This is a genomic window from Streptomyces sp. NPDC058307 (assembly GCF_042880295.1).
GTDB lineage: Bacteria > Actinomycetota > Actinomycetes > Streptomycetales > Streptomycetaceae > Streptomyces.
Genome location: NZ_JBHVYZ010000001.1, coordinates 50,797 through 91,504 on the forward strand (window position 1 = coordinate 50,797; position 40,708 = coordinate 91,504).

At 71.8% G+C, this 40,708-nt stretch carries 42 protein-coding genes and 2 pseudogenes; 23 read left to right on the top strand and 21 right to left on the bottom strand.

Going from position 1 to position 40,708, the window contains the following annotated elements:
* The 3 genes from ACFVYN_RS00225 to ACFVYN_RS00235 form a co-directional block, all read right to left on the bottom strand.
* Positions 1–737: hypothetical protein (locus tag ACFVYN_RS00225; RefSeq protein ID WP_389990404.1), on the bottom strand; the 737-nt coding region annotated here is incomplete at its 3' end.
* Between the two features lie 46 nt (positions 738–783).
* Positions 784–2,061: an aromatic acid exporter family protein gene (locus tag ACFVYN_RS00230; RefSeq protein WP_389990406.1), complete on the bottom strand. Its 1,278-nt coding sequence runs from the start codon at positions 2,059–2,061 to the stop codon at positions 784–786.
* Between the two features lie 365 nt (positions 2,062–2,426).
* The gene (locus ACFVYN_RS00235; protein ID WP_389990408.1) at positions 2,427–3,014 is read right to left on the bottom strand and encodes a CGNR zinc finger domain-containing protein; all 588 of its coding nucleotides are present in this window, start codon (positions 3,012–3,014) and stop codon (positions 2,427–2,429) included.
* Between the two features lie 150 nt (positions 3,015–3,164).
* Between ACFVYN_RS00235 and ACFVYN_RS00240 the strand changes: the two genes are divergently transcribed.
* From ACFVYN_RS00240 to ACFVYN_RS00265, 6 genes are all read left to right on the top strand, one after another.
* Complete coding sequence (locus ACFVYN_RS00240) at positions 3,165–4,172, top strand: zinc-binding alcohol dehydrogenase family protein (protein WP_389990410.1); 1,008 nt, start codon at positions 3,165–3,167, stop codon at positions 4,170–4,172.
* A 126-nt stretch (positions 4,173–4,298) separates the two neighbouring features.
* On the top strand, positions 4,299–5,156 hold the full coding sequence (locus ACFVYN_RS00245; RefSeq protein WP_389990975.1) for a DUF3626 domain-containing protein: 858 nt from the start codon (positions 4,299–4,301) through the stop codon (positions 5,154–5,156).
* A 107-nt stretch (positions 5,157–5,263) separates the two neighbouring features.
* Positions 5,264–6,574, top strand: a complete 1,311-nt coding sequence (locus tag ACFVYN_RS00250) for a cation:proton antiporter (RefSeq protein WP_389990412.1) — start codon at positions 5,264–5,266, stop codon at positions 6,572–6,574.
* 116 nt (positions 6,575–6,690) lie between these two features.
* Positions 6,691–7,683 carry a phosphotransferase family protein gene (locus tag ACFVYN_RS00255; protein WP_389990414.1) on the top strand — a complete coding sequence of 331 codons (993 nt, stop codon included), beginning with the start codon at positions 6,691–6,693 and terminating at the stop codon, positions 7,681–7,683.
* A gap of 6 nt (positions 7,684–7,689) precedes the next feature.
* The gene (locus ACFVYN_RS00260) at positions 7,690–8,970 is read left to right on the top strand and encodes an ROK family protein (RefSeq protein ID WP_389990416.1); all 1,281 of its coding nucleotides are present in this window, start codon (positions 7,690–7,692) and stop codon (positions 8,968–8,970) included.
* 62 nt (positions 8,971–9,032) lie between these two features.
* Positions 9,033–9,275: a hypothetical protein gene (locus ACFVYN_RS00265; RefSeq protein WP_389990418.1), complete on the top strand. Its 243-nt coding sequence runs from the start codon at positions 9,033–9,035 to the stop codon at positions 9,273–9,275.
* Positions 9,276–9,294: 19 nt separating this feature from the next.
* Here ACFVYN_RS00265 and ACFVYN_RS00270 read toward each other — a convergent pair whose 3' ends face one another.
* The 5 genes from ACFVYN_RS00270 to ACFVYN_RS00290 all read right to left on the bottom strand — a co-directional run bounded on the left by ACFVYN_RS00270 (position 9,295) and on the right by ACFVYN_RS00290 (position 14,685).
* On the bottom strand, positions 9,295–10,323 hold the full coding sequence (locus tag ACFVYN_RS00270; protein WP_389990420.1) for an SDR family oxidoreductase: 1,029 nt from the start codon (positions 10,321–10,323) through the stop codon (positions 9,295–9,297).
* Positions 10,324–10,496: 173 nt separating this feature from the next.
* Positions 10,497–11,456: an SDR family NAD(P)-dependent oxidoreductase gene (locus ACFVYN_RS00275; RefSeq protein ID WP_389990422.1), complete on the bottom strand. Its 960-nt coding sequence runs from the start codon at positions 11,454–11,456 to the stop codon at positions 10,497–10,499.
* A gap of 297 nt (positions 11,457–11,753) precedes the next feature.
* Positions 11,754–12,923 carry an aromatic acid exporter family protein gene (locus tag ACFVYN_RS00280; protein WP_389990424.1) on the bottom strand — a complete coding sequence of 390 codons (1,170 nt, stop codon included), beginning with the start codon at positions 12,921–12,923 and terminating at the stop codon, positions 11,754–11,756.
* 28 nt (positions 12,924–12,951) lie between these two features.
* The gene (locus tag ACFVYN_RS00285; protein WP_389990426.1) at positions 12,952–13,608 is read right to left on the bottom strand and encodes an HAD family hydrolase; all 657 of its coding nucleotides are present in this window, start codon (positions 13,606–13,608) and stop codon (positions 12,952–12,954) included.
* A 39-nt stretch (positions 13,609–13,647) separates the two neighbouring features.
* Positions 13,648–14,685 (bottom strand): PHP domain-containing protein, encoded by a 1,038-nt coding sequence (locus ACFVYN_RS00290; RefSeq protein ID WP_389990428.1) that lies wholly within the window; start codon positions 14,683–14,685, stop codon positions 13,648–13,650.
* Positions 14,686–14,853: 168 nt separating this feature from the next.
* Between ACFVYN_RS00290 and ACFVYN_RS00295 the strand changes: the two genes are divergently transcribed.
* The 3 genes and pseudogenes from ACFVYN_RS00295 to ACFVYN_RS00305 all read left to right on the top strand — a co-directional run bounded on the left by ACFVYN_RS00295 (position 14,854) and on the right by ACFVYN_RS00305 (position 16,992).
* Positions 14,854–15,663, top strand: coding sequence for an SDR family oxidoreductase (locus tag ACFVYN_RS00295; protein WP_389990430.1), 810 nt, complete (start codon positions 14,854–14,856; stop codon positions 15,661–15,663).
* Positions 15,660–16,713 (top strand): annotated as a pseudogene (locus tag ACFVYN_RS00300) (DNA topoisomerase IB). The gene ACFVYN_RS00295 and the pseudogene ACFVYN_RS00300 overlap by 4 nt, the downstream one beginning before the upstream one ends.
* A gap of 42 nt (positions 16,714–16,755) precedes the next feature.
* The gene (locus ACFVYN_RS00305; RefSeq protein WP_389990432.1) at positions 16,756–16,992 is read left to right on the top strand and encodes a hypothetical protein; all 237 of its coding nucleotides are present in this window, start codon (positions 16,756–16,758) and stop codon (positions 16,990–16,992) included.
* A gap of 9 nt (positions 16,993–17,001) precedes the next feature.
* Here the strand turns inward: ACFVYN_RS00305 and ACFVYN_RS00310 are convergent, their stop codons facing one another.
* The 3 genes from ACFVYN_RS00310 to ACFVYN_RS00320 form a co-directional block, all read right to left on the bottom strand.
* Positions 17,002–18,228, bottom strand: a complete 1,227-nt coding sequence (locus tag ACFVYN_RS00310; RefSeq protein WP_389990434.1) for an RICIN domain-containing protein — start codon at positions 18,226–18,228, stop codon at positions 17,002–17,004.
* A 111-nt stretch (positions 18,229–18,339) separates the two neighbouring features.
* Positions 18,340–18,903, bottom strand: coding sequence for a VanZ family protein (locus ACFVYN_RS00315; RefSeq protein ID WP_389990436.1), 564 nt, complete (start codon positions 18,901–18,903; stop codon positions 18,340–18,342).
* A 387-nt stretch (positions 18,904–19,290) separates the two neighbouring features.
* Complete coding sequence (locus ACFVYN_RS00320) at positions 19,291–19,953, bottom strand: DUF4230 domain-containing protein (protein WP_007386567.1); 663 nt, start codon at positions 19,951–19,953, stop codon at positions 19,291–19,293.
* A 150-nt stretch (positions 19,954–20,103) separates the two neighbouring features.
* Between ACFVYN_RS00320 and ACFVYN_RS00325 the strand changes: the two genes are divergently transcribed.
* Complete coding sequence (locus ACFVYN_RS00325; protein WP_389990438.1) at positions 20,104–21,297, top strand: cytochrome P450; 1,194 nt, start codon at positions 20,104–20,106, stop codon at positions 21,295–21,297.
* Between the two features lie 6 nt (positions 21,298–21,303).
* On the opposite strand, the gene otr(A) is transcribed toward ACFVYN_RS00325, so the two are convergent.
* The gene (gene otr(A), locus ACFVYN_RS00330) at positions 21,304–23,148 is read right to left on the bottom strand and encodes a tetracycline resistance ribosomal protection protein Otr(A) (RefSeq protein WP_389990440.1); all 1,845 of its coding nucleotides are present in this window, start codon (positions 23,146–23,148) and stop codon (positions 21,304–21,306) included.
* A 219-nt stretch (positions 23,149–23,367) separates the two neighbouring features.
* Here otr(A) and ACFVYN_RS00335 point away from each other — a divergent pair, with 219 nt between their 5' ends.
* Complete coding sequence (locus tag ACFVYN_RS00335; RefSeq protein ID WP_389990442.1) at positions 23,368–24,321, top strand: ribose-phosphate diphosphokinase; 954 nt, start codon at positions 23,368–23,370, stop codon at positions 24,319–24,321.
* A gap of 7 nt (positions 24,322–24,328) precedes the next feature.
* On the opposite strand, the gene ACFVYN_RS00340 is transcribed toward ACFVYN_RS00335, so the two are convergent.
* Together ACFVYN_RS00340 and ACFVYN_RS00345 are read right to left on the bottom strand one after the other, a co-directional pair.
* Positions 24,329–24,709 carry an anti-sigma factor antagonist gene (locus ACFVYN_RS00340; protein ID WP_389990444.1) on the bottom strand — a complete coding sequence of 127 codons (381 nt, stop codon included), beginning with the start codon at positions 24,707–24,709 and terminating at the stop codon, positions 24,329–24,331.
* A gap of 159 nt (positions 24,710–24,868) precedes the next feature.
* Positions 24,869–25,306 (bottom strand): MarR family winged helix-turn-helix transcriptional regulator, encoded by a 438-nt coding sequence (locus tag ACFVYN_RS00345; RefSeq protein WP_389990446.1) that lies wholly within the window; start codon positions 25,304–25,306, stop codon positions 24,869–24,871.
* A 103-nt stretch (positions 25,307–25,409) separates the two neighbouring features.
* Here ACFVYN_RS00345 and ACFVYN_RS00350 point away from each other — a divergent pair, with 103 nt between their 5' ends.
* Together ACFVYN_RS00350 and ACFVYN_RS00355 are read left to right on the top strand one after the other, a co-directional pair.
* Entirely contained in the window at positions 25,410–26,864 is a 1,455-nt protein-coding gene (locus tag ACFVYN_RS00350) for an aldehyde dehydrogenase family protein (protein WP_389990448.1), read from the top strand.
* Between the two features lie 23 nt (positions 26,865–26,887).
* Positions 26,888–27,994 carry an NAD(P)-dependent alcohol dehydrogenase gene (locus ACFVYN_RS00355; protein ID WP_389990450.1) on the top strand — a complete coding sequence of 369 codons (1,107 nt, stop codon included), beginning with the start codon at positions 26,888–26,890 and terminating at the stop codon, positions 27,992–27,994.
* Between the two features lie 89 nt (positions 27,995–28,083).
* Here the strand turns inward: ACFVYN_RS00355 and ACFVYN_RS00360 are convergent, their stop codons facing one another.
* Positions 28,084–29,034, bottom strand: a complete 951-nt coding sequence (locus ACFVYN_RS00360) for an NADP-dependent oxidoreductase (protein WP_389990452.1) — start codon at positions 29,032–29,034, stop codon at positions 28,084–28,086.
* Between the two features lie 71 nt (positions 29,035–29,105).
* On the opposite strand from ACFVYN_RS00360, the gene ACFVYN_RS00365 reads away from it, so the two are divergent.
* Both ACFVYN_RS00365 and ACFVYN_RS00370 read left to right on the top strand, forming a co-directional pair.
* Positions 29,106–30,083: a GlxA family transcriptional regulator gene (locus ACFVYN_RS00365; RefSeq protein WP_389990454.1), complete on the top strand. Its 978-nt coding sequence runs from the start codon at positions 29,106–29,108 to the stop codon at positions 30,081–30,083.
* Positions 30,084–30,144: 61 nt separating this feature from the next.
* Positions 30,145–30,981, top strand: a complete 837-nt coding sequence (locus ACFVYN_RS00370; protein ID WP_389990456.1) for a hypothetical protein — start codon at positions 30,145–30,147, stop codon at positions 30,979–30,981.
* A gap of 7 nt (positions 30,982–30,988) precedes the next feature.
* Here the strand turns inward: ACFVYN_RS00370 and ACFVYN_RS00375 are convergent, their stop codons facing one another.
* On the bottom strand, positions 30,989–31,552 hold the full coding sequence (locus ACFVYN_RS00375; protein ID WP_389990458.1) for a TetR/AcrR family transcriptional regulator: 564 nt from the start codon (positions 31,550–31,552) through the stop codon (positions 30,989–30,991).
* Positions 31,549–31,911 carry a DUF1304 domain-containing protein gene (locus ACFVYN_RS00380; RefSeq protein WP_389990460.1) on the bottom strand — a complete coding sequence of 121 codons (363 nt, stop codon included), beginning with the start codon at positions 31,909–31,911 and terminating at the stop codon, positions 31,549–31,551. The genes ACFVYN_RS00375 and ACFVYN_RS00380 overlap by 4 nt, the downstream gene beginning before the upstream one ends.
* A 152-nt stretch (positions 31,912–32,063) precedes the next feature.
* On the opposite strand from ACFVYN_RS00380, the gene ACFVYN_RS00385 reads away from it, so the two are divergent.
* Positions 32,064–32,594: a GNAT family N-acetyltransferase gene (locus ACFVYN_RS00385; RefSeq protein WP_389990462.1), complete on the top strand. Its 531-nt coding sequence runs from the start codon at positions 32,064–32,066 to the stop codon at positions 32,592–32,594.
* Positions 32,595–32,671: 77 nt separating this feature from the next.
* Positions 32,672–33,064 (top strand): VOC family protein, encoded by a 393-nt coding sequence (locus ACFVYN_RS00390; protein WP_389990464.1) that lies wholly within the window; start codon positions 32,672–32,674, stop codon positions 33,062–33,064.
* 1 nt (position 33,065) lies between these two features.
* Here the strand turns inward: ACFVYN_RS00390 and ACFVYN_RS00395 are convergent, their stop codons facing one another.
* Complete coding sequence (locus tag ACFVYN_RS00395; RefSeq protein WP_356596027.1) at positions 33,066–33,362, bottom strand: DUF4235 domain-containing protein; 297 nt, start codon at positions 33,360–33,362, stop codon at positions 33,066–33,068.
* Positions 33,363–33,392: 30 nt separating this feature from the next.
* The gene (locus tag ACFVYN_RS00400; protein WP_389990466.1) at positions 33,393–34,433 is read right to left on the bottom strand and encodes a glutathione S-transferase family protein; all 1,041 of its coding nucleotides are present in this window, start codon (positions 34,431–34,433) and stop codon (positions 33,393–33,395) included.
* Between the two features lie 92 nt (positions 34,434–34,525).
* Here ACFVYN_RS00400 and ACFVYN_RS00405 point away from each other — a divergent pair, with 92 nt between their 5' ends.
* Positions 34,526–35,497 (top strand): cation diffusion facilitator family transporter, encoded by a 972-nt coding sequence (locus ACFVYN_RS00405; RefSeq protein ID WP_389990468.1) that lies wholly within the window; start codon positions 34,526–34,528, stop codon positions 35,495–35,497.
* 62 nt (positions 35,498–35,559) lie between these two features.
* Here the strand turns inward: ACFVYN_RS00405 and ACFVYN_RS00410 are convergent, their stop codons facing one another.
* Positions 35,560–36,009 carry a nitroreductase family deazaflavin-dependent oxidoreductase gene (locus tag ACFVYN_RS00410; RefSeq protein WP_389990470.1) on the bottom strand — a complete coding sequence of 150 codons (450 nt, stop codon included), beginning with the start codon at positions 36,007–36,009 and terminating at the stop codon, positions 35,560–35,562.
* Positions 36,010–36,428: 419 nt separating this feature from the next.
* Here ACFVYN_RS00410 and ACFVYN_RS00415 point away from each other — a divergent pair, with 419 nt between their 5' ends.
* Positions 36,429–37,628, top strand: a complete 1,200-nt coding sequence (locus ACFVYN_RS00415) for a cytochrome P450 (RefSeq protein WP_389990472.1) — start codon at positions 36,429–36,431, stop codon at positions 37,626–37,628.
* Between the two features lie 17 nt (positions 37,629–37,645).
* Positions 37,646–37,846: a ferredoxin gene (locus ACFVYN_RS00420; RefSeq protein WP_389990978.1), complete on the top strand. Its 201-nt coding sequence runs from the start codon at positions 37,646–37,648 to the stop codon at positions 37,844–37,846.
* Between the two features lie 496 nt (positions 37,847–38,342).
* Here ACFVYN_RS00420 and ACFVYN_RS00425 read toward each other — a convergent pair.
* Positions 38,343–38,555 (bottom strand): annotated as a pseudogene (locus ACFVYN_RS00425) (TetR/AcrR family transcriptional regulator); the annotation flags it as partial.
* Between the two features lie 49 nt (positions 38,556–38,604).
* On the opposite strand from ACFVYN_RS00425, the gene ACFVYN_RS00430 reads away from it, so the two are divergent.
* Genes ACFVYN_RS00430 through ACFVYN_RS00440 form a run of 3 tightly spaced genes read left to right on the top strand, consistent with a single transcriptional unit; the run spans position 38,605 to position 40,627 of the window.
* A complete protein-coding gene (locus tag ACFVYN_RS00430) occupies positions 38,605–39,063 on the top strand; it encodes a DUF1348 family protein (protein WP_389990474.1) in 459 nt (152 codons plus the stop codon).
* Between the two features lie 9 nt (positions 39,064–39,072).
* Positions 39,073–39,615, top strand: a complete 543-nt coding sequence (locus ACFVYN_RS00435) for a flavoprotein (protein ID WP_389990476.1) — start codon at positions 39,073–39,075, stop codon at positions 39,613–39,615.
* A gap of 40 nt (positions 39,616–39,655) precedes the next feature.
* A complete protein-coding gene (locus ACFVYN_RS00440; protein ID WP_389990478.1) occupies positions 39,656–40,627 on the top strand; it encodes an aldo/keto reductase in 972 nt (323 codons plus the stop codon).
* Positions 40,628–40,708 lie beyond the last annotated feature (81 nt).

Below are 40,708 nucleotides of genomic sequence, written 5' to 3' on the forward strand. Positions count from 1 at the left end.
CGCCCGGCCGGTGTGTCCGCCCAGTCCGACAGGGGGCGGTCGTCCCGGTAGACCTCCTGGCGCATGGAACCGCCGACGCCGAGTCCCATGGCGGGAGTGCTGCGGGGCGCCCCCGCCGGAGCGGCAGGCGCGGACATCGCCATGGGCACGGCCGCCCCGTACGCCATGACGGGCCTGCTCGCCGTGCGCAGCCGCCGCTGCGCCTCCCGCCATTCGGCCAGCCGCTCCTCGGTCAGCGGGAAGGACTGCAGCTGTACGCCGCCCCAGATCTCCTCGCCCGTGACCTGCCCCTCGACGGTCGCGCCGAGACCGAGCGGCACCGCGACGAACTGGCGGACCGTCCCCTTGCCGGAGTTGATGCCGTCCAGCCACGGCTGACGGGGCAGGACCAGGTAGTTCTGCGGGTCACGGGCGAGGCGGTCGCTCCACGGCTTCCCGGAGACCGCGCACACCTTGCCCACCCCGACCTGGAGGGCGACGGGCTCAGTGGTGCTCCCGAAGCTCAGCCACATCGCCTCCCGCAGATACACCGGCAGCATCACCCCGCCGCGGGCCCGCCACTGCTCCGGCACCGTGTCCGGGTAGTCAAAGACGCGGCGCACCGGGAACTCGCCGAGCCCCGGCGGCAGCGGATGCGTGCCCGTCTCGGGCAGCCGCAGGGTGCGGACGAACCGCACCGCCGCACCGCCCGGCAGCCGCAGTGTGTTCCCGTCGATCCGCACACTCGTGCCGGTCATCGGCCGCCCCCTGCGATGGTCCGTGTGATGGTCCGTTGTGCCTGTGTCACCTTGAACGACGGGAGAGGGCCGGGCGGTTCCTGCGCCAGCGTTCCTGCAGCCGGGTCAGGTGCGGCATCCGTTCGCGCTGCTCGCGGGAGGCACGGTCCAGCTCCTCCAGCAGGCGACGGGAGCGGTGCTCGGTGTCCAGCTCGTCGAGGATGCGGTTGACCTCGGTGAGGACCGCCCCGTGCAGCTGCCAGTGGCGGGAGTCGCGCTGGACCTCTTCGAGCAGGAGCTGGGCGAGCTTGTCGCGGGTCGTGGTGGCCTGGCGCAGCTCGGCGGTGAGCCGGGCCTCGGCGGACTCGGCGCTCACACTGACGTGCGTGGTGACCAGGACCGCGAAGCTGACCACCGCGTCGCCGATCTCGGACAGCAGCTGCTCCACGGTCCGGCCGGTCTCCGGCCCGAACAAGGGCTCGGGAGCCTGTTCCTCGTCGTCCGGGTACGGCTCGTCGGCGAGGGGGTCGCGCTCCTTCGCGAGGTCGGTGAGGGTGCGCGCGAGGACCCGCAGCACGACCGTGCAGATCTCCAGGGTGTCCAGGCCGGTGCGCAGCACCACCCGGTGCAGCAGACCCTCCTTCACCCTGGGGTTCAGCTTGAGACTGTCCTCGGCCTGCCGGAGGGCCGCGTCCACCTCGACGATGTCGTGGTCGAGCTCGCGCGCCTCGTACAGCCGGGCCGTCGCCAGCTCCACGGGAGTACGGCCCGCGGCCTCCTCGCCCATCCGCAGCATCAGCTTGCGCACCCGGCGGGCCAGGCCCTCGATCGACTCGCCCGCCTCGCCCACCCACACCGGGGGAGCGAGCAGCAGGTTGAAGGCGAGGCCGACGACCGCGCCGATCAGCGTCTCCACCACGCGGGCCCAGGCGGTGTCCCCGACCGTCGTCACCCCGAGCACCAGCATCGCGCTGATCGCCACCTCGGGCACGAACTCCTCGACCCGCACCAGCCGTCCGACCACCAGCGACGCCACGATCAGCAGGGCCAGGCTCCACCAGGTCAGACCCACCAGCAGGCTGAACGCGATGGCGACAAGGACGCCGGTCACCACCGAGTTCACGCGGCGGATGCCGGTGGTGAGCGTGGAGTAGAGGGTGACCTGCACGACCAGCAGCGCGGTCAGGGGAGCCGTGAGCGGCGCCGCTTCGGGGCTGAGCCGCAGCGCGATGACGTACGCGATCGTCGCCGCGCCCGCCGACCGCAGCGTCTGCACGATCACGGGGTCCCGGCGCCGCTTCACAAAGCGCACCAGGGACGCCGTCCACTCACGTACGTCTTGCATCCTCAGGGTGTTCCTCTTCCACATAAGCGTCGGGTGCCCTTCTTGCGGAGCGTGACCGTCCGCAAGCGTGCCCCCCATTGTCGGGTGCGGCCGGTCCACGGCAAGGACCCAGTGCAGTGACGGCGGACACCCACCATGACCTGGGGCAATGCCTGAGGAGGCGCGCGCTGCGCGTGTCGGCTACGCGTACGTGAACATCGGTCTGGCCTTCGATCGGGGCTCGGTACCGCGACTACGCGATCGAGCCACGGACCGTGGGCTCACCGGCGCGCGCCTGGCTCCGCCGGGCCCGGCGGGCCCGCCGGACCTGGTCGGATCACCACCGCCTGCCCCGACGGCTCGCACCGACGACGTCCTGATCCCCCTCACCGGGTGGCGGCGGCCCGGCTGCGGGAACGGTAACCGGCGATCTTCGCCAGGTTGCCGCAGCGGTCCATCGAGCACCAACGGCGGCGGCGGGCCTGTGAGTCGTCCAGGAACAACAGGGAACAGTCCGGGTTCTCGCACTTCTTGACACGCTCCATGAGCGGCCCCCGCACCAGGAGTACGGCGTCCCGTGCCACCGTCGCCAGGGCCGCGCGGGCCGGACTGCGCGCCGCCCAGCGGACCGGACCGAGCTGGGGTGCGAGATCCGGCTGGGCGGCGACCGCGTTGACCCGCTCCACGTCGGCCGGGTCGGGATCCCGGTCTGCCATCGCGGCGCGGACCAGGCCGTACACGGACTCGCGCAGGAGGCGGGCGTCCGCCAGATCCCGGGCGGTGACCCGCACCGCACCCGCGTCGGTGGCCAACTCCGCCTGCGTGAACCAGCGCGCGAGGGCCGCGGTGTCGGGGAGTCGCTCCAGCGGCGTGGCGTGCCGTCTGCCGAGGGTGGCCGCGAAGTCCAGGCAGGGGCGGCCGCCGATGAACGGGAACGCGAGTGCCGGGTCGGCGGGGGCGGGGCTGCCGGTCATGCGTCGAGCGTACACCGGTTCATGGGGTGTCGGATCGGTGCGCCGACCTCTTGACACCGGTTGAGGAGGTGTCCGATGGTTGCCTCACTTCACGACACCACTTCAACCGGTGTCAGTCGCTCGGGAGGCCGGGCAGAGAGCAGGTGCGGTATGCGTGCGGTGCGGATCGACAGGTTCGGCGGACCGGAGGTACTGGTGCCGGTCGACGTCCCCGACCCGGTGCCCGGCCCGGGAGAGGTGCTGATACGGGTCGCCGCGGCCGGGGTGAACCGGGCGGACGCCCTGCTCCGCGCCGGCCTCTACCACCGCGCCGGACGCCCGCCGCTCATCCCGGGTGCCGAGGCGGCGGGGGTCGTCGTGGAGGTGGGGGAGGGGGTGACCGGCTTCGCGCCGGGGCAGCGGGTCATGGCCCTGGACGGCGCCAAGTCGTCAGGTTTCTACGCCGAGTTGGCGACGGTTTCCGCCAGCCAGGTGGTCGTGCTCCCCGACGGTGTGGACCTGGCACGGGCGGCCGCCCTGCCGATCGCCTGGCTCAGCGCCTGGTACTGCGTGCGGCACCTCGCGCGGGTCTCCAAGGACGACACCGTGCTGGTGAAAGCGGCGGCGAGCGGTGTCGGCACCGCCGCCGTGCAGATCGCCGCCGAGGCGGGGGCGCGGGTCATCGCCCTCGCCGGCTCTGCCGAGAAGGCCGCGTGGGCGGGGGAGTTCGGCGCCGACGTCACCGTCGACACCTCCGCCCATCCCGACGACGCCGAGGTCGAGGAGGTGCTCCGGCTCACCGACGGCCGGGGCGCCGACGTCGTCCTGGACACCGTCGGCGGCCGGGCCTTCGGGCGCAGCCTGCGGGAAGTGGGCCACGGCGGCCGGGTCGTGGCCCTCGCCAACGTCGCCCTGGAGCCGAGCACCGTCGACACCCGCGACTTCTATCCCAAGAACGCCTCGATCCTCGGCTTCCAGCTCACCAACCTCCAGATCCACGGCTACGACGCCCGCCCTGACCTGCGGGAACTGGCCGACCGGGTGGCCGCCGGCGGCTATCGCGTGCCCATCGAGACGGTCGTACCCCTGGAAGAGGCGCGGGCCGCGCACGAGCGGCTGGAACGGCGTGACAACCGCGGCAAGATCGTGCTCTCGGTGGGACCGGAATTCGGCAAATGAGATGCGGGCGTTCTCCTCGCCGGGTGATCATCCAGTGAGTCGTGGGTGAGCTGTTGGTGAGTCGTGGGTGAGGAGACGCCGGTGAGTCCTGTGGAGTCGGCACGAGCGCGGGCGGCGCTGGACCATGTGGCGGCCGTGTCCGAGGGACCGGCCGTCGCCCCGGACGTGCGCATCACGCTGAACTTCCACCCCGACCGCCTGGCCCGCGGCCTGCCCCTCCTGGAGGCGCTGGCCCGGGACGGCGCCTACCACTCGCAGTTCGTCACCGGCACGAGCAACGGCGGGCTGACCGCGCACCCCGGCGGCGACCGGTGGCGCTGGGAGAGCCGGATCTTCGGCGGCGCCTACGACGACGCGAGCGCGCACGAGCGGCCCGTGTACGGCGCGTTGAACTTCCGCGGTCAAGTGGTGGGCGCCGCCCCGCGGTTCGGCTCCTCGCACTTCCGGCTGACCGGCGAATCCCTCGCCCGCGCCACCTTCTGCTATCCAGACAGCGCCGCCGAGCCGGTCCACTTCGGCGTCGCCGCCGGCATGTCCCTGATCGCCCTCGCGGAGGCGGACGAGCAGGACGCCCTCGACGACTACATCGAGGCCCAGGTGCACGGCGGCGTGGACCTGGCCCGTGATGTGGAGGCCCTCGTCCTGGACGCGAGCTACCGCAACACCCCCGTCGAGGCGGCGGCGCGCCTGCTGCCCGTCCCCGTCGAGTGGCACCCCGGCTACCGGATCACCGTCGCCGACCTGCACCACCACGCCCACTACCGCGGACAGGAGTACGCCGACCTGGGCGCGAGCATCGCGGAGGACGGGCTGGTCGACCCGCGCATCATCGGCGACGCGGCGAGGACGGGCCGCTACGAACTCCAGCACCTGAAGATGGTGTGGCACACGCTGGCCCGCTTCGGGGCGCCGGAGGGGGCGGCACACTCGGGGCGACGCGCCCGGTCTCTTCGCGCAACCGGCGACTCCGTCGGCGCAGGATAGGGAGCGACCGGTTCGTATCTGTTTGATGCTTATGCGCCCGTCGGACCTCGGTACGTGACTGCACCCGTCATCTGCTTCGTCGTCGCGGGCGCGTCGGGAGGTGGTCCGTGAATCCGTGGGCACTGGTGGTGGCGGGTACGGCGGTCGCCTTCTACGGATTGCTGTCCCGACGGCTGTCCACCACGGTGGTGTCCGGACCGTTGGTGTTCGTGGCCGCGGGGCTGGCCATCGGCCCCCAAGGTCTGGGGCTCGTCCAGGTGGACGAGAGCCTGGAACCGGTCCGGGCGCTGCTGGAAGGCGCGCTGGCGGTGGTGCTGTTCACTGACGCGTCGGCGATCCGGGGGCGCGAGCTGCGGCGGGAGCGGTCTCTGCCGTTGCGGCTGCTGGCCGCGGGGCTGCCGCTGACGATGCTGTCGGGGTGGCTGCTGGCATGGCCGTTGTTGCCGGGTCTCGGCATGTGGGAACTGGCTCTGGTCGCGATCGTTCTGGGTCCCACGGACGCGGCGCTGGGCCAGCAGGCGGTCTCGGACCGCAGGGTGCCCGTGCTGGTACGCCATGGCCTGGACGTCGAGTCCGGGCTGAACGACGGTTTGGCGCTGCCGTTCTTCGTTCTGGCGCTGGCCGCGGCGGGAGGCGGCCATGGTGAAGAGGGGGTCGGGGAGACGTTCCTGCGCGCCCTGCTGCTGAGTTCGGCGATCGGTTGCGCCGTGGGCTGGGCACTTGCCCGGCTCCTGCGCTGGTCGGCCACCCGCGGATGGGCCGCCCACGGGTGGCGCCAGCTGTCGTCGCTGGCTGTCCCGGCCGTGGCCTACCCCGTGGCCGTCGAGGCCGAGGGCAGCGGATTCATCGCTGTCTGGGTCGCCGGGCTGGTGTTCGGGAACGTCCTTCGAAAGTCCGCCTCCCCTGTGCGGGGTGCCGGCGCGGGCGGCTCCGGCGATGCGACCGTCTTCACGGAACGGCTCGGCCTGCTGCTCACCTCAATGAGCTTCCTGGCCTTCGGCGCGGTCATTCTGGGCCCGGTACTGGAGCACGTGACCTGGCGGATGCTGGTGTACGCCATACTGAGCCTGACCGTGATCCGGATGCTCCCGGTCGCCGTGGCCCTGCTCGGAACCGGACTGCGGCCGGCGACCCTCGCCTACATCGGCTGGTTCGGCCCGCGGGGACTTGCCTCTCTGGTGTTCGGCCTGCTGGCTGTCGAGGAGCACCTGCCGGGCACACACGTCCTCGGCGGCACAGTGGCGTTGACGGTCCTCTTGAGCGTCTGCCTGCACGGAGCCACCGCTCCGCTGCTGGGCGGCCTCTACGGTGCCTGGTATTCCAGGACTCTCGCGACCCGTCCCGGGCTCAAGGAACACGCGGATGTTCCGGACGAGGGTGTCGGTACGCCCCGGGGCGGCCCGGACCCGGCTCGGTAGCGCGGCAACCGATCACGAATGGTCCCCGGTGCGGGCGACGCGTTCCGTACCCTGTTCGAGGAACACACGCCCGACGCCGACCGGACGGCTGCCGAGCGGAGAGAAGGGGCGGGACGTTGGTGGACTCCTGGGAATGGGCTCGGCAGGTGCTGGCGGACGCGGGCGTCGACCCCGGTCGGCTCGCCGGGCTGCGGCCGCTCACCGGCGGCACGTACAACACCGTCGAGGAGCTCCTTCTCACCGACGGCACCCGGTACGTCCTCAAGGTGCCGCCCGCGTCCACCGTTCCCGGCCTGCGCTACGAGCGTGAACTCCTCGTCTCCGAGGCGGAGTTCTACCGCGGAGCCGCCGTGGCCGAGGTCGCGGCGCCGCACGTCGTGGCCCTCGGTGAGGACGCCGCCGTACCCCATCTGCTGATGACCGCGTGTCCCGGCGAGCCCTGGGACGGCTCGGTGACCGAAGGCGAACGGGCGCCGCTGCGAAGGGAGTTGGGCCGTCAGGTGGCCCGGCTGCACACGGTGACCGGGCCGGGTTTCGGCTACCCCTCCGGCGCACTGGGACCGCTCGCCCCCGACTGGCGGAGCGCGTTCACCGCCATGATCGAGGCCGTCCTGGACGACGCCCGGGACTACGGGGCGCGACTGCCCCGCTCCGTCGAGCAGGTGGAGGCCGCGCTCCGGGCCGGCTACCCCGCGCTCGACGGGGTCACGGTCCCCGCACTGGTCCACTTCGACCTGTGGGACGGGAACATCCTGCTGCACCGCCCGGCCGGCGGTCAGCCGCGCATCGGCGGGCTCATCGACGGGGAGCGGATGCTCTGGGGCGACCCGCTCGCCGACTTCGCCTCCCTGGCGCTGCTCGGCGACATCAAGAAGGACGAGGCGTTCCTCGCGGGCTACCGGGAGGCGGGCGGCCGGACCGAGTTCGACGTCACAGCCCGGGTGCGCCTGGCCCTGTACCGTGGCTACCTCTACCTGATCATGCTCACCGAGACCGTCCCACGGGCGGTCGACGACGAGAAGGAACGCTGGGTCCAGTCGGCGGTGGCCCCGGAACTCGTCGCCGCCCTCGACGAGATCGAGGCCCTCGCCCGGGTCACAGGAGCCTGAACACCCTTGAACAGACGCACCGTACGCGATCTCAGACGCGCCAACCGCACGGCCGTACTGCAGCGCCTCTACTTCGACGGACCCCTCAGCCGCTTCGAACTCGGCCCGGTCACCGGGCTCAGCTCCGGCTCCGTCAGCAACGTCGTCGCCGACCTGGTGGCCGACGGCCTGCTGGAGGAGGCGGGGAGCGTCGACTCCGACGGCGGACGCCCCCGTACCCTGCTGCGGGTGGCGCCCGGCAGCGGCCACATGATCGGCGTCGACGTCGGCGAGACCCGGGTGCGCGTCGAGCTGTTCGACCTCACCCTCACCGAACTCGCCCGCGCCGAACGCCCGTTGACCCAGCGCGGCTACGACGTCGACGCCATCGTCGGGCACATCCGCGACGGCATCACCGAAGTGCTCGCCGGTGCCGCCGTCGAGCCCGAAGCGCTGCTCGGCGTCGGCATCGGAGTGCCCGGCATCGTCGCGTACACCCCCGAGAGCGGGGCCGTCGTGCACGGACAGACCATCGGCTGGGACGCCGTCCCGCTGGAGGCACTGCTGCGCACCGGCTCCCCGCTGCCCGGCAGCGTCCGGTACTTCATCGACAACGGCGCCAAGACCCTCGGCCAGGCAGAGATGTGGTTCGGCGGCGGGCGCGGTGCCCGCAGCGCCGTCGTGGTCCTCTTCGGCTCCGGCGTCGGCGCCTGTCTGGTGACGCCCGAGGTGGAACACGGCCGGGCGGTCGAGTGGGGGCATCTGACCGTACGGGTCAGGGGGCGCCGCTGCCGCTGCGGAGCCCTCGGCTGCCTGGAGGCCTACGCGGGGGCCGAGTCGCTGCTGGAGCGCTGGCGGGAGGCGGGCGGCCGGCCGCCCGAGGGCACCGACGAGGAGACCGCGCTGAGCGCCATGCTCACCGCCGCCCACCCGGCCGACGGCGCACACGGCGACCCCGTGGCGCTCGCCGTCCTGGAGGAGACCGCCGAGTACCTGGGCGCCGGCCTGTCCGACCTGATCAACCTCTTCCAGCCCGAGCGGATCATCGTCGGCGGCTGGGCCGGGCTCCAGCTCGGCGACCGGTTCCTGCCCTCCGTACGGCGCCACGCGACGGCGTACGCCCTGCGGTACCCGGCCGGGAAGGTCACCGTCGACCTCGGTCGCCTCGGGCCCGACGCGGTCACCGTCGGCGCGGCCATCCTCCCGCTCGCCGACTTCTTCGCCCGCGGCGGCCGGCGCCCCGAACCCGCTCCCGAGGGACCGGCACCGGCCTGGCGGACCGCCCTGGAGGAGCGCGCACCGCACTGACGTTTCGCCGACCTGCGCGGAGGTACTCGCGCTCCCGCCATCAACACGCCAGGGAGGATGCCGTGGACCACCGCAACGAAGGACCGGGCGAGAACGGGGACCCCGTCCCGCGGGATCTGCCGGACCAGCAGGCGGGCGAGGGCGAGGACCCCTGGGAGGTCGCCACCGTCCCGGACGGGGAGTCCGGCACGGACGAGCCCGAGGACGTCCCCGACACCGACGAGGCGGGGACCGGCCGGCAGGGGGCGCAGCGGTCGGACACCGTGCACCCCGAGCACCCGGGAGCCGAGGAGTCGTCCGGCTGACCTGTGGGCCTGCCGGTGCTCAGCCCACCTTGCGGCCCTTCATCGGCTCGGTCCGCGCCCCCGCACCCTGCTGCATGCCGTGCAGGAACTCCTCCAGGACCTCGGTCGCAGTGTGTTCCGGATGCCAGCCGAGTTCCGTACGCGCACGCGTGCAGTCCATCAACGGCAGCCGCAGGACCGCGTCGAACAGATGCGGGGACGCGGGCAGCAGATGCAGGCCCCAGGCGGCTGCGATCGCCGAGCGGGCCGCGGTGTGCGGCAGCCGTACGGGACGGGCGTCGAGCATCCCGGCCAGTAGCTCGACGTCGACCGTCGGTTCGGCCGCCAGGTTGAAGGCGCCCCGCACGTCCGAGCGCACCGCCAGCGCGTAGGCCCTGGCGGCGTCGTCGGTGTGCAGCGCCTGCACGCGCAGGCCGGGGATGTCGGGCAGGAAGGGCAGCAGCTCGGGCCGGGCCAGCTGGCCCGGCAGGAACCGGCCGCCGAAGATGCGGCGCTGCTCGCTGGCCGACTCCCGCTTGAAGAGGAACGCCGGGCGCATCCGTACGACCCGGACGGCGGGGTGGTCGCGCTCGAAGGTGTCCAGGGCGCGCTCCAGATACGCCTTCTCCCGGCAGTACGCGGCGTCCGGCCAGCCGTGCGTCGGCCAGGACTCGTCGACCGCGTGGTCCTTCGGGCCGGGGGAGTAGGCGCCCACGGACGACGCGTGCACCAGCGTCGGCACCTTGGCCGCCGCCACCGCCTCGAACACCCGGATCGAGCCGAGGACGTTGGTGCGCCAGGTCGCCGCGGGGTCGTGCGTCGGCTGGAACGCCCACGCCAGGTGGATCACCGCGTCGGCGCCCGTGAACTCCTCGGCCAGATCGGCCTGCTCCGATGACAGGTCGACCGCGGACCACTCCGTCCGCGGGAGCGACCAGTCCGGGATCCGCCGGGCCAGGCCCCGTACGGAGCCGACCTCCGGATCCTCGGAGAGAAGGCGCACCACGCTGGTTCCCACGTTGCCGGTGGCGCCCGTGACCACGATCCTGCTGCCGGTTGAAGTGCTCACCTTCGGCTCCTTCGGGCCTCTGGGACGGGGAGCCGCCCGAGTACCCGGCCTCCGGCGATGCACGCGGTGCGCGGCAGGCGCACGGGACCGTCCTGGTGTCCGACGCCCGTGCCGCCGCCGTGGTGGCACGCCCGCGCTTTCGGCCGCCGTCGTCGCGAGGTGTCAGGCGAGCGTCAGGCGAACGCGTTCACGCCCGTCAGCTCCGCCGACAGTGTCCACAGGCGCTCCGCCTGGTCCGGGTCGGTGGCCCAGGCCTTGACGCCGCTGATCTCGTCGCCGTCGACGGCGGGCTCGGCGATGTCGCAGTCCTCCAGGTAGACGCCGCCCATTCCCGTCAGCTGGGGCGAGGTCGCCGCCCACACCTGCGTGGCCGCGCCCTGCTCCGGGCTCTTGAAGCCCGAGGGGTTGAGCGCGTTGCCCTGCTCGTCGATCCAGCCGCGCTCCACCATCTCCGCCTTGGGGAGGTGGCGCTGCAACGGGGTGAGGATGCCGCCCGGGTGGAGCGAGAAGGCCCGCACCCCGCGGTCGGCGCCGAGCTTGTCGAGGTGGACGGCGAACAGGACGTTCGCGGTCTTCGCCTGGCCGTACGCCTGCCACTTGTCGTAGCCGGTCCGCCAGTGGACGTCGTCCCAGCGCATGCCGGAGAAGTGGTGGGCGCGCGAGGACACCGAGACCACGCGGGCGCTGCCGGGCTCGATGGCCGGCCACAACCGGTTGACCAGCGCGAAGTGCCCGAGGTGGTTGGTCGCGAACTGCGCCTCCCAGCCCGGCCCGACCCGGGTCTCCGGACACGCCATGATCCCGGCGTTGTCGATGACGAGGTCCACCGTTCGACCCGAGTCGAGGAACCGCTCGGCGAAGGCGCGCACGCTGTCCAGGTCACCGAGGTCGAGCTCGTCCAGTTCGACACGGTCGATGCCGGCCAGAGCCTTCCAGGCGGTGTCGGGACGCCGGGCCGGGACGACGACCCTCGCGCCCGCCTTGGTGAGCGCCCGGGTGGTCTCCAGACCGAGCCCCGAGTAGCCGCCGGTGACGATCGCGAGCTTGCCGGACAGGTCCATGCCCGCGAGGACGTCGTCGGCCGTGCTGTGGGCGCCGAACCCCGAACCGATCTTGTGCTGTGCAGTGCTCATGACGGGAACGCTACGAATTGGAGCGCACTCGAAGTCAAGTTCACCTCACCCGGTGCACCGGGCCGGGACAAAAGGAAGCCCCGACCGGACGGGGGAATCACGGTCGGGGCGGTCAAGTGGTGGGTACGGATGGCGGTCGCCTCTCGGCGAAAGGCTCCACAGGGCTTCAGCCGAACGATCGTCCCTGTGGGCAAAAGGTGAGGCCCGGGGACACTGTCCCATCCGTACCCACGGTCTGTTCAACGGGCAACGACCCTCCGGTGTTCCGCCGTTCGGCGCGTTCCCGGGTGAGCTGCGTCACCCGTGCCGACCGGTCGGAACGGTCTCGCTCCACAGGTTCTCGGCCTGCAGCAGCAGGGTTCCCAGCACCGTCGTGCCCTCCGCGCCCTGCCCGGCGTACTCCCGCAGCCCGTCCTGGAGCTGATCGCGCAGCTCCCGCATCGCGGCCTCGGCATGGTCGTCGGGGCGGGCCTCACCGCCGGTCGCCAGCAGCCGGTCGCTCTCCGCGCGGCAGGCGTCGCCGATCAGCTGGAGGAGGTCGGCGTACACGTCCAGCACCGGCCCGGCGGGCGCGACCGGGGCGCGGTCCTCGTCGGCGGCGACGGTCAGGGTCCGGGTGAGTGCGCGGATGTGCCCGGTGACCCGGCTCCAGCGCTCGTCCTCCTGCTCCGGCGGGATCGACGCGGGAAGCCGCCGTACGGCACGCCGCGGACCGGCCGTCAGACGCAGGCTCTCCCGGTTCCAGCCGCGGGCGGACCGCAACGCCTCCAGCCGGCGCTCCAGTCGGGCCGAGGCATGCGACCAGCCCTGCACGTCCCATTCCCCGTCCCGCAGGTCGCCGGCCACGGTGTGCAGGACATCGCCCGCCTCCCGGGCCAGCGCCGCGAGGTTCTCCCGTACGTCGCGCAGATGGATCGGCGGAAGCACGAACGCGTTCACGGCGATGCCGATGACGGCGCCGAGCGCGGCCTGACCGATCCGGTGGCCGACCGCGGACGCCCCGACGGTGCTGGTGGAGAGGGTGAACAGCGCGGTGGTGGCGCCGTAGATGCCCTGGTCGCCGAAGCGCGGCCAGTTGGCCAGGAGCACCAGCACCGGCACGGACAGCGCCACGGCGCCCAGCGTGCTCCCGGTGACGGCCAGCGCCACCGACGCCAGTACGGCCCCGCAGCAGATCGCCGCCAGCTGCCGTACGGCCTGCACCAGCGAGCTGTACACGGTGGCCTGCACCAGCACCACCGCCACCCAGGGCGCCATCAGGGCCATCGGATCGCCCATCCACACCCCGGCGATGAGCCAGGCGAGGATCGCGGCGGCCGAGGCCTTGAGCGACTGCACGAGCAGGTCGCGCTCCCGCCCCGGGCCACGGAAGGCGGCACGGGCGGCCCGGCCGAAGGCGGCGGCCTTCTCCCGCAGGGCACGCGTGGGGCGGGGCTGTCGGCGCAGAGCTTCTGTCACACCAGTCATGCCCTGTGGGTTCCGGCCGTCCGGCACGTCATGCCAGGGGACTGTCCGCCAGGGATGCCAGCAGGTGGGCCGGATCGTCGTAGATCGCCTGCGCGCCCGCCTCCTCCAGGTCGGCGCGGGGGATCCCGCCGCACAGGACGCCGACACAGCGCACGCCCGCCCGGCTGCCGGCCTGCATGTCCCAGACCGTGTCTCCGACGAAGACCGCGCGTTCTGCGGGCACCCCGGCCAGCTCCAGCGCGTGCTCGACGGGCTCGGGGGCGGGCTTGCCCTCCTCGACGTCGTCGGCGCTGGCGGTGGCCATGATCGCGTCGTCGGCGTCGATCGCCCGGCGCAGCGCGGACAGTTCCGACCCGCCAGCCGAGGTGGCGAGGACGACCCGCCAGCCCGCCTGGTGCAGATGCCGCAGCAGCCGGCCGGCGTCCTGGAGGGCGGGCAGCCGGTCGAAGTACTGCCCGTACAGGGCCTTGTGGGCGGCGCTCAGCTCGGCGTCCTGGTCCTTGTCGCGGTCCTCGCCGAGCAGGTGCGCGACGAGGTCGTCGGAGCCGAGCCCGATGGCCCGGTGGACGGCGTGCATCGGCACCCGGTGGCCCGCCTGCCGCAGCGCCTCCCACCAGGTGGTCACGTGCAGGTGGTTGGTGTCGACCAGGGTGCCGTCGACGTCGAACACTGCCGCCCGTTCCATGAACCGCTCCTTGTCCTGTCGTGCCGCACGGGTACCACCTCAGGCGCCCGCCACTCGGTCCGGTACCCGGCCTTCCCGGGACCAGGCCAGCAGCTCTCCGATGTTCCAGGTGGTCACGATCCGCTCGGCCGGCACCCCGCACTCCTCCGCCCGGGCGCACCCGAGGATCTGCCAGTCGAGCTGGCCGGGCGCGTGCGCGTCGGTGTCGACCGAGAACAGCACGCCCGCCTCGACCGCCCGGCGCAGCAGCCGGCGCGGCGGGTCGAGGCGCTCCGGGCGGCTGTTGATCTCCACCGCCGTGCCCGACTCCGCGCACGCGGCGAACACCTCGTCCGCGTCGAACTCCGACTCGGGCCGCCCGCGCCCGGTCACCAGGCGTCCCGTGCAGTGCCCGAGGATGTTCGCGTGCGGGTCGCGCACGGCGGCCACCATGCGCCGGGTCATCGAACGGGCGTCCATGCGCAGCTTGGAGTGCACGGACACGACCACGACGTCCAGGCGGTCCAGGAGTTCGGGTTCCTGGTCCAGGGAGCCGTCGTCGAGGATGTCGCACTCGATGCCGGTGAGCAGCCGGAACGGCGCCCAGGTCTCGTTGAGTGCCGCCACCACGTCCAGCTGCTCCCGCAGCCGCTCCGGGGACAGTCCCCGGGCCACGGTCAGCCGTGGCGAGTGGTCGGTCAGCACCGCCCACTCGTGGCCGAGCTCCGCCGCGGTCCGGCCCATCTCCTCGATCGGGCTGCCGCCGTCCGACCAGTCGGAGTGCAGATGACAGTCGCCGCGCAGGAGCGCCCGCAGCTTCTCGCCGCCCCGGGTCCGGGGCGCGGCGGACTCCTCCTCCAGCTTCTCCAGATAGCCGGGCACGCCTCCGGCCAGCGCCTCGCGCACCACCTGGGCCGTCTTCGGGCCGATGCCCTTGAGCGACTCCAGCGACCCGGCCTCCGCGCGCTCGCGCACCTCGTCCGCGGACAGCTCGGTAAGCACCCGGGCCGCCGTACGGAAGGCACGGACGCGGTATGTCGGTGCCAGGGACCGCTCCAGCAGGAAGGCGATCCGTTCCAGGGCCTCGACGGGATCCATCGCCACCTCCTCCAGAGTTCCCCGGCTCCTCCAGAGTTCCCCACGCTCACGGGGGCCGCACGACGGGCGAGCGGTTTGTCGTGCACCGCGCCGGGTACTGCGATGCCTCGTCGGATCTCCCCCGGATCCCGGACCCCCGACGACACCCCCGCCCTCGAGGAGGCCGAGATGTCCGCCCCCACCGCACCCCGCACCAAGGTGGCCGTGATCACCGGAGCCGACTCCGGCATCGGCAGGGCCACCGCCGTCCGGCTGGCCCGGGCGGGGATGGACGTCGGCATCACCTGGCACACCGACCTCGAGGGCGCCGAGGAGACCGCCGAGGAGGTCCGCGCCCTCGGCCGACGCGCCGAGGTGGCGCAGATGGACCTCACCCGGCTGCCCGCCGCCGCGGACACCGTCGACGAGCTGTGCGACCGGCTGGGCCGCCTCGACGTCCTGGTCAACAACTCGGGCACCGGCACCATGACGCCCTTCCTGGACCTGGAACTCGACACGGTCCGCGAGGTCCTCGACGTCGACCTGGTAGGACCGTTCCTGTGCGGTCAGCGGGCCGCCCGGCACATGATCCGCCAGGGCTCCGGCGGCCGGATCGTCAACGTGACCTCCGTGCACGAGCACCAGCCGCGGGTCGGCGCGGCCCCGTACTGCGCGGCCAAGGGCGGCCTTGGACTGCTCACCCAGGTGATGGCGCTGGAACTCGCCGAGTACGGCATCACCGTCAACGCGGTCGCGCCCGGCGAGATCGCCACCCCGATGACGGGCCAGAAGGACACCGACGTGCACACCGAGGAGCGTCCCGGTGTCCCGCTCGGCCGCCCGGGTGACGCCCGCGAGGTCGCCGCCGTGATCGCGTTCCTGGCCGGCCCCGAGGCCAGCTACGTCACCGGCGCCTCCTGGAGCGTCGACGGCGGGATGCTCCGCATGGGCCCGCAGGCCGGCTCGCACCTCGGGAGCGACGAATGGCGGCGCCCTTGAGACTGCGCACCAGTTCCTGCGAGCGTCCCGGCCTCACCCGGGTCCGCTGCGGCCGGGGTTTCCGTTACCGGGACGCCGAGGGCAGGCCGGTCACCGACCCGGACGTACTCGCCCGCATCCGCGCCCTGACCATCCCGCCCGCCTGGCGCGAGGTGTGGATCTGCCCCTGGCCCAACGGGCACCTCCAGGCCGTGGGCACCGACGCCGCTGGACGCCGCCAGTACCTGTACCACGAGCGGTTCCGCGCCCAGCAGGAGCAGGCCAAGCACGAGCACGTGCGGGAGGTGGCCCGTGCCCTGCCCATGCTGCGCAAGCGGGTCGCGGAGGACCTCGCGGGGCGGGGCCTGAGCCGCCACCGGGTCACGGCCTGCGCAGTGCGCCTGCTCGACCTCGGCTTCTTCCGGATCGGCAGTGACCGGCACACCCGCCAGACGGAGACCTATGGCCTGACGACCATGCTCCGCGAGCACGTCCCCTGCGGCCGCGACGAGCTGACCTTCGCCTACCCGGCCAAGGGCGGCATCGAGCTGGTCCGCGCCCTGGTGGACGAGGACGCCCTGACCGTCGTACGCGCGCTCAAGCGCCGCAGGAGCGGCGGGGACCGGCTGCTCGCGTACTGGGAGCGGGGCGCCTGGCACGATCTGCACGGCGCCGACCTGAACGAGGCGCTGCGCCGGCTGTCCGGCACCGACTCCCCCAACTCTCGGCTTCGCTCGAGCCGGGGGGACCCCCATCGCCAAGGACTTCCGGACCTGGCACGCCACGGTCCTGGCCGCGGTCGCCCTCGCCGTCACCGCCGAGGAGGCCCGGGCCACCCCGACGGCCCGCCGCCGGCAGATGGCCAGGACCGTGCGCGAGGTCAGCCACTACCTGGGCAACACGCCCGCGGTGTGCCGGGCCTCGTACATCGACCCGCGGGTCTTCGAGTTGTTCGAGCAGGGCAGGACCATCGCCCCCGCGCTCACCCGGCTGGGCGAACACGGGGACTTCGGGCGGCCCGCCACCCAGGGCGCGGTCGAGGCGGCGGTCCTCGACCTGCTCGGCGGATGAGCCCGCCTCTCCCTGAGGCGGGATGCGTTCTACGCTCGAACCATGACCGAAATCGGGAGCCCGCACATCGCCAACCCGCGGATCATCGTGCTCGGGGTCCAGCCGACCACGCCGCCGTTCCGGATCGTGGAGATCGACGGGGAGGTGGTCGGCGAGGCGAGGGCCGTCACCGACGTGCTGCAGGCGGCCGCCGCCTTCGGGATCACGGTCCACGACCTGGACGACCCGGACGTGGTGCGCTGGGTGGGCGGCGACAAGTTCACCTGGACCCGGCACTGACCCACCGGCTCAGCCGACCGTCCACTTCTGGTTGGCGCCGCCGGTGCAGGTCCACAACTGCAGCCGGGTACCGTTGGCCGAGCTGCTGCCCGCCACGTCGAGGCACTTGTCGGCCTGCGGGTTGACGATGTCGCCCGCGCCCGTGACGGTCCACCGCTGGGCGCCGGAGCCGTTGCAGTCGTAGAGCTGGACCGCCGTCCCGTCCGCGGTGCCGCCGCCCGTCACGTCCAGGCACTTGCCGAGCGCGCGGATCGTGCCGTCCGAGCCGACGGTCCACTGCTGGGCGGCGGTGCCGTTGCAGTCGTAGAGCTGTACGGCGGTCCCGTTCGCGGGGTTCGCCCCGGCGACGTCCGCGCACTTGCCCGCGAGACCCCGGATCGCCGCCCCGGTGGCCGTGTCGCCGGTGGTCACCGACACGTGGTCCACCACGAGCTGCTGCGGGAAGGCGGTGGAGCCGTCCGGGTCGCCGGGCCAGTAGCCGCCGACCGCGAGGTTGAGGATCAGGAAGAACGGCTTGTTGAACACCCAGGTGCGGCCGCCCAGGTCGGCCGGGGTGCGCCGCTGGTAGACGGTCCCGTCCACGGACCAGGTGATCGAGTCGGGTGCCCAGTCGACGGCGAAGGTGTGGAAGGCGTCCGCGAAGGCCTGGCCGTTCGGGAGGGAGTAGCCGGCGCCGATGCCGCCCGAGCCGGAGTAGCCGGGGCCGTGGATCGTGCCGTGCACGGTCGAGGGCTCGAAGCCCACGTTCTCCATGATGTCGATCTCGCCCGAGTCCGGCCAGTTGACCGGGGTGCCGAGCATCCAGAACGCCGGCCACATGCCCTGCCCGCGCGGGATCTTCATCCGCGCCTCGACATGACCGTACTGCGAGGTGAACTTCCCGGAGGTGTTCAGCCGGGCCGAGGTGTACTGGCAGGTGCCGTACCAGCACTGGTAGTTCGCGGGGTTCTCGCGCCGGGCCGTGATCACCAGATGGCCCTGCCCGTCGAGGGCGGCGTTCTTGTTGCCCGAGGTGTAGTACTGCCGTTCGTGGTTGTTGACGTTGTCGCCGGTCTCGATCTGCCACTTCGAGGAGTCGACCGCGGCTCCGGCGGGCCCGTCGAAGGTGTCGGAGAACGTCACCGCCGCGGCGGCGGGGGAGACGGTGGGCGGGTCCGCCTGGGCGGTTCCGGCGGAGATCAGTACGGCGGACAGTGCGGCGAGGAGACATCTGCGCAGGAGGCGTGAGGCGGCCACGGCTCTTCCTTCGGGGTGGGGGGTGAAGGTGTCGCCTCTTGATTTAAGGAGTGAACTAAGGGCTCGTCAATACTCTGGTACAGACCAGAAGTCGAGCGCCGCTCGGATTCCTTACGCCTTCTTCGCCGCCCTGTCGCGCGGCTTCTTGTGCACCGCCCGGCTCAGCCGCCGTCCCAGCAGCAGATAGCCGATCAGCGCGCCGGAGGTGTTGAGGATGACGTCGTCGATGTCGAAGGCCCGGCCCTCCACGAGGGCGCCCTGCGCGAACTCGACGAGCAGCATCACGAACGCCGTCAGCAGCACGATCCGCAGCAGCCCGCGGGTCTTGGGAGCGATGACCGGCACCAGGATCCCGAACGGCACGCCCAGCAGGATGTTGCCGCCGATCTGCTTGAAGGCGTCCCGCATCTCGGGCTGGTCCAGATAGGCCTTGAGAGAGGCGCCGGGGTGCAGGTTGGTGTGCGTCAGATCCACCGACGCCGGCGAGGGTTCGAGCGTGAGCCGGGCCAGGACGACGGCGAACGCCACCATGAACACGAACGCGAACACCATCGCCACGAAACGGACGACGAGGGAGAGCGGATCTCGCCGGGGGCGAGCGGGCTTCACCGCGCGCTCGGTCCTGACGGTGCCGGTATCTGACCCCGCTCGCGAACGTGACGGCGCCCAGGCCATTGGATCCTCCGCTCTCGAACTTCCCAGTGTCGAAAGGCGCTTACCCCTGAACGGTCCGAGGATGCCGCCGCACATCGGCCGGCCTCCGGTTTCCCCTCGTACAGCCGGGGGCACGCAAGCCGGAGTACTGCGCGCGTGGCCACGGCCGAACTCCTGAGCCGACGGTCCGCTCAGACGCCGGGTCGTGGCACAGAACCTGCGCACCGCCTTCGCCGCAGCCGTCGCGGATCCGTCGGTGTGGCCCCCGGTCGGGGGCTGGTATCGCCGCTGCCGGCCGGGGCCCTCGCGTTCCTCGCCGTGACCCGCCCGGAGCAGTTCGCCGCACCTGACCGGGCGCCGCCGCTGCGGCACCCGGTCAGGGCACGTCGGCTACCACGTGGCCGCTGATCAGGTGCCGTAGGTGACCTCGACCTTCTTGAAGCCGAGCGAGTTCAGCAGTCCCTTGAGCATGTTGGTGGTGTTGGTCTCGGCCCGTTTGGTCAGCTCGCTCTCCTTCGCCGCCTCGGTGATGTGCTTCACCGCGAGCTTCTGCACGGCCTGTTCGCTGTTGGGGTTGTCGGAGAAGAAGTCGCCGAGCCGGTCGAGCAGACCGCGCTGCTTGGAGACCGCGTAGGAGCGGTCGGCGTCCAGCGTGGCCTTGCCGAGCTGCGCGTGCGGCAGGTGGAGGGTGGCGGCCGTGCGGTCCTCGTTGACCGTCACGTCGTTCTTGGCGACCTTGCCGAGGTCGACGTAGGCGTCGACGGCGCCCGCTCCCACGTACAGGGTGCGGGAGCCGCGGATCGCGTCGGGCAGGAACTTCGTGTCCTTCTCCAGGTCCACGACCACCTGGAAATTGCCGGAGGCGGCGTCGTAACGGCTGATGTCCTGGATGGACTCCAGAAGTGCGGGACCCGTTCGGTCGTGGGTCTCCGTGCCGAACAGGTCCTTGAGGCCAGGGAGCACGCTGAACCGGATACCGGCGAAGAACACCACGAGCACCACCACGACGGCGGTCAGTATCTTCGCCCAACCGGGCATGCGCCTGGACACGCGCCTGATGGGAGTCGTCATGCGACGGCCCTCCTTCCTACTGCACGGATGCCCACGGATAACTCCCAAAAGCCCGGTGGGACCGTCTTGTTGGCTGATTGGGACACTGACGGGACACACCGGGGCGCACTAGCGTGGGGAACTCGCGTACCGGCGTGTCTGGAGACCTGGATGAGCACAGACAGCACGTCCCGGACCCTTTGTCCCATGCACCGTATCCCCCTGCCCGGGAACGGCCCGCCCCGGCTCACCACCCTGGCCACCGGCACCCCGGTGTGGCTCGTCACCCGCTACGCCGACGTGCGCCAGGTGCTCATGGACCCGCGCTTCAACAGGAAGTCGCTCCACGAGGAGGACGCCCCGCCGCTGCTCCTCGTACCGAACCTGCTGGACTCCCCGGACGGCCTCCTCAACCAGGACGGGCCGCCCCATCAACTGCTGCGCGGCACTGTCCAGCGGGCCTTCACCCCGCGCGCGATCGCCCGCTGGCGGCCCTGGACCGCCTCCGTGGTGGAGACCCTCCTCGACGACCTCGCACGGCAGCCGCAGCCCGCCGACATCGTCGAGGGGTTCACCCGCCGCCTGCCGGTCTCGGTGATCTCCCGGCTGATGGGTCTGGAACACGCCGACTGGGAGCGCATCCGCGACTGGGCCGACCACGCCCTGTCCGGCGGCGCGCACACCGCCGAGGAAGTCGGCGCGGCCATGGGGGAGTTCGGCCACTTCTGCGCGGAACTGATCGCCGAGCGGCGCAAGGAGCCGGGCGACGACCTGGTCAGTGCCCTGGTCGTGGCCGGCGACGGTCTCGGGATCGACGAGTCGCAGCTGGTCATGCTGGTCCTGGGTCTGGTCGTCGCCGGGCACGAGACGACGATGACCGCCCTCGGAAACATCGTCGTCCACCTCCTCACCGACGGGCTGCAGGCCTGGCCCGGTCTCGCCGAGAGCCAGGAGTCCGCCGAGAGCGCCGTCGAACAGCTCCTGCGCACGATCCCGCTGAGCGAGGGCAGGGTGCTGCCGGGGCTGATCCGCCGGGCCGTCGAGGACGCCGAGGTCGGCGGGGTGACGATCCCGGCGGGGGCCGTGGTCGCCGTCCAGACCAACGCGGCGAACAGGGACCCCGACGTCTTTCCGCAGCCCGGCGAGACCGACCTGTTCGCCCCGCTGACGACACCGAGCGTGGTGTTCGGTGCCGGTCCCCACCACTGTCTGGGCGCCTGGCTGGCCCGCCTGGAGCTGGGGCTGGCCCTGCACCGGCTGGCGGTCCGGTTCCCGGGACTGCGGGCCGAGTTCACGCCGGAGACGATCGACTGGCGGGAGGGACAGATGACACGGGGACCGCGCCGGTTGCCGGTGTCGTGGTGAGCGCTCTTAGTGCGGCTTGAGCTCACGGTCACCCGAGGGCCTGGACCACCACACCCCTTCACCGCGGGTGAGCCCGGGCAGCCGCAGCTCCAGCTCCCGCACCCTCCGGCCCGGGAGCTCACCGGTGATCACCCATGCCGTGGCCCCGCCCGTGGTTCCCGTGAACTCGGCTCCGGCGGCGGCGAGTTGCCCAGTGACCGCAGCCAGCGCGTCCAGCGGCACCTCCGCCTCGAACGCGTGGTACGGCTCGAACAGCCGCGTCCCCGCCCGCTCCAGGGCCCGGCGCAGCACGATCGGCGTGAGCCCCCGGAAGTCGGCGGCGGTGCTGAGAGGCCCGATGAATCCGGAGCGGACCAGGGTGACCCGGTAGTCCGTCACGCTCGCGCCGCTCAGACCGGTCCGCATGCTCGCGTGGACGGTCTCCTCGATGGCCTGGTGGAACGCCCGGGGGAGCGCGCCGAGTTCGGTCTCGTACGCGAAGACGCCACCCGAGCCGCGTTCGCCCGGCTCGACCCGCAGTCCGATCGTCGCCCAGTAACGGGTCCCCAGATGCCAGGGATGCTCCTCGCACGCTTCCCCGGTGCCGCGCGGCCGCTCCAGGTACCGCACCCGGCCCGGTTCGAAGTCCGCCTCGACACCGAAGTCCTGGGCGAGGGTCGCCGCGAGCACCTCCATCTGGACCTCGCCGTACAGGAGCAGCGAGGTGGCGCCCTCGGCCGTGGGGCGTGCGTGGATGAGGGGGTCCTGGTCGGCGAGGGTCAGCAGCGCCGAGCGCAGCCGGGCCGCCTGACCGGGGTGGCGGGCCGTGACCAGGGTCTGAAGGGTCGGGGGCGCGAACTGCGGTGCGCGGTCGGTGAGTTCACCGAGGCGGTCGCCGACACGGAGGTCGGCGGAGAAGGTCAGCGCCGCGATGTTCCCGGCGGTGAGGGGTCCGCTCAGGTGCGTCACCCGCCCGGAGACCCGGCTGGTCGCGCCGTCGGCCTCGCGCCTGAGGAACGTCAGCCGTTGACGCTCCGTCACCTCACCGTCGTACAGCCGCAGATACGCGGTGCGCTCACCGCCGGGTCCGGGGCGTACGGCGAACACCGTGCCGCGCGGTTCGCCGTCTCGTGTCGCGGGGCCGGCCGGAATCAGCCGGATCACGCCCTCGACCAGGTCGCGCACGCCCTGGCCGCCGAGGGCGGAACCGAAGAACACCGGGTGGAAGGAGCCGTCGGCGGTGCGGGCGGCGAGGGCCCCACGCACGTCGTCCGGGGTGGGCGCGGGGCCGTCCACGACCGCCGTCAGGATGTCCGGGTCGACCTCGGCGAGGGCCTCGGCCAGCCGGCCGTCCCCGGGCCGGGCGGCCACTTCGGCGCCGGTCGTGCCGATGCCCGTCACCTCTGTGAGCGGGGCGACGTACGGCGTCAGCCTGCGCCGGATGTCCGCGAGCAGGCCCTCGTCGCGGGCACCGGACCGGTCGATCTTGTTGACGAAGATCAGCGTGGGCAGCCGTAGCCTGCGCAGGGTCCGCATCAGCACCCGGGTCTGCGCCTGTACGCCCTCCACGGCGGACAGCAGCAGGACCGCCCCGTCGAGGACCTCCAGGGCGCGCTCGACCTCCGCGATGAAGTCCGAGTGCCCCGGGGTGTCGACGAGGTTGATCCGGGTGTCACCGACGGTGAACGAGGCGACCGCGGAGCGGATGGTGATGCCGCGCTGCCGCTCGATCGCACCGTCGTCGGTGCGGGTGTCACCGGTGTCGACGCTGCCGAGCCGGTCGATCGCGCCGTGGTCGAACAGCAGCCGCTCGGTGAGGCTGGTCTTACCGGCGTCGACGTGGGCCAGAATTCCGATGTTCAGGGTGTGCATACGGGGTCGAGTCCTCGAGAACCGTGGGCCGAAGGGGGCGCTGGGTCGATTCGAGGAGTCGGCGCATGCGAGGGATCCTGACATGAGGGAACGTGGACGTGGCCATGATGGCGTCCGCCGACCGGGTCACCGCAACCGAATTTCGGCACCCGGGTGGCCGGCGCGCAGGCCAGTAGCATGAGCCGGGCAACCCGAGATGATCATCATAGGAGCAGGTCCGTGCGAGACATCGCCGTGTTCAGCGGTAGCGCCCACCCCGAGCTGGCGGCGGAGGTCTGCGCGCATCTGGGGGTGCCGCTCAGTCCCACCCGGGTCAGCCGGTTCGCCAACGACTGCCTGGAGGTGCAGCTTCAGGCCAACTGCCGGGAGCGGGACGTCTTCCTCGTCCAGCCGCTGGTCAGGCCGGTCCAGGAGCACCTGGTGGAGCTGCTGCTGATGTGCGACGCGGCCCGTGGTGCCTCCGCGCGCCGGATCACCGTCGTCATGCCGCACTACTCCTACGCCCGCTCCGACAAGAAGGACGCGCCCCGTATCTCGCTGGGCGGACGCCTCGTCGCCGACCTGATGGTGGCGGCGGGCGCGAGCAGGGTCCTCGCCATGACCCTGCACTCCCCGCAGGTGCACGGCTTCTTCTCGGTGCCCGTCGACCATCTGCACGCCCTGCGTGAGCTGGCCGCTCACTTCCAGCGGTACGACCTGACCCGCACCACCGTGGTCTCCCCTGACCTCGGCAACGCCAAGGAGGCCGCCGCCTTCGCCCGGCTGATCGGCGCCCAGGTGGCCGCGGGCGCCAAGCAGCGCTTCGCCGACGACCGGGTCAGCATCAGCGACGTCATCGGCGAGGTCGCCGGACGGGACGTGATCGTGCTGGACGACGAGATCGCCAAGGGCAGCACGGTGCTGGAACTGCTCGACAGACTGCGTGAGCTGGGTCCGCGCTCCATACGGGTCGCGTGCACGCACGGTCTGTTCGCCGACGGTGCCCTCAAGAGGATCGGTGAGCAGCCCGACGTACTGGAGATCGTGTGCACCAACACCGTGCCGGTCCCCGTCGAGGAACGCACCGACAAGCTGCGCATCCTGTCCATCGCGCCCGCGCTCGCCGAGGCCGTACGGCGCATTCACAACGGCGAGTCGGTCAGCGCCCTGTTCGATTCGCCCCACGGTGAATAGCGGACCGTCATAACGTCTCGGACGTCGCCTCGGGCTGGCCCAGGGCCGCGTCCAGCGACGGCAGCGGGGGCAGCAGCCGGGCCAGGCCGGTCACCTTGATGACCCGCAGGGTGAGGGGGTGCGTGCAGACCAGGAGCAGCGTGCCGTCGTGGTCGAGCACACGGGAGCGGGCCCGGTACAGCAGCCGCAGCCCGGAGCAGTCGAAGAACTCCACGCCACTGAGGTCGATCACCAGCCGCGCGCCGGGATGCCCGGTGGCCCGGTCCAGGTGGGGAAGGAGCTCGACGGCCGCGGCGATGTCGATCTCCCCGCGGAACTCCAGCACGGTGTGACCGCGGTCCTCGTGGACGCGCAGATGCCGGGACGGCGGCGCAGGTTCCTGCTGCACGACGACTTGGCCTCCAACCGGCTCCACAGGCGCGTAGAAATCCTTTTCCCGCCCTGCAAGTTACCCTCGATGGAGCGAATTTGAGCATGTTCGATTGACATATGTCTTCGAATTGCGACCGTCGGTTCGCACCGAGTTCACGCGGGGCTCGCGCCCGGCTCACGACAGGGCGTGCCAGGCCCTGGTCAGCGCTTGACGGAACTGCTCGGTCTGGTGCGCGGTGAGGTCCCGCACCATCCGCTCCTCCAGCTCCTTTACGGGGCCCTCGTGCTGCGCGAGCAGCGCACGCCCCTCCTCGGTCAGCAGGATCAGCAGTTCGCGGCGGTTCCTCGGATTGCGCTCCCGGCGGACCAGTCCGCGGGTCTCCAGGGAGCGCACGAGATCGGCGATCGACTGGGCGGTGACGAAGGAGTCCCGGGCCAGTTGCGCCGCCGACAGCCCGTCGTGCCGCTCGAGGACCGTGAGGGCCGTGTACTGCAGGGCGGTGATCCCGGAGGGCCTGACCAGGTCGTCCAGATGGGAACGGACGACGAGCTCCACCTGTTTCACCATGTAGAGGAGTGACGGGGGCGCCTTGGTCAGCTGTGTGTCGAGCATGGGTTCAGGCTAGACCATTGACAGGAAACCTGTCTGTAAAGAGACTGCGAACCAACAGGAATCCTGTTTGTTGAAATCTTGGCGACGAAGCTGAGGAGCCGCGATGTCCCCCATCGAGATCGAACCCGGACGGCTGTTTGTGGGCGGCCAGTGGCGTGAGGCCGCCGACGGTGCGCGCACCGAGGTGGTCGACCCGTCCCGGGGCGCGGTCGTCACCACCGTCGCGGAGGCCGGCGCCGCCGACGTGGACGCGGCCGTCCGTGCCGCCCGGGAGGCCTTCGACGACGGCGCCTGGTCCGGTCTCAGCGGTCGCGAGCGGGGCCGGATCCTGCACCGGGTCGCCGAGCTGATCCGCGAGAACGCCGACGAACTCGCCCAGCTGGAGAGCCTGGACGTCGGCAAGCCGATCTCGCTGTGCCACGCCGTGGACGTCACCAACGCGGCCAACGACTACGAGCACTTCGCGGCCCTCGCCCACTCCCTGGACGGCTCCGTCCGCAACACGCCCATGAACGCCCTCGCCTACACCAAGCGCGAGCCGCTCGGCGTGGTCGCCGCGATCACCCCGTTCAACTTCCCGCTGATCCTCTCCGGTTCCAAGATCGGCCCCGCGCTCGCCGCCGGCAACACGGTCGTGCACAAGCCGGCCGACGAGACCCCGCTCAGCGCCCTCTACATGGCCGCACTGCTCCAGCGGGCCGGGGTCCCCGACGGGGTCGTCAACGTGGTCACCGGCGCCGGACCGGTGGCCGGCGAGGCCCTGCTGCGCCACCGCGGGGTCGACAAGGTCGCCTTCACCGGCTCCACCGCGATCGGCCGGCATGTGGCGGCGACGGCGGGCGAGGCCCTCAAGCCCGTCACCATGGAGCTCGGCGGCAACGCGGCCAACATCGTCTTCGAGGACGCCGACCTGGAGAAGGCGGTCGGCGCGATCATCAAGGCGTTCGTCTTCAACACCGGCCAGTTCTGCATGGGCGGCCCGCGCCTGCTCGTGGCCCGCTCGGTCCACAGCACCCTGCTCGGCATCCTCGCCGACGCCGTGCCCGGCGTGCCCGTCGGCGACCCGCGCGACCCCGGGACCGTCGTCGGTCCGATGGCGGGGGAGAAGCACCTGAAGAAGGTCGAGGAGTACGTCGACCTGGCCCGCAAGGAGGGCGGCCGGATCGTCTGCGGCGGTGAACGCCTCGACCTCGACGGCGGCTTCTACTACAAGCCCACCGTGATCGCCGATCTCTCCAACGACTCCCGGGTCGTGCAGGAGGAGATCTTCGGCCCGGTCCTGACCGTGCAGCCCTTTGACACCGAGGACGAGGCCGTCGCCCTCGCCAACTCCACGCCGTACGGCCTGGCCTCGGGCGTCCAGACCACCAACCTCGCCCGCGCGCACCGGGTCGCCGACCGCCTCCAGGCGGGCATCGTCTGGGTCAACGACTGGGCGATGCTCGACCCCGCGGTGCCCTTCGGCGGGGTCAAGGACTCCGGCTACGGCCGCGAGTACGGCCCGGAGGCGCTCGACGCCTACACCAGGGTCAAGTCCGTCGTCGTCTCGCTCGACTGAGCGCCTTCCAAGGAGTCCCCGCGATGTCCACCACCACCCGTGCCGCCGTCGTCGAGTCCGGCGGCGCGCCCTTCACCCTCTCCGACGTCACCCTCGACGAGCCCGCCCCTCATGAGGCCCTCGTCCGCATGGTCGCGACCGGCCTGTGCCACACCGACCTCGGCGTGGCGAGCGGCGGACTGCCCTTCCCGCTGCCCGGTGTCCTCGGGCACGAGGGGGCGGGAGTCGTCGAGGCCGTCGGCTCGGCCGTCACCGGCGTCGCCCCGGGCGACCACGTCGTGCTGTCGTTCACGTCCTGCGGCGACTGCCGCAACTGCGACGGCGGCCACCCCGCCTACTGCGCCGGCTGGCTGCCGCTGAACCTCCTCGGCGGCCGCCGGGCCGACGGCACCAGCACCATCAGCCGGGACGGCGAGTCGCTCGGCGGACACTTCTTCGGCCAGTCCTCGTTCGCCGAGCGGGCCCTGGTCGACGAGCGCAGCCTCGTCAAGGTCGACCAGGACGTGCCGCTGGAGTCCATCGCCCCGCTCGGCTGCGGAGTGCAGACCGGCGTCGGCGCCGTGTGGAACGTCCTGAAGCCCGTCACCGGTTCCACCATCGTGGTGCTCGGCGCCGGAGCGGTGGGCCTGTCCGCGGTCATGGCCGCCGCCCTCACTCCCGCCACGACGATCGTCGCCGTCGACCGGTTCGGCGAACGGCTCACCCTCGCAAGGGAATTGGGCGCCACTCACACCGTCAATGCCGGCGAGGAGGACCTCGGCGAGGCGCTCGCCGCGATCACCGGCGGTCAGGGCGCGGACGGCATCGTGGAGACCACGGGCAGCGTGACCGTCCTGCGCCAGGGCGTCGACGCGCTCGGCGCGCGCGGCACGCTGGTCGTCGTCGGCGCCCCGCCGTTCGGCACCGAGGTCTCCCTGGACGTCAACGGGCTGCTCGGCGGCAAGCGGGTCGTCGGCCTCACTCTCGGCGACGCCGAGACGCAGAGCTTCATCCCCGCCCTGGTCCGCCTGGTGAAGGAGGGACGGCTCCCGCTGCACCGCCTGATCAGCACCTATCCGTTCGCGGACATCGACCAGGCGGTACGGGACATGGGCGCGGGCAAGGCGATCAAACCCGTGCTGACGTTCTGACCCGTGCGGATGTTCTGACCCGTGCTGACGTTCTGACCCGTGCGGACGTTCCGGCCCGTGCTGACGCTCTGAGAGGTCGGTCTGAGACGTCAGTCGACCACCAGGACCAGCTTCCCGGTGGTACGGCCGGTGTCGCCGAGCCTGTGGGCCTCGGCGGCATCGGCCAACGGGAACGTCCCCGCGATCGTGGGCCGCAGCTCGCCCTTCTCCACCAGGTCCACGATCGCGTCCATCCCGGCGCGGTCCGCGTCGACGAGCATCCGCACGGCCCTCACGCCGAGCCGCTCGGCCTCCTCGGTGAACTCGTCCGTGCCCAGCGGGATGATCGACACCACGACCCCGCCCGGCCGCAGCACCCGCAGCGACCGCACGGACGTCTCGCCGCCCAGCGTGTCCAGTACGACGTCGACGTCCTTCACCGCCTCGGCGAAGTCCGTCTCCCGGTAGTCGATCACCTCGTCCGCGCCGAGCTCGCGCAGGAAGTCGTGCTTGCCCACGCTCGCGGTGCCGATCACATGGGCACCCCGCGCCTTGGCGATCTGCACGGCCACATGCCCCACGCCTCCGGCCGCCGCGTGAATCAACACCCGCTGTCCGGGCCGTAGTTCGGCGTTCTCCACCAGCGCCTGCCACGCGGTCAGCGACACGAGGGGCAGCGCCCCCGCCTGGGTGTGGTCGATCGACGCCGGCTTGTGCGTGAGGGCCCGCACCGGCGCGATCACGTACTCGGCGTGCGAACCGTGGCCCCACGGGTACGGCAGCATGCCGAACACCTCGTCGCCGGGCTTGAAAGTGGCGACGCCGATGCCGACCGCCTCGACCACGCCGGAGACGTCCCAGCCGAGGACGAACGGCGGCTGGCCGAGGAAGCCGCCGGTGGCGCGGTGCTTCCAGTCGGTCGGGTTCAGGCCGGCCGCCCGCACCCGGACCAGTACCTGGTTGGGGCGCGGCGCGGGGCGTTCTACGTCGATCTCCTTGAGGACCTCGGGACCGCCGAGGGTGTCCTGGCTGATGGCTCGCATGGTGTTCACAGTGCTCATGGTCGTCCAGCCTGCCCGGCCCCGCCCGCCAGGAAAATGGCACGATTGCCAAGCTTCGATAGGATCGTGCCATGCGACATGTGGAGCGGACCCAGTGGACCCAGCGGACCGAGCGGGTCGTGGTGCTGGCCCTGGACGGCGTGTACCCCTTCGAGCTGGGCATCCCCAGCCGGATCCTCGGCGCGGCCGACGGCCGGTACGAGGTGCTGACCTGCACGGTCGACGGCCGACCGGTGCGCACCAACGCCGACTTCACCATCGGCGTCGAGCACGGACCCGAGATCCTCGCCACGGCTGACACCGTGGTGATCACCCCCGTCTCCCCGGAGCGGATGCCCGCCGAGCTCCCGGACGAGGTGCGCGGGGCGCTCGCGCTCATCAGCCCCGACGCCCGGATCGTCTCCATCTGCACCGGCGCCTTCGTCCTCGCCGCGGCCGGTCTCCTGGAAGGCCGCCGGGCGACCACCCACTGGCAGCTCGCCGACCTCTTCCGGCGGATGTACCCGCACGTCGACCTCGACCCCGACGTGCTCTTCGTCGACGACGGCCGCATTCTCACCTCGGCCGGGGCCGCCTCCGGTGTGGACGTCTGTCTGCACCTCGTCCGCAAGGACCACGGCAGCGAACTCGCCAACACCGTGGCCCGCCGCTGTGTGGTCCCGCCGTTCCGGGACGGCGGTCAGGCCCAGTACATCGAACAGCCCGTCCCGGAACAGGGCGCCACGAGCACGGCCGGGACCCGCGCCTGGGCGCTGGAACGCCTCGACGAGCCCCTGACCCTGGGCGACCTGTCCGGCCACGCCCGCATGAGCCTGCGCACCTTCGCCCGCCGCTTCAGTGACGAGGTGGGCATGAGCCCCGGGCGCTGGCTGATCCAGCAGCGCATCGCCCGGGCCCGGCACCTCCTGGAGTCCAGCGATCTGTCGGTCGACCAGATCGCGGGCCGCGTGGGCTTCGCCACGGGCGCGTCCCTGCGCCAGCACCTGCATGCGGCGATCGGGGTGTCACCGCAGGTGTACCGGCGCACGTTCCAGACGGCGGCGCGCTGAACGTTCCCGGCCGCCCCGGCGTCGAAGGATCACGAAGGCGGACGGCGTGCGGGGGGCGGGAATGCGCAGAGGGCTGTGTGCGGTGCTGGCGATCATGGTCATGACGGTCGTGGGGTGCGAGTCCGGGGAGGGCGTGGTGGTCGAGGGCGCCGCACCGGCCACGCCCTACGACGGGCCGATGGACGTACCGACGAAGGAACTCGACGAGCACTCCCCGCAGGCGCTGCGGCTCGCCTCCGGGGCCGCGGGCCGGGCCCTGGAGTGCGCGGGGGAGATCCACAACGGCAACGGCCCCGACGGCTGGAGCAGGGACGACGGCGGGGACAGCCCGGAGGAAGGGCTGAAGCTGTACTTCGACCTGTTCGACCCGGGCGACCCCCGATCCGGCTACCGCGTGGAGCGCGAGGCGGCGGACCGCGTGCTGTACTCCTACGACGTCGACGGCCGGACCAAGGTGGCGGTCGTGGTCGCCAAGGACCAGGAGGACAGGCCCGGTTGGGGCCCGGAGACCAGCGCGTCCTGCGACCCGTCCGAACTCCCGGCAGACTGGACCGCCTCCCACGGCTACGAGATCTGGACCGACCGCGCGGGCCGGCGGGTGCCGACCACCGAGGTGAGCAGCGCTGCGGGGGACGCGCACTGCGGCTGGCGGCAGGTGCACTTCCTCGACCTCGGCGGCCGGACGTACGGCCGTGACCCGCAGGGCCTGCTCGAACCCGACATGCTCACCGCGGCCTACGACGGCTCGGCCGCCCTGCCGGTGAACGCCCAGGACACCGGATACCGCTACCAGGACCGGGAGTTGTGGCTGACCGGCGACCGCGCAACGGCGTACGTCCGCACACCCGACGGCGTCGAGGCCTGGCCCCTGCTCAAGGAGCACATGGCCTGCAAGTGAGCCGAGTTCACCGGCTGGCGTGCAGGGCGACCAGCAACTGCCAGACCTGGTCGGCGATTTCGGCCGCGGTGGCGTCGAGCAGGCCGTGCAGCCAGTCGGCGAGGACGCCGGCGAAGGTGGCCGCGACCGCGGAGGCGACCAGCGGGGCGTCGGCGGCACCCGCGAACTCGCGCTCCCGCAGACTGTAGGCCCTCAGATCCCGGTGCAGGACCCTGCCGAGCGGTCCGCCGCCGCCCGGGGCGAGCAGGGACCGGTACAGGGCGGCGTGCGGGGCGAGCGAGGCGAAGAACTCCCCGAGCGCGGGCGGCGCGTGCACCGGGTCGGGCCGCCCGCGCCAGGCGTGCAGCGCCTCCACGGCCTCCCGTACGACGTCCGCGCAGGCGTCGACGGCGAGCGCCTCCAGGCCGTCGTAGTGCACGTAGAACGTGGCCCGGCCGATCCCGGCCCGCCGGACCAGCGCGGCCACGCCGACCTCCTCCAGCGGCCGCTCGGCGCACTCCGCGAGCAGTGCCTGGCGCAGTCGCGCCCGGGTGCGGGCCGCCCGCGGGTCCTCCGGTGCGGGGCGGGTCACTGCGTCACGAGGACGGCGGCCAGGGCGAGCGCGCCCGGCAACGCCTGCGCGGCGAGGATCCGGACGTTGGCGGTGACGGCGCCGTACACCCCGGCGACGATCACGCACACCAGGAAGAACACCTGCGCCCGGAACCCGGTCGGATCCCCGGCGACGAGCCCCCACACCAGCCCCGCCGCGAGGAACCCGTTGTACAGCCCCTGATTGGCGGCCATCGGGGCAGTGGCCCGGGCCATCTCCCGGTCGAACCCGTGGAAGGACATCCCCGGCTTCTTCTGCCACAGGAACATCTCCATCACCAGGATGTACACATGCAGCGCCGCCACCAGGCCGACCAGCACGTTCGCCAGGATCTCCATCAGCTTCCCCACTTCTTGGACAGGTGTCCACTATAGCGGGACACCTGTCCAAGAAATCCACTGTCAGTGTCGGCCGCTAGCGTGAGCGCCATGACCACCGAGGAAGAGCTCACCGCGCGGCCCTGGCGGACCCGGCACGGCTCGTCCTGGTGGTGGCGTACGACGGTGAGGTGGTCGGACACCTGACCGGGTCGCTGACCGAACCCTCGGCCGTGCGGCCCGTGAAGGCGGCCACGCTGAACGGCCTGTACGTCCGCCCGGCCCACCGGCGCGGGCGGGTCGGCGCCCGCCTGGTGGCGGAGTTCCTGGCCTGGGCCGGGGCACAGGGGGCCGTGCAGGCGGAGGTAGCCGCCTACGCGGCCAACCCGGAGGCGATCCGTTTCTACGAGCGCCAGGGATTCGGGGCCCACGCCGTGACGCTGCGACACGTCCTAGGCCGAAAGGCGGAGGTGGAAGCAGGCGCGAACGGCCAGACTGATACCGTCGAGACCATCACCCAGGTCGAGTTGAGCCAGGAGGACGGGGACGGCTTCGCCGCGAGGACCGGCTTCGATCCCCGACAGCTCACCACGCCCTACCTCTACTTTCGCGTCCGTCCGCGGCGGGTGCAGGCCTGGCGGGAGGTCGAGGAGCTCACCGGGCGTGACCTGATGCGGGACGGGGAGTGGTCGGTCGCCGACTGAATCGGCCGTGCCGGGATATCCGCAAGGTACGGGCCGCGGGGCGCCAACACCCCGTGGCCGAACCCTTCGGAGGAGACATGGCACTGGTGAAAGCGGGGGTCGTCGTGCTCGACTGTGCCGAGCCCGAGAAGCTCGCCGTGTTCTACAAGGAGCTGCTGGCGGCCGAGCAGACCGACGCGACCGCGAACCGCGTGGAGATCAGGGGAGCGGACGGCTTCCGGCTGGCGTTCCGCCGTGACGTGAACGCCACACCGCCGAGCTGGCCCCGCCCCGAGAACTCCCTCCAGGCCCACATCGACTTCGTGGTGGATGACCTGGACGCGGTCGAGCGCAAGGTCGTGGAGCTCGGCGGGCGACCACTGGAGGCGAAGGACGTGGCGGGGCCGTTCGAGGAACGCGGCTACGCCGACCCCGCCGGACACTCCTTCACCGTGCGCCTGGTCACCCCGACCGCGCCCAAGCAGGGCTGAGTCAGTCGCGGCCGCCCTTGTCGTCGGCCGGCCAGACTCCGGTGGAGCGTTCGATGGCTGTGGCGCCCGCGCGGTCCACCGCGCTGCGAACCACGGCGAAGATGGCGCCCTGGACCGCCGCAGCCAGCAGGATCTCTCCCCAGCCGCGGTCACGGTCCAGGGCGTCGGGCGCATCGTCCTCGTGCCGGATGGCCTTCCAGGTCTTCTGGAAGGCCAGTCCCGCCAGCGTTCCGCTCGTCCAGCCCAGTACGAAGCCGAGGGGCTTGTAGGCGAGGGGCAGCTTCTTCTTCTTTGCCACGTCGATCTCCTTGCTCAGTGGTGGGTCGGCTCAGTGGTGGGTCGGCTCAGTGGTGGGTCGGTGGTGCGCCGGAACCGCCTCGGCCGTCGGTGCCGGCCCCGGCGGAGTCCCGTCGCCGAACGGACGGCCGCCGAGCTCCTCACGGTGATGCGGCGTCAGCCAGCCCGCCAGGTCCGGCCCCAGCGGCACGATGCCGGTCGGGTTGATACCGGTGTGCACCTGGTAGTAATGCCGCTTGATGTGGTCGAAGTCGACCGTGTCACCGAAGCCCGGCGTCTGGTAGAGGTCGCGGACGTACGCCCACAGCACCTCGTTCTCCGCCAGCTTCCAGCGGTTGCACTTGAAGTGACCGTGATAGACGGCGTCGAAACGCACCAGTGTCGTGAACAGGCGGATGTCCGCCTCGGTGATGGTGTCCCCGACCAGATACCGCTGCCCTGCCAGCCGCGGTGTCAGCAGGTCGAGCCGGCGGAACAAGCCCGCGCAGGCCTCTTCGTACTCCTCCTGTGAGCTGGCGAAACCCGCGCGGTACACACCGTTGTTGACGTCCTCGTAGATGTCCGCCATCACCGTGTCGATCTCGTCGCGCAGCGCCCGCGGATACAGATCGGGCGCTCCCTCGCGGTGCAGGGCCGTCCACTCGGTGGCGAGGTCCAGGGTGAGCTGCTGGTAGTCGTTGGTGACGAGCTTCCCGCTGGGAATGTCCACGAGCGCGGGCACGCTCACCCCGCCGGGATAGTCGCTCTCCCGCTTGTCGTAGGCCTCGCTGAGGTAGCGGATGCCGAGCACCGGGTCGCGGCCGTCCGGGTCCAGGGTGAAACGCCAGCTGCGGTCGTCCTGGATCGGGTCGGTGATCGCCATCGAGAGCGCGTCCTCGAGCCCGAGCAGCCGTCGTGAGATCACCGCCCGGCTCGCCCAGGGGCACGCGCGGCTGACCACCAGGCGGTAGCGGCCGGCCTCCACCGGCCAGCCGTCCCGGCCGTCGGCGGTGACCCGGTCCGCGAAATGGCTCTTGGACCGTTTGAACGCCTTGTGGCCGAGCGTGCTGTTGCCGTCGTCGGCGCTGCCCATGCTTCCTCCTGTCTGACGCCTGTCCTGGACGCGTTCCCCGTTTTCGGGAATCGGCACGGTGTGAGTGCCCGGGAGGCGGGCAGTCGGCGTGGGTGAGCGGGACATCTACGAACAACTCAGCGGACCGGAAAACACGCGTCACCGTGCTGGTGGCACTCGCGGCGAATCTGGTGATCGCGGTGGCCAAGGCGGTCGGCGGGCTCTTCGCGGGCTCGCCGGCGCTGCTGTCGGAGGCGGCGCACTCCGTCGCGGACAGCCTCAACGAGGTCTTCCTGCTGGCCGCGCTGCGCCGCAGCCGCCGCCCTGCCGACCGGCGCCATCCCTTCGGCTACGGCAAGGAAAGGTTCTTCTGGTCGCTGATCGCGGCCGTCGGGATCTTCGTGATGGGCGGTTGCTTCTCCTTCTTCCAAGGCGTGGAGGCACTCCGCAACGGCGCCGAGGAGACGCTCAGCGGCTATGTGGCCGGCCTCATCGTGCTGGGTGTGGCCCTCCTCGCCGAGGGAGTCTCGCTGCTGCGGGCGCTGCACCAGGTGCACAAGCAGGGCGGGGTCGCGCAGGGCATGCGGGACCCGGCGCTGCGCACGGTCGTCGCCGAGGACGGCACGGCGGTGCTCGGCGTGACCCTGGCCATGATCGGCATGGCGCTGCACATGGTCACAGGCCAGGTGGTGTGGGAGGCGTCCGCCTCCCTGGCCATCGGTGTGCTGCTCGTCTACGTGGCCTACCGGCTGGGCCGCGAGGCCAAGGGGCAGCTCATCGGTGAGGCGGCCGACCCGGAGGCCGATGCCCGCATCCGGGCCGTGCTGGACGCGCAGCCCGAGATCGACAGCGTGGAGGCGCTGTTCACCATGAAGATGGGGCTGGACTCGGTCCTGGTGGCCGCCCGGGTCGACCTGGTGCCGGGCCTGGACAGCGAGCGGGTCGAGGAGGTCGCCGTACGCATCAAGCGGTCCGTCTCCCGGACCGTGGCCGAGGCGGACCAGATCTTCCTCGACGTGACCGACCGGCCCGCCGAGGAGGCACGAGAAAGCCCCGCCGCGACGGGGGAACGCGGCGGGGCCTGACGCACGGGTGCCCGGCCGGAGCCGGTGCATGCGTCGTCTGCCGAAGATTTCTCCGAGGGCGGTCAGTCCCCGTCGACGGGCTCCAGGACGAAGACCGGAATCACCCGGTCCGTCTTCTTCTGGTAGTCGGCGTACGGCGGGTACGCCTCGACGGCCCGCTCCCACCACTCGTCCTTCTCGGCGCCGGTGATCTCGCGGGCGACGTAGTCCCGCTTGACCGCGCCGTCCTGGAGCTCGACATGCGGGTCGGCCTTGACGTTGTAGTACCAGACCGGGTGCTTGGGCGCGCCGCCCAGCGAGGCGACCACGGCGTAACGCCCTTCGTGCTCGACCCGCATCAGCGGCGTCTTGCGGAGCCTTCCGCTCTTCGCGCCGCGGGTCGTCAGCACGATGACGGGCAGCCCGGTGTCCATGAGGGTGTTGCCCTCGGCGCCGCCGGAGCTCTCGTACAACTCCACCTGCTCACGCACCCACTGGGTCGGGCTGGGCTCGTACTCGCCCTCAAGAGGCATGGTTACCGTCTCCTCGTCGTCGCCGGCTGCGGAGTTCTCGCACGGGACAACACCGTCCCGCAGCGGAATCATCCCTACCGGATACCCCGTGACCCGGCCGGCCCACCTGTCGGGCGGGACGCGGATCCAGCGGCCCCATCGCCCCGCACCTCCGGATGGCCGGGGACGGACTGGTGGCCCGTCATCCCGTGAGCCCGGGCATGGCCGGATACCGAGGGCGGCGTTCCCGTCGGCGCAGTCGACATTCCAAGCCACGGCCGCCCCGACGTGAACGCCGCCCGCCGCTTCCCGTCCCAGGGCGACGATCTCCGGCCAGATCGTCCCCGCCACCGATCTGGCCGAACTTCTCGTCGCCCCATAGATGCCCCGGGCATCTAATGAAGATCTGCACGACGCACCCTTCGTCTGCGAGGTCTTCCATGACGGAAACGGAACCCGTCACCTTCCCCCAGGACCGGACCTGCCCCTACCACCCGCCCACCGCCTACGACCCCCTGCGCGCCGACCGCCCGCTGTCCAGGATCACCCTCTTCGACGGCCGTCCGGCCTGGCTGGTCACCGGACACGGCACCGCGCGCGCCCTGCTCGCCGACCCCCGGCTGTCCACGGACCGCACCCGCGACGGCTTTCCCGCGCCCACGGCACGCTTCGCGGCGATCAGGAACCGGAGGACCGCGCTGCTGGGAGTCGACGATCCCGAACACCGCGTCCAGCGACGCATGATGGTCCCCAGTTTCACGCTCCGCCGGGCCACCGAACTCCGCCCCCGCATCCAGGAGATCGTCGACGAACGCATCGACGCGATGATCGCCCAGGGACCGCCCGCCGAGCTGGTGAGTGCCTTCGCGCTGCCCGTCCCCTCGACCGTGATCTGCGCCCTGCTCGGCGTTCCCTACACCGACCACGACTTCTTCGAAGGGCAGTCCCGGCGTCTGCTGCGCGGTCCTGCGGCCGACGACGTCATGGACGCCCGCGACCGACTCGAGAAGTACTTCGACGACCTGATCGACCGCAAACAGAAACAGCCGGAACCCGGCGCCGGTGTACTCGACGAACTCGTCCACCAGCAGCTGCGGGACGGGGAGCTGAACCGTGAGGAACTGATCGCGCTGGCGATCATCCTGCTGGTCGCCGGTCACGAGACAACCGCGAACATGATCTCGCTCGGCACCTTCACCCTCCTCCAACACCCCCAACGGCTGGCCGAGTTGCGCACTGACCCCGCGCTGATCCCGAACGCGGTCGAGGAGCTCATGCGGATGCTGTCGATCGCCGACGGACTGCTGCGGATGGCCCTCGAGGACATCGAGGTGGCCGGGACGACAATCCGTGCGGGCGACGGGGTCGTCTTCTCGACCTCGGTCGTCAACCGCGACGAGGACGTCTACGCCGACCCGGACGCCCTCGACTGGCACCGGCCCGCCCGGCACCACATCGCGTTCGGCTTCGGCATCCACCAGTGCCTGGGCCAGAACCTCGCCCGCGCCGAACTGGAGATCGCCCTGCGCACTCTCTTCGACCGGCTGCCCACCCTGCGTCTCGCCGCCCCCGCCGAGGAGATCCCCTTCAAACCCGGCGACACCATCCAGGGGATGCTGGAACTCCCCGTGACCTGGTAAGAGGCTCCACGATGCGCATGGACATCCACATCGACAAGGACGTCTGCATCGGGGCGGGCCAGTGCGCGCTGGCCGCCCCGGGCGTCTTCACCCAGGACGACGACGGCTTCAGCACGCTCCTGCCCGGCAGGGAGGACGGTGACGGCGACCCCATGGTCCGTGAGGCCGCCCGCGCCTGCCCCGTCGCCGCCATCGCCGTGTCCCAGACGGCAAGCTGACCCGGCAGGGCGGGCCGGGCACTCCGAGCCCGACCTGCCGCAACGGCCCCGGCTCGGCGCGACGAGGTCGTACGCCGTGAACCGCTCGCCCCCGGCCTTGACGGTGAGCACGAACAGCAGCCGCCACCACGGTCCCGTCGGGGCGCACCGTGTCTCGGGCCGGCACTTCAGCCGCCCGGCTGGTTCACCGCCCGGGGCGAGGGTCGTGACCCGGAGCCTCTCGCGCAGCGCCACGGTCCCCTCGGCCGCCGCCCGGGCGCCCGCAGCTTCACTGGCCCGTCGGGCGGCGGTGTGGCCGGGTCGGTCGGGGTGCACCTTGTCCGGGGCCGGCACTTCAGCAGCCCGGCCGGATCACCGCCCGGCGCTTCGGCCAGGAAGGACCTCCGCCAGCTGTGAGGCGAACGTCGAACCGGGTGGCGGGTCTGGAGGGACCCTCGGCGGACTCCCTCGCCACAGCCCGTGCCGGAGTCATCTCACTCGCCGCCGCCTGACGAACTCAGCGGCAGTCCAGCAGCAGCCGGGCCGCCTCGCGCGCCTCCGCCGCGGGGCGGGTGCTGTGTGTGATCCCCGCCGTCACCATGGCTCCCTCGGCGAGCAGGAAGAGCGGTCCTGACAGCGCCGTGGGCCGCCCCGACGCGGCGACGAGGGAGGCGAGGTAGTCCCCGAACGCCTTCTTGTGCGCCCGGACCTGCGCCGCCACCCGGTCCGAGAGGTAGCAGGCACCCTGGAGAACGCACGTTCTCGCGATGGAGGATGACATGACCGACCGCCCGCCCCTGCCGCCCTTCACCCGCGAGAGCGCCGCCCAGAAGGTGCGGGCCGCCGAGGACGCCTGGAACACCCGCGATCCGCAGCGAGTGGCACTCGCCTACTCGGAGGACTCCGTGTGGCGCAACCGCGGCACCTTCGTCACCGGCCGCGCCCAGATCGTCGAGTTCCTCACCGCGAAGTGGGCGCGCGAGCGGGAGTACGCGCTGCGCAAGGACCTGTGGGCGTTCGACGGCAACCGCATCGCGGTCCGTTTCCAGTACGAGTGCCGGGACACCGAAGGGCAGTGGTGGCGGTCGTACGGCAACGAGCTGTGGGAGTTCGACGGGCACGGGCTGATGACCCGGCGCGAGGCGAGCATCAACGACGTGCCCATCGAGGAGAAGGAGCGCCGGATCCACGGACCGCGGCCCGAAAGCGAGCGCGGGCTGTCATTCCCGCTTGAGTAGGGTTCCGGCGTGACCGATCAGGACGAGATACCGCCCTTCTTGTACATTGTCGTCTGCGCCGCCGGCATCGCGGCGGGCGTCGGCAGGCTGATCACCGCCGCGCAGGAGCGGGAGTGGCACGTGGGCGTCATCGCCACCCCCACCGCCATGAACGGCTTCTTCGACGCGGCCGCCGTCGAGGCGCAGACCGGATACCCGATCCGTTCCGCGTGGCGCCGCCCGGGGGACCCACGGCCCTTCCCGGACCCGGACGCGGTCGTGGTCGCCCCGGCCACCTTCAACACGATCAACAAGTGGGCGGCCGGCATCGCCGACACCCTCGCTCTCGGCACGCTGTGCGAGGTGGCAGGCCGGGGCATCCCGATCGGCGTCCTGCCCTGTGTCTCCGACGACCTCGCCGCCCACCCCGCCTACCAGGACAGTCTGATCAGGCTGCGGGGGATGGGAGTGCGCTTCGGACACCCCTACCAGGGCGCCGGGGGCGAGGAGTTCGGGTGGGAGCGGGCACTGGATCTGGTCGAGCCCGGAGGATGCCGAAGCGCGAAGTCGTAGGCTCCCCTTCGGACCCCTCTCGAAGGCAGGAGCAGCAACGATGCAGTACGTGAAGCTCGGTTCGACGGGCCTGGACGTCTCGCGGATCTGTCTGGGCTGCATGTCCTACGGCCTGCCGGACCGCGGCGTGCACGAGTGGACGCTCGACGAGGAGGCCTCGCGGCCCCTGATACGGCAGGCACTGGACGCCGGGATCAATTTCTTCGACACCGCGAACGTCTACTCCGACGGCACCAGCGAGGAGATCGTCGGCAAGGCCCTCGCGGACTTCGCGAACCGCGACGAGATCGTGCTCGCGACCAAGGTGCACGGCCGGACGCGCTCCGGACAGAACGCCGCGGGGCTGTCCCGCAAGGCGATCATGACGGAGATCGACCACAGTCTGCGGCGTCTGGGCACCGACTACGTCGACCTGTACCAGATCCACCGCTTCGACCCCCGCACCCCGGTCGAGGAGACCATGGAGGCGCTGCACGACCTGGTGAAGGCGGGCAAGGTGCGCTACCTCGGGGCCAGTTCGATGTACGCCTGGCAGTTCTCCAAGATGCAGTACACGGCCGAGCGGCACGGCTGGACCAGGTTCGTGTCCATGCAGAACCACTACAACCTCCTCTACCGCGAGGAGGAGCGCGAGATGCTGCCGCTCTGCGCCGACCAGGGGGTCAGCGCCCTGCCGTGGAGCCCGCTGGCCCGTGGCCGGCTGACCCGGGACTGGGGCACGGTCACCGACCGCAGTGCCACCGACGACTTCGGCAGCCGCCTCTACCAGGAGGGCGACCGCACGATCGTCGAGGCCGTCTCCCGCATCGCCGGCGACCGGGGTGTCCCGCGCGCCCAGGTGGCCCTGGCCTGGCTGCTGGCCCAGGACACGGTGGCGGCCCCGATCGTCGGCGCGGGCAAGCCGCACCACATCGAGGACGCGGTGGCAGCCGTCGAACTGGAGCTCAGCGACAAGGAGATCGAGGAGCTGGAGGGGCCGTACACGGCCCGCCCCATCGTCGGTCACAGCTGACTAATGCGGTCCGTGCGGTGCGAACTCCGTACCGCACGGACCCGCCCCCTCGCTCTCCGGCAACGGCACCCGCGCCCCCGT

Excerpts from the sequence above, each read along its gene's own strand:
- ACFVYN_RS00230 (WP_389990406.1), bottom strand. The coding sequence starts at position 2,061 with ATGCAAGACGTACGTGAGTGGACGGCGTCCCTGGTGCGCTTTGTGAAG.
- ACFVYN_RS00235 (WP_389990408.1), bottom strand. The coding sequence starts at position 3,014 with ATGACCGGCAGCCCCGCCCCCGCCGACCCGGCACTCGCGTTCCCGTTC.
- ACFVYN_RS00240 (WP_389990410.1), top strand. The coding sequence starts at position 3,165 with ATGCGTGCGGTGCGGATCGACAGGTTCGGCGGACCGGAGGTACTGGTG.
- ACFVYN_RS00275 (WP_389990422.1), bottom strand. The coding sequence starts at position 11,456 with ATGAGCACTGCACAGCACAAGATCGGTTCGGGGTTCGGCGCCCACAGC.
- ACFVYN_RS00280 (WP_389990424.1), bottom strand. The coding sequence starts at position 12,923 with ATGACTGGTGTGACAGAAGCTCTGCGCCGACAGCCCCGCCCCACGCGT.
- ACFVYN_RS00285 (WP_389990426.1), bottom strand. The coding sequence starts at position 13,608 with ATGGAACGGGCGGCAGTGTTCGACGTCGACGGCACCCTGGTCGACACC.
- ACFVYN_RS00290 (WP_389990428.1), bottom strand. The coding sequence starts at position 14,685 with ATGGATCCCGTCGAGGCCCTGGAACGGATCGCCTTCCTGCTGGAGCGG.
- ACFVYN_RS00295 (WP_389990430.1), top strand. The coding sequence starts at position 14,854 with ATGTCCGCCCCCACCGCACCCCGCACCAAGGTGGCCGTGATCACCGGA.
- ACFVYN_RS00305 (WP_389990432.1), top strand. The coding sequence starts at position 16,756 with ATGACCGAAATCGGGAGCCCGCACATCGCCAACCCGCGGATCATCGTG.
- ACFVYN_RS00315 (WP_389990436.1), bottom strand. The coding sequence starts at position 18,903 with ATGGCCTGGGCGCCGTCACGTTCGCGAGCGGGGTCAGATACCGGCACC.
- ACFVYN_RS00320 (WP_007386567.1), bottom strand. The coding sequence starts at position 19,953 with ATGACGACTCCCATCAGGCGCGTGTCCAGGCGCATGCCCGGTTGGGCG.
- ACFVYN_RS00325 (WP_389990438.1), top strand. The coding sequence starts at position 20,104 with ATGAGCACAGACAGCACGTCCCGGACCCTTTGTCCCATGCACCGTATC.
- ACFVYN_RS00345 (WP_389990446.1), bottom strand. The coding sequence starts at position 25,306 with ATGCTCGACACACAGCTGACCAAGGCGCCCCCGTCACTCCTCTACATG.
- ACFVYN_RS00350 (WP_389990448.1), top strand. The coding sequence starts at position 25,410 with ATGTCCCCCATCGAGATCGAACCCGGACGGCTGTTTGTGGGCGGCCAG.
- ACFVYN_RS00355 (WP_389990450.1), top strand. The coding sequence starts at position 26,888 with ATGTCCACCACCACCCGTGCCGCCGTCGTCGAGTCCGGCGGCGCGCCC.
- ACFVYN_RS00360 (WP_389990452.1), bottom strand. The coding sequence starts at position 29,034 with ATGAGCACTGTGAACACCATGCGAGCCATCAGCCAGGACACCCTCGGC.
- ACFVYN_RS00365 (WP_389990454.1), top strand. The coding sequence starts at position 29,106 with ATGCGACATGTGGAGCGGACCCAGTGGACCCAGCGGACCGAGCGGGTC.
- ACFVYN_RS00370 (WP_389990456.1), top strand. The coding sequence starts at position 30,145 with ATGCGCAGAGGGCTGTGTGCGGTGCTGGCGATCATGGTCATGACGGTC.
- ACFVYN_RS00380 (WP_389990460.1), bottom strand. The coding sequence starts at position 31,911 with ATGGAGATCCTGGCGAACGTGCTGGTCGGCCTGGTGGCGGCGCTGCAT.
- ACFVYN_RS00390 (WP_389990464.1), top strand. The coding sequence starts at position 32,672 with ATGGCACTGGTGAAAGCGGGGGTCGTCGTGCTCGACTGTGCCGAGCCC.
- ACFVYN_RS00400 (WP_389990466.1), bottom strand. The coding sequence starts at position 34,433 with ATGGGCAGCGCCGACGACGGCAACAGCACGCTCGGCCACAAGGCGTTC.
- ACFVYN_RS00410 (WP_389990470.1), bottom strand. The coding sequence starts at position 36,009 with ATGCCTCTTGAGGGCGAGTACGAGCCCAGCCCGACCCAGTGGGTGCGT.
- ACFVYN_RS00415 (WP_389990472.1), top strand. The coding sequence starts at position 36,429 with ATGACGGAAACGGAACCCGTCACCTTCCCCCAGGACCGGACCTGCCCC.
- ACFVYN_RS00420 (WP_389990978.1), top strand. The coding sequence starts at position 37,646 with ATGGACATCCACATCGACAAGGACGTCTGCATCGGGGCGGGCCAGTGC.
- ACFVYN_RS00430 (WP_389990474.1), top strand. The coding sequence starts at position 38,605 with ATGACCGACCGCCCGCCCCTGCCGCCCTTCACCCGCGAGAGCGCCGCC.
- ACFVYN_RS00440 (WP_389990478.1), top strand. The coding sequence starts at position 39,656 with ATGCAGTACGTGAAGCTCGGTTCGACGGGCCTGGACGTCTCGCGGATC.